The sequence below is a fragment of the Paenibacillus wulumuqiensis genome (assembly GCF_000971965.1).
Classification (GTDB): domain Bacteria; phylum Bacillota; class Bacilli; order Paenibacillales; family Paenibacillaceae; genus Saccharibacillus; species Saccharibacillus wulumuqiensis.
The window spans coordinates 288,357-346,027 of record NZ_LAQP01000004.1; the positions used below are offsets into that span (position 1 = coordinate 288,357).

General features: G+C 44.5%; 59 protein-coding genes and 3 pseudogenes (1 of these 62 only partly in view). 48 read left to right on the plus strand and 14 right to left on the minus strand.

Annotated features, from left to right (window positions below):
- The 8 genes from WH45_RS13285 to WH45_RS13320 all read left to right on the plus strand — a co-directional run.
- Nucleotides 1–864 carry the end of a DNA/RNA non-specific endonuclease gene (locus WH45_RS13285; protein ID WP_052723771.1) on the plus strand. The gene continues 2,172 nt to the left of window position 1, outside the view, so 864 of the gene's 3,036 nt are visible here — the last part of the coding sequence; the start codon falls outside the window, past its left edge; its stop codon occupies nucleotides 862–864.
- Between the two features lie 8 nt (nucleotides 865–872).
- Nucleotides 873–1,355, plus strand: a complete 483-nt coding sequence (locus tag WH45_RS13290; RefSeq protein WP_052723772.1) for an immunity protein YezG family protein — start codon at nucleotides 873–875, stop codon at nucleotides 1,353–1,355.
- A 29-nt stretch (nucleotides 1,356–1,384) separates the two neighbouring features.
- Entirely contained in the window at nucleotides 1,385–1,963 is a 579-nt protein-coding gene (locus WH45_RS22880) for a suppressor of fused domain protein (RefSeq protein ID WP_052723773.1), read from the plus strand.
- A gap of 232 nt (nucleotides 1,964–2,195) precedes the next feature.
- Complete coding sequence (locus tag WH45_RS13300; RefSeq protein WP_046214886.1) at nucleotides 2,196–2,540, plus strand: hypothetical protein; 345 nt, start codon at nucleotides 2,196–2,198, stop codon at nucleotides 2,538–2,540.
- The gene (locus tag WH45_RS13305) at nucleotides 2,531–3,004 is read left to right on the plus strand and encodes an HNH endonuclease (protein ID WP_235338369.1); all 474 of its coding nucleotides are present in this window, start codon (nucleotides 2,531–2,533) and stop codon (nucleotides 3,002–3,004) included. The genes WH45_RS13300 and WH45_RS13305 overlap by 10 nt, the downstream gene beginning before the upstream one ends.
- A 2-nt stretch (nucleotides 3,005–3,006) precedes the next feature.
- Nucleotides 3,007–3,435 carry an SMI1/KNR4 family protein gene (locus tag WH45_RS13310; RefSeq protein ID WP_046214887.1) on the plus strand — a complete coding sequence of 143 codons (429 nt, stop codon included), beginning with the start codon at nucleotides 3,007–3,009 and terminating at the stop codon, nucleotides 3,433–3,435.
- 304 nt (nucleotides 3,436–3,739) lie between these two features.
- On the plus strand, nucleotides 3,740–4,735 hold the full coding sequence (locus WH45_RS23925; protein WP_235338371.1) for an AHH domain-containing protein: 996 nt from the start codon (nucleotides 3,740–3,742) through the stop codon (nucleotides 4,733–4,735).
- 20 nt (nucleotides 4,736–4,755) lie between these two features.
- Nucleotides 4,756–5,265, plus strand: coding sequence for an ankyrin repeat domain-containing protein (locus WH45_RS13320; protein ID WP_046214888.1), 510 nt, complete (start codon nucleotides 4,756–4,758; stop codon nucleotides 5,263–5,265).
- A gap of 443 nt (nucleotides 5,266–5,708) precedes the next feature.
- On the opposite strand, the gene WH45_RS23605 is transcribed toward WH45_RS13320, so the two are convergent.
- Nucleotides 5,709–5,924: a hypothetical protein gene (locus WH45_RS23605; protein WP_156075160.1), complete on the minus strand. Its 216-nt coding sequence runs from the start codon at nucleotides 5,922–5,924 to the stop codon at nucleotides 5,709–5,711.
- Between the two features lie 378 nt (nucleotides 5,925–6,302).
- Here WH45_RS23605 and WH45_RS13330 point away from each other — a divergent pair, with 378 nt between their 5' ends.
- From WH45_RS13330 to WH45_RS13405, 15 genes and pseudogenes are all read left to right on the plus strand, one after another.
- On the plus strand, nucleotides 6,303–6,893 hold the full coding sequence (locus WH45_RS13330; protein WP_235338372.1) for a hypothetical protein: 591 nt from the start codon (nucleotides 6,303–6,305) through the stop codon (nucleotides 6,891–6,893).
- 5 nt (nucleotides 6,894–6,898) lie between these two features.
- A complete protein-coding gene (locus WH45_RS13335) occupies nucleotides 6,899–8,368 on the plus strand; it encodes a phage baseplate assembly protein V (RefSeq protein WP_152663555.1) in 1,470 nt (489 codons plus the stop codon).
- Nucleotides 8,365–9,030, plus strand: a complete 666-nt coding sequence (locus tag WH45_RS13340; protein WP_046214891.1) for a hypothetical protein — start codon at nucleotides 8,365–8,367, stop codon at nucleotides 9,028–9,030. The genes WH45_RS13335 and WH45_RS13340 overlap by 4 nt, the downstream gene beginning before the upstream one ends.
- On the plus strand, nucleotides 9,012–9,554 hold the full coding sequence (locus WH45_RS13345; RefSeq protein ID WP_046214892.1) for a hypothetical protein: 543 nt from the start codon (nucleotides 9,012–9,014) through the stop codon (nucleotides 9,552–9,554). Before WH45_RS13340 ends, WH45_RS13345 begins: the two co-directional genes overlap by 19 nt.
- Before the next feature lie 54 nt (nucleotides 9,555–9,608).
- Nucleotides 9,609–9,992, plus strand: coding sequence for a DUF4280 domain-containing protein (locus tag WH45_RS13350; RefSeq protein WP_082096776.1), 384 nt, complete (start codon nucleotides 9,609–9,611; stop codon nucleotides 9,990–9,992).
- A gap of 14 nt (nucleotides 9,993–10,006) precedes the next feature.
- Nucleotides 10,007–12,988: a hypothetical protein gene (locus tag WH45_RS13355; RefSeq protein ID WP_235338373.1), complete on the plus strand. Its 2,982-nt coding sequence runs from the start codon at nucleotides 10,007–10,009 to the stop codon at nucleotides 12,986–12,988.
- Nucleotides 12,989–13,004: 16 nt separating this feature from the next.
- Nucleotides 13,005–13,982 (plus strand): hypothetical protein, encoded by a 978-nt coding sequence (locus tag WH45_RS13360; protein ID WP_046214893.1) that lies wholly within the window; start codon nucleotides 13,005–13,007, stop codon nucleotides 13,980–13,982.
- Nucleotides 13,983–14,009: 27 nt separating this feature from the next.
- Entirely contained in the window at nucleotides 14,010–14,465 is a 456-nt protein-coding gene (locus tag WH45_RS13365) for a DUF6630 family protein (protein WP_046214894.1), read from the plus strand.
- Between the two features lie 202 nt (nucleotides 14,466–14,667).
- Entirely contained in the window at nucleotides 14,668–15,102 is a 435-nt protein-coding gene (locus tag WH45_RS13370) for a hypothetical protein (RefSeq protein ID WP_052723774.1), read from the plus strand.
- A 236-nt stretch (nucleotides 15,103–15,338) separates the two neighbouring features.
- Nucleotides 15,339–16,796, plus strand: a complete 1,458-nt coding sequence (locus WH45_RS23930) for an AHH domain-containing protein (RefSeq protein WP_235338374.1) — start codon at nucleotides 15,339–15,341, stop codon at nucleotides 16,794–16,796.
- Nucleotides 16,793–17,302 (plus strand): hypothetical protein, encoded by a 510-nt coding sequence (locus WH45_RS13385; RefSeq protein WP_046214895.1) that lies wholly within the window; start codon nucleotides 16,793–16,795, stop codon nucleotides 17,300–17,302. Before WH45_RS23930 ends, WH45_RS13385 begins: the two co-directional genes overlap by 4 nt.
- 51 nt (nucleotides 17,303–17,353) lie before the next feature.
- Nucleotides 17,354–18,010: pseudogene (locus WH45_RS13390) on the plus strand (hypothetical protein).
- A 472-nt stretch (nucleotides 18,011–18,482) separates the two neighbouring features.
- Entirely contained in the window at nucleotides 18,483–19,001 is a 519-nt protein-coding gene (locus tag WH45_RS13395) for a hypothetical protein (RefSeq protein WP_200897695.1), read from the plus strand.
- A 158-nt stretch (nucleotides 19,002–19,159) separates the two neighbouring features.
- A complete protein-coding gene (locus WH45_RS13400; protein ID WP_235338375.1) occupies nucleotides 19,160–19,969 on the plus strand; it encodes a hypothetical protein in 810 nt (269 codons plus the stop codon).
- Nucleotides 19,970–20,044: 75 nt separating this feature from the next.
- A complete protein-coding gene (locus tag WH45_RS13405) occupies nucleotides 20,045–20,449 on the plus strand; it encodes a pentapeptide repeat-containing protein (RefSeq protein WP_082096777.1) in 405 nt (134 codons plus the stop codon).
- Between the two features lie 468 nt (nucleotides 20,450–20,917).
- Here the strand turns inward: WH45_RS13405 and WH45_RS23935 are convergent.
- Together WH45_RS23935 and WH45_RS24235 are read right to left on the minus strand one after the other, a co-directional pair.
- Nucleotides 20,918–21,088, minus strand: a pseudogene (locus WH45_RS23935) (IS30 family transposase); the annotation flags it as partial.
- 57 nt (nucleotides 21,089–21,145) lie between these two features.
- Nucleotides 21,146–21,307, minus strand: a pseudogene (locus tag WH45_RS24235) (helix-turn-helix domain-containing protein); the annotation flags it as partial.
- Between the two features lie 175 nt (nucleotides 21,308–21,482).
- Between WH45_RS24235 and WH45_RS13420 the strand changes: the two are divergent.
- The 4 genes from WH45_RS13420 (at nucleotide 21,483) to WH45_RS13435 (ending at nucleotide 24,404) form a co-directional block, all read left to right on the plus strand.
- Complete coding sequence (locus WH45_RS13420; protein ID WP_046214900.1) at nucleotides 21,483–21,860, plus strand: SUKH-3 domain-containing protein; 378 nt, start codon at nucleotides 21,483–21,485, stop codon at nucleotides 21,858–21,860.
- Nucleotides 21,861–21,980: 120 nt separating this feature from the next.
- Nucleotides 21,981–22,787: an SMI1/KNR4 family protein gene (locus tag WH45_RS13425; protein WP_046214901.1), complete on the plus strand. Its 807-nt coding sequence runs from the start codon at nucleotides 21,981–21,983 to the stop codon at nucleotides 22,785–22,787.
- A 408-nt stretch (nucleotides 22,788–23,195) separates the two neighbouring features.
- On the plus strand, nucleotides 23,196–23,657 hold the full coding sequence (locus WH45_RS13430; RefSeq protein ID WP_046214902.1) for an Imm30 family immunity protein: 462 nt from the start codon (nucleotides 23,196–23,198) through the stop codon (nucleotides 23,655–23,657).
- A gap of 39 nt (nucleotides 23,658–23,696) precedes the next feature.
- Entirely contained in the window at nucleotides 23,697–24,404 is a 708-nt protein-coding gene (locus WH45_RS13435) for a DUF4261 domain-containing protein (protein WP_052723775.1), read from the plus strand.
- A 400-nt stretch (nucleotides 24,405–24,804) separates the two neighbouring features.
- On the opposite strand, the gene nfi is transcribed toward WH45_RS13435, so the two are convergent.
- Nucleotides 24,805–25,485: a deoxyribonuclease V gene (gene nfi / locus WH45_RS13440; protein WP_046214903.1), complete on the minus strand. Its 681-nt coding sequence runs from the start codon at nucleotides 25,483–25,485 to the stop codon at nucleotides 24,805–24,807.
- Nucleotides 25,486–25,726: 241 nt separating this feature from the next.
- Between nfi and WH45_RS13445 the strand changes: the two genes are divergently transcribed.
- The 5 genes from WH45_RS13445 (at nucleotide 25,727) to WH45_RS13460 (ending at nucleotide 29,924) form a co-directional block, all read left to right on the plus strand.
- Nucleotides 25,727–26,239 carry a hypothetical protein gene (locus tag WH45_RS13445; protein ID WP_052723776.1) on the plus strand — a complete coding sequence of 171 codons (513 nt, stop codon included), beginning with the start codon at nucleotides 25,727–25,729 and terminating at the stop codon, nucleotides 26,237–26,239.
- Nucleotides 26,240–26,295: 56 nt separating this feature from the next.
- Nucleotides 26,296–26,766, plus strand: coding sequence for an MFS transporter (locus tag WH45_RS24145; protein WP_324292935.1), 471 nt, complete (start codon nucleotides 26,296–26,298; stop codon nucleotides 26,764–26,766).
- Between the two features lie 3 nt (nucleotides 26,767–26,769).
- The gene (locus WH45_RS24150; protein ID WP_324292936.1) at nucleotides 26,770–27,636 is read left to right on the plus strand and encodes an MFS transporter; all 867 of its coding nucleotides are present in this window, start codon (nucleotides 26,770–26,772) and stop codon (nucleotides 27,634–27,636) included.
- Between the two features lie 303 nt (nucleotides 27,637–27,939).
- Entirely contained in the window at nucleotides 27,940–28,803 is an 864-nt protein-coding gene (locus WH45_RS13455; RefSeq protein WP_046214904.1) for a DUF6612 family protein, read from the plus strand.
- Nucleotides 28,804–29,249: 446 nt separating this feature from the next.
- Nucleotides 29,250–29,924, plus strand: a complete 675-nt coding sequence (locus WH45_RS13460; protein WP_046214905.1) for a YitT family protein — start codon at nucleotides 29,250–29,252, stop codon at nucleotides 29,922–29,924.
- Between the two features lie 114 nt (nucleotides 29,925–30,038).
- On the opposite strand, the gene WH45_RS13465 is transcribed toward WH45_RS13460, so the two are convergent.
- Nucleotides 30,039–31,259: an MFS transporter gene (locus WH45_RS13465; protein ID WP_046214906.1), complete on the minus strand. Its 1,221-nt coding sequence runs from the start codon at nucleotides 31,257–31,259 to the stop codon at nucleotides 30,039–30,041.
- A 102-nt stretch (nucleotides 31,260–31,361) separates the two neighbouring features.
- Here WH45_RS13465 and WH45_RS13470 point away from each other — a divergent pair, with 102 nt between their 5' ends.
- Nucleotides 31,362–31,916 carry an RNA 2'-phosphotransferase gene (locus WH45_RS13470; protein ID WP_046214907.1) on the plus strand — a complete coding sequence of 185 codons (555 nt, stop codon included), beginning with the start codon at nucleotides 31,362–31,364 and terminating at the stop codon, nucleotides 31,914–31,916.
- 171 nt (nucleotides 31,917–32,087) lie between these two features.
- Here WH45_RS13470 and WH45_RS13475 read toward each other — a convergent pair whose 3' ends face one another.
- Nucleotides 32,088–33,113 (minus strand): LLM class flavin-dependent oxidoreductase, encoded by a 1,026-nt coding sequence (locus tag WH45_RS13475; RefSeq protein WP_046214908.1) that lies wholly within the window; start codon nucleotides 33,111–33,113, stop codon nucleotides 32,088–32,090.
- A gap of 318 nt (nucleotides 33,114–33,431) precedes the next feature.
- The gene (locus WH45_RS13480) at nucleotides 33,432–34,313 is read right to left on the minus strand and encodes a LysR family transcriptional regulator (RefSeq protein WP_046214909.1); all 882 of its coding nucleotides are present in this window, start codon (nucleotides 34,311–34,313) and stop codon (nucleotides 33,432–33,434) included.
- Nucleotides 34,314–34,487: 174 nt separating this feature from the next.
- Between WH45_RS13480 and WH45_RS13485 the strand changes: the two genes are divergently transcribed.
- A complete protein-coding gene (locus WH45_RS13485; RefSeq protein WP_324292937.1) occupies nucleotides 34,488–35,717 on the plus strand; it encodes an MFS transporter in 1,230 nt (409 codons plus the stop codon).
- A 130-nt stretch (nucleotides 35,718–35,847) separates the two neighbouring features.
- On the opposite strand, the gene hxlB is transcribed toward WH45_RS13485, so the two are convergent.
- Nucleotides 35,848–36,420, minus strand: a complete 573-nt coding sequence (gene hxlB, locus WH45_RS13490) for a 6-phospho-3-hexuloisomerase (protein WP_046214910.1) — start codon at nucleotides 36,418–36,420, stop codon at nucleotides 35,848–35,850.
- 3 nt (nucleotides 36,421–36,423) lie between these two features.
- Nucleotides 36,424–37,056, minus strand: coding sequence for a 3-hexulose-6-phosphate synthase (gene hxlA, locus WH45_RS13495; protein ID WP_046214911.1), 633 nt, complete (start codon nucleotides 37,054–37,056; stop codon nucleotides 36,424–36,426).
- A gap of 271 nt (nucleotides 37,057–37,327) precedes the next feature.
- On the opposite strand from hxlA, the gene WH45_RS13500 reads away from it, so the two are divergent.
- Both WH45_RS13500 and WH45_RS13505 read left to right on the plus strand, forming a co-directional pair.
- A complete protein-coding gene (locus WH45_RS13500) occupies nucleotides 37,328–37,687 on the plus strand; it encodes a winged helix-turn-helix transcriptional regulator (RefSeq protein WP_046214912.1) in 360 nt (119 codons plus the stop codon).
- Nucleotides 37,688–37,781: 94 nt separating this feature from the next.
- The gene (locus WH45_RS13505; RefSeq protein WP_046214913.1) at nucleotides 37,782–38,435 is read left to right on the plus strand and encodes an SDR family oxidoreductase; all 654 of its coding nucleotides are present in this window, start codon (nucleotides 37,782–37,784) and stop codon (nucleotides 38,433–38,435) included.
- Between the two features lie 96 nt (nucleotides 38,436–38,531).
- On the opposite strand, the gene WH45_RS13510 is transcribed toward WH45_RS13505, so the two are convergent.
- Together WH45_RS13510 and msrA are read right to left on the minus strand one after the other, a co-directional pair.
- The gene (locus tag WH45_RS13510) at nucleotides 38,532–38,717 is read right to left on the minus strand and encodes a DUF2188 domain-containing protein (protein WP_046214914.1); all 186 of its coding nucleotides are present in this window, start codon (nucleotides 38,715–38,717) and stop codon (nucleotides 38,532–38,534) included.
- Between the two features lie 274 nt (nucleotides 38,718–38,991).
- Nucleotides 38,992–39,951, minus strand: coding sequence for a peptide-methionine (S)-S-oxide reductase MsrA (gene msrA, locus WH45_RS13515; RefSeq protein WP_046214915.1), 960 nt, complete (start codon nucleotides 39,949–39,951; stop codon nucleotides 38,992–38,994).
- A 493-nt stretch (nucleotides 39,952–40,444) separates the two neighbouring features.
- Between msrA and WH45_RS13520 the strand changes: the two genes are divergently transcribed.
- From WH45_RS13520 to WH45_RS13535, 3 genes are all read left to right on the plus strand, one after another.
- Nucleotides 40,445–41,137 (plus strand): TerC family protein, encoded by a 693-nt coding sequence (locus WH45_RS13520; protein WP_046214916.1) that lies wholly within the window; start codon nucleotides 40,445–40,447, stop codon nucleotides 41,135–41,137.
- A 373-nt stretch (nucleotides 41,138–41,510) separates the two neighbouring features.
- Nucleotides 41,511–42,464 (plus strand): Gfo/Idh/MocA family protein, encoded by a 954-nt coding sequence (locus tag WH45_RS13530; RefSeq protein ID WP_046214918.1) that lies wholly within the window; start codon nucleotides 41,511–41,513, stop codon nucleotides 42,462–42,464.
- 74 nt (nucleotides 42,465–42,538) lie between these two features.
- Nucleotides 42,539–42,892 (plus strand): hypothetical protein, encoded by a 354-nt coding sequence (locus WH45_RS13535; RefSeq protein ID WP_200897696.1) that lies wholly within the window; start codon nucleotides 42,539–42,541, stop codon nucleotides 42,890–42,892.
- Nucleotides 42,893–43,176: 284 nt separating this feature from the next.
- Here the strand turns inward: WH45_RS13535 and WH45_RS13540 are convergent, their stop codons facing one another.
- Nucleotides 43,177–45,009: a rhamnogalacturonan lyase gene (locus WH45_RS13540; protein ID WP_046215187.1), complete on the minus strand. Its 1,833-nt coding sequence runs from the start codon at nucleotides 45,007–45,009 to the stop codon at nucleotides 43,177–43,179.
- Nucleotides 45,010–45,535: 526 nt separating this feature from the next.
- On the opposite strand from WH45_RS13540, the gene WH45_RS13545 reads away from it, so the two are divergent.
- A complete protein-coding gene (locus WH45_RS13545; RefSeq protein ID WP_046214919.1) occupies nucleotides 45,536–45,802 on the plus strand; it encodes an AbrB/MazE/SpoVT family DNA-binding domain-containing protein in 267 nt (88 codons plus the stop codon).
- A gap of 136 nt (nucleotides 45,803–45,938) precedes the next feature.
- On the opposite strand, the gene WH45_RS13550 is transcribed toward WH45_RS13545, so the two are convergent.
- Nucleotides 45,939–46,763, minus strand: coding sequence for a helix-turn-helix transcriptional regulator (locus tag WH45_RS13550; protein WP_046214920.1), 825 nt, complete (start codon nucleotides 46,761–46,763; stop codon nucleotides 45,939–45,941).
- Nucleotides 46,764–46,972: 209 nt separating this feature from the next.
- On the opposite strand from WH45_RS13550, the gene WH45_RS13555 reads away from it, so the two are divergent.
- The 7 genes from WH45_RS13555 to WH45_RS13585 all read left to right on the plus strand — a co-directional run bounded on the left by WH45_RS13555 (nucleotide 46,973) and on the right by WH45_RS13585 (nucleotide 53,398).
- The gene (locus WH45_RS13555; protein ID WP_046214921.1) at nucleotides 46,973–48,049 is read left to right on the plus strand and encodes a Gfo/Idh/MocA family protein; all 1,077 of its coding nucleotides are present in this window, start codon (nucleotides 46,973–46,975) and stop codon (nucleotides 48,047–48,049) included.
- 152 nt (nucleotides 48,050–48,201) lie between these two features.
- A complete protein-coding gene (locus WH45_RS13560) occupies nucleotides 48,202–48,969 on the plus strand; it encodes a sugar phosphate isomerase/epimerase family protein (RefSeq protein ID WP_046214922.1) in 768 nt (255 codons plus the stop codon).
- The gene (locus tag WH45_RS13565) at nucleotides 48,962–50,050 is read left to right on the plus strand and encodes a Gfo/Idh/MocA family protein (RefSeq protein WP_046214923.1); all 1,089 of its coding nucleotides are present in this window, start codon (nucleotides 48,962–48,964) and stop codon (nucleotides 50,048–50,050) included. Before WH45_RS13560 ends, WH45_RS13565 begins: the two co-directional genes overlap by 8 nt.
- Nucleotides 50,051–50,230: 180 nt before the next feature.
- A complete protein-coding gene (locus WH45_RS13570) occupies nucleotides 50,231–51,199 on the plus strand; it encodes a sugar phosphate isomerase/epimerase family protein (RefSeq protein ID WP_046214924.1) in 969 nt (322 codons plus the stop codon).
- 21 nt (nucleotides 51,200–51,220) lie between these two features.
- Nucleotides 51,221–51,952 (plus strand): ThuA domain-containing protein, encoded by a 732-nt coding sequence (locus WH45_RS13575; protein ID WP_046214925.1) that lies wholly within the window; start codon nucleotides 51,221–51,223, stop codon nucleotides 51,950–51,952.
- A gap of 284 nt (nucleotides 51,953–52,236) precedes the next feature.
- A complete protein-coding gene (locus WH45_RS13580; protein ID WP_052723777.1) occupies nucleotides 52,237–52,944 on the plus strand; it encodes a uracil-DNA glycosylase in 708 nt (235 codons plus the stop codon).
- Between the two features lie 136 nt (nucleotides 52,945–53,080).
- Nucleotides 53,081–53,398: a winged helix-turn-helix transcriptional regulator gene (locus tag WH45_RS13585; RefSeq protein WP_046214926.1), complete on the plus strand. Its 318-nt coding sequence runs from the start codon at nucleotides 53,081–53,083 to the stop codon at nucleotides 53,396–53,398.
- Between the two features lie 146 nt (nucleotides 53,399–53,544).
- Here the strand turns inward: WH45_RS13585 and WH45_RS13590 are convergent, their stop codons facing one another.
- Nucleotides 53,545–54,273: a Crp/Fnr family transcriptional regulator gene (locus WH45_RS13590; protein WP_046214927.1), complete on the minus strand. Its 729-nt coding sequence runs from the start codon at nucleotides 54,271–54,273 to the stop codon at nucleotides 53,545–53,547.
- A gap of 331 nt (nucleotides 54,274–54,604) precedes the next feature.
- Between WH45_RS13590 and adhE the strand changes: the two genes are divergently transcribed.
- Nucleotides 54,605–57,217, plus strand: coding sequence for a bifunctional acetaldehyde-CoA/alcohol dehydrogenase (adhE, locus tag WH45_RS13595; RefSeq protein WP_046214928.1), 2,613 nt, complete (start codon nucleotides 54,605–54,607; stop codon nucleotides 57,215–57,217).
- Nucleotides 57,218–57,671 lie beyond the last annotated feature (454 nt).

The window sequence follows — 57,671 nt, forward strand, 5'->3', positions numbered from 1 at the left end:
AGACCGGGTCCAGCAGTTGGACAGGGAGGAGCGAAGCCAGGGGCGATGCCATTTATGGTTCCTATCGAGCGGCTTGGAGCGATGATGGAGAACCTCAGCGCCCGGATGAATCAGAACAGGCTGGCTACAGCAGGCGTTGGTGGACTGGATCATCATGGACCGATGCGGATGCATTCGCATATTCCGGAGGATACACCGGATCGGCTGCGACAGAAGCAGGATTTGAAGGATGGATTGTACTCAGGCAATGGACCTACTGTCATGCATCATAACAGCGGAGGAGCTATTAATTCTTCTCCGCTCACACAGGGCAATTCATCACCTCACACTCCAGGCACGTATACCTTGGTAGGCAGTGGTGAACAATTTATGCGTAATGCTAAGCGAAACAAGGTACTAAAACCGAATATTGAGTATAAACTGAAATCCAAAACTATACCGCCATCTGAATATACCTATCGTACAGATAACCAAGGACGTATTATTAGTTGTGAAGGAACGCTTAAATTAGGAAAGGGAAAGCGGAGTCTGAGTGCTCAGCGAAAAGCAGGTAATAACGGAATAAGACAAGATCGGTTACCTGGTGATCATGGTGGTCATATTATAGGAAGCCAGTTTGAAGGAGCTGGTGGCTTAGATAATATGGTTGCCATGGATGGACAAGTAAATGGTGCTGGTGGTAAATGGTATAAAATGGAGACCGAGTGGGCAGATGCACTTAAATCAGACCCCCCTAAAAAAGTAGAGGTTAAGATCAACATAAACTACTCTAGAAATTCCATAAGACCAGATTCATTTGAAGTGACGTATTGGATTGATGGGAAAAAGAAAGCTAGAACAATAAAAAATCAAGCTGGAGGTTAATTTATTTTATGATGAACGTAGAAAATATTTATCAAAAGTTAGCATCAGCTATAAATGATATCATTCCTACAGAGTGGGAAAAAGTCTATTTCTATGGTGAAGTCTTGGATGATTCGAGCGAAGTTTATTTTTATTTCAACACTTTGGAAGCTCCTCAAAATTATATATATGTGTATGAGATACCTAACCTATATCATGTAGAAGAAGAAGTAGTAGATAGGGAAGTTTTTGCATTACATGCTATCTGTGAAGAACTTCGAGAAGTTTTCCGAGAGAGTAACCAAGAATTATGGACGAATTTTACCATGATTATTGATCATACCGGGCACTTTAAAGTAGATTATGATTATACGGATCTGATAAATATAGAAATGACGGATTTTAAGCGCCAACTTATTTGGGAATACGATCATTTAGGCATGGTACCTACTCATCCTGGGGATCAGGCATTTTTAAAAGAGTATTTAGAAAAGAGAGAATCTCAAAACTAACTTATATTAACAGCTAAAGGAGAACATCAATGCAATGGAACCCTCAAGCTCAAGAAGTGGCTGACCTTCTAACTAGAATGAATAAGAAACCGCTTGAAATCGAAACCTACGAAGTAGCGAAAGTGAATATTGCGTTAGCTCTACTTCGAGAGCGGCCTGCCAATACCGAACTGACTTATGCTACGATTGGATTGAGCCTACTCCCTCTTCAAAATGATAAAGGAGAATCAGTAGGACCGTTTGAACTGATTGTACCTTCCTTTGCTGAAGATACAGCGTATCGAAAAGTGATCGACCAAGTAATCCAACAGATCCTAGAAACAAGAAGTGTTGGAAACACGATCTTTCTGAATGCGATGGAAGCGGGTTATCCTGATTTGAAAATGAAGCACATTTATCTAGTGAGCCCCTATTTTTGGGAACCGGTATGGGAGGATGGTGGGGAAATCATTCATGTGAATGGGAAACGTGTGCGCTGGCTGCAAGTAACGCCTATTTCCGAAGCCGAATACCGATTTGGTGAAGAACATGGCTACGCAGAACTGGAAAATCTGCTAGTGTCTCACGACGTAGATGCACCGGAGATTAATCGTGAATCTGTAATATAGATCGATTCAAATAACAGATGAGTAGTTAAGTTTTAAGACGATCCGGATAGTTGAGTTTACATCTGGAACAAAGAGATGGATCTTTACGATTACTTTGTCTATAGTATTATTGTAGGTCGGGACACGAGAATAATCTCGTGTTCCGACCTATTTGGGTTATACCAGCAGATTTGAAGCCATTAAAGTCTTGAAACTGGCAACCTAAGTCGGCAAGCCGAAGCAAACTAGAGCCATGTCTTTTACGGATTCTATCGAGCGGCTTGGTGTGATGATGGAGAACCTCAGCGCCCGGATGAATCAGAATAGGCTGGCTATAGCAGGCGTTGATGGACTGAATCATCATGGACCGGTACGGATGCATTCGCATATTTCGGAGGATACACCACAGCGGATGAGGCAGACGCAGGATTTGAAGGATGGCGCATATTCGGGTCGTAAGGCAAAAAGTGAGCCTGATCAGAAGCCTATACATCAAGAGTCGAAAGACCCTATAGCTGCATCGTCTAATAAGTTTGAAAACACCGAAGAGAAGATAGACTCTAAAGATAATATAAAAAAAATGATTCTTTGGAATTAAAAAAAGGTAAGCGTCTAGAGTTATCAGATTTCACTAAAGAAATAATGGAAACTAAGCCTATGAATTCACCTGTTTCTAAAAAATGGTACAATAAAGGTGGCCATATCTCAATTGATGAGAATGGAACCTGGACATACACTAACAAAGATGGAATATCAATTAGTTCTCCTGATGGGTATCCTGATTTCTCAGCATATTACCATCCTACTGTTAAGCCTGTAACGATAAAATTTACTATACCTAAGAATCCTCAAGAAGATTTCAAAAAAGCTAATTTAGAAGCAGAACTTAGTAGAGATTCTGATCCACCAGTGCCAGCAAATAATAAGCCCCCTGAAGGTTATACATGGCATCATCACCAAGATGGAGAAACGATGATTCTTGTTGATGAGGATATTCATAGAGAATTTAGGCATATTGGTGGTATGTCAACGATAAATGGAAAAAATAAAAAAGGAGATTAACTATGACAAATATGGATCGAGAAAATGAGAAGATAACTATAGATGATATTCATAAATTTGAAGCTGAGTATTTTCTTAAGCTTCCTGAACAATACGTTGACTTTTTACTTAAACATAATGGAGGATATCCAGAAAAATCAACATTTAAAATTTCTAATGAAGAAGGCGAGAGTGTAGTAAATAAATTTTATGGAATTGGCAATATGAAGGGTAATTTGGGCAAAGTATTTGAAGTTTTAGATGGAGAATTACCCAGAGGATTTATATCGATTGCTAATGATCCAGGAGGAAATGAGATTTGTATTGGAATTAGCGAGAGATATTTTGGAGAAGTTTATTTTTGGATACATAATATAGAATCAGAGGAAGAAATGGACAATATGTTTTTCTTGAAAAGTAGTTTCAATGATTTTTTTGATAACTTGTATTAAAAATCTATTCAATATAAATTATATCACTTATAGTCATAAAAAATTGATTATTTTTTTGTTCTTTTGTTGTTTAGAGCATATAATGCCAAATGAGTCGAATGGCTGAATTCGATTAGATATGACCTATATACTTCGTTTTAAAAATTTCTTTATTTTAGGTATACGTTTAGCAGGGGTTCCAGCTTTAGTATCTAAACATCATCGTTTTATCACCTTAAAAAGGTTAATCATGGAAATGAAAACTATGATCATCCTTTTTTTGTTATACTGACTGATCACCAAAGTCAGTAAGATTGGCAAAGGCATGGCCAAAGCCGGAGCAAAGGAAGCGGTGGAAGAAGGAGCAGAAGCCGCTGCCCGTGCTGCCGGAGGTGGCGAGCTGCCAAACTCCAGACCGGGTCCAGCAGTTGGACAGGGAGGAGCGAAGCCAGGAGCTATGCCATTTATGGTTCCTATCGAGCGGCTTGGTGCGATGATGGAGAACCTCAGCGCCCGGATGAATCAGAATAGGCTGGCTACAGCAGGCGTTGGTGGACTGGATCATCATGGCATGGTACGGATGCATTCGCATATCCCGGAGGATACACCGGATCGGCTGCGACAGAAGCAGGATTTGATAGATGGATTATATTCGGGTAATGGACCTGCTGTTATGCATCATGATAGCAAGGTAGTAGATAATCAAGAAAGTACTTCTAAGACACATGCGACTGAGAAATCTAAGCATCCAATAGAAGAAAAAAATAAAGATAAAGACAAAGAAACGATTGAGAAACAGAATGATATTGTAGATGATTACCTTAACAGTATAGTTGTAAATGGAATTGTTAATAATACTGAGATGAAAAAGTTGAAAAATGCTATTCAAAATCATGTTTTCAGTGTGGATGAATTGTCCAAGATTAGAAAGAAAATGTCTGATTTGGGTATTATTGAAGAATATAATAATGCATTAATTAAAATTGACTTTGGTAAGTATCTTAGAGGATTACTAGGGGCTCCCCCTACTGATATGAAAAATCCTCATGCTCACCATATTTTATTTAAAGTAGGTCTCGGTCAGAAACAAAAAGAATTAGTGCGAGAAGGCCAAGAGATACTTGGAAAATATGGAATTGATCCAATAATCGGACCGGAAAATCTTGTTTGGGCCCCAAATAGAATTGCTGGGCCACATAGTATTGAAGCTTTAGAAAATGTCATAAAGCAGTTGAAGGCAGTCGATGCGGCAGGAGCAGATGTAGAATATATTATTGAAATATTAGAAGATCTTGGAAAACAGGCTGCTTCTAGAAAATAGTGATTAAGGGAGTGTTTAGTATGGATAAGAATCAAGTTGCAAAAGATATTAGAAATTCCATAAAAAAGGGACAATTAGATACTTTTAAAAACTTAATCGAGAAAGATCCAGAAATGCTAAATTGGATGACACCTTTTGGCACTTGGTTACATGTGGCAGTAGCACACGGGCATTTAGATATAGTAGAATACCTTATTAAGCTAGGAATAGATATTAATGCACAAGGGGGAACTTTTTCTACAAATGCTCTTGAAAGAGCTGCTACAAAAGGACAATTAGATATTGCTAAATATCTAATTAGTAAGAATATAGAGATTGATATTAGCGAGCCAGATAGAAACCCTTTATTTGCAGCCGTATATGGTGGGAATTTAGATATTGTTAAATTATTGGTAGAAAATAATATAGATATATTTAAAAAGTATTCAGGAGAAATTATGAAAAATATGGACGCATATGCTTTTGCTATAGAAAGAGGGCAACTAGAAATTGCTGAATATTTAAAGCAGAAGATGAATAAAGAGAATTGATTTTTGTTAGAATAATGTGAGCAAGTTAAGTATAATGCAATCAAAAAATGATTAACTATCATAATGACTAAAACACTTAATTATTTGTCGAGGTGTGGTATTATCCCCTCAAGGTAGACAGTGAAAAAAGACCTCATGCTACAATGAGATCAACACTGGAGACCGGAGGGGATTTTTCATGGCCAAAAAGGACAGACATTTAACCGATACAGCGAAGAAACCAAGCGGAAAGCGGTTAGACTGGGAACGGAAGAAGGCTGGAGCTATTCCAAGATTATGGAGAAGCTAGGCATCTTAAACAAAACCCAGATTGGAAAGTGGATCGAAAAAGTAAGAACGAGGAAGGATTTACCGATGAACGCGGGCGATGGAACAAAACCAAATTTGAGAGCGTGGAAGAGGAAAATGTTTATCTTTCGTAGGTATTCTACGACCAACGACAATTAGAAAAGGCCTGCCGGCTGCATCAGCTGCCGACCGACTGGCTGCATCGGCATATCAGCATCAAGCACCAGCATGGGCGCATGATCGGCCGGAAAAAAGGTGTAGGCATGCAGCGTGCCCGGCAGATACTGAATCTGCCGCTCGTCGGAACGCCTCATCGGGCTATTGACGACGCCCGCAATATTGCTGGTATTTTTGCGCAAATTTTCGAACATATTCATATAGATGAATAAAAATATAGGACCGGGTGCGGACTGCGGTTTATCCTAATACATGGTAAAATAGAGATGAATTCCATGGTTAATTTGTATAGAATTACTGGAATCTAATCCGGATTGTGATAAACGGATAACATTTTTCATTTATCTGGGCATTGAAGCTTTTAGAATTAGGGGCTTTATCGCAGAGAGAGTACATAAATATCGCGAATATAAGGTATGACAGCAGCTATCACGGCTGTAGCGTTCCGTTAAGGTGTTTGCTGACTGTCACAGTAAAACGGAATACCAATTCTTGCATAAACGCGTAATATACTAGGCATTTCCGACTGGTTAATTAGACTTACCCGTCAGTCATTTAAATAAAGGGGGAACATGATGAAATACGATGATGAGAAGATTCTTGCTCTGCTCAATCAGGTGGAGCAGGCACAGCAAAATACCGATATTCTGGCAGGACCGGTCGAAGCGGAAGGTCAGGAATATACTTTTGAGCAGAGATCCTTTTTTGACGATCAGCTGTATCTGCATATCCCTTCCAGTTTTGTCCCCATGTCCAGGGAAATGCAGCGGGTCAAGTATCCGTATGAAGATCGTCCGGCTGTTATTTTGACCAATGCCAGAGGAGAAGTGGATATTACGCTCCAGCATGTAGATCAGCCGCTTCAGGATGACTGGGTACAGGAGCTGACCGCCGGCATGAAGCAAATGATTAAAAATATGCAGCCGACGAATGTATTTTATGAAGAGAAGACCGAGAGCATCAATGGCAAGACAATCGGCTATTTTGATTTTAAAAGTCCTGCACTCGACCAGCCTGCCTACCGGCTGCAATTTTTCCTGGAGCTGGGTGGAGAGACGGTTATCGGCGGATTCACCTGTTCGTATAAAAGCTACCAGGAGTGGCGCAGTCTTGTTATGCAGATGATTCATACTATTCATACCGATTCCCTGAAAGGAGAATAAGTCTGATGACCTTTGCATCCACCCATTCCCAATCCTTGCCTGATTTGTTGGGAGGCAGGCCATTACTGCCGACCATTTTCACCAAGGCTGATATCCGTATTGAGCCTTACCAGTTCGAACGGGTACTGGAGCTGCGCATCGTCAAGCAGCTGAATGAACATGTGACCTTCTCCCTGCGAGGCATCGTGCCAGAAGAACTGATGGACCAGTACGTTGAACGTGCCGACGAAGATGAACGGATTGATGTATTCATTAGCAATCTGTACGAGGAAGTCCGTTTGTTCCAGGGCGTCGTCACCGATATCTCGGTCAAGGCGATCAATGATGTGCGTGAGCTGCATATTGAAGCGCAGAGCATGACGTTCCTGATGGATATCAAGAAAAAGCAGCGTTCTTTCCAAAAAATTGAAGATACATATCGTGATTTGTTTAATCATCTGGGCAGCAGTTATGCCAAAGCGGAGATCCGGGATGAAGCTTCACATGGCCAATATCTGGAGGAGTTATTTGTACAGTATAACGAGACCGATTGGGTATTTGCTAAGCGGCTTGCTTCCAGGCTGAATGCGCCGCTTATTCCGATGTCTACACAGGCCGGACTGAAACTGATGGTCGGCGTACCGGAAGGGGATTCTCCGATTCTGCTGAACGAACATAACTATACAGTCAAAAAAGACCTGATGGAGCACAAGCTTAAGGCGAACAATGGGCTTCCCGATGACCGGGAAGAATCCAGTATCAGCTATGAGGTTAGCAGCTATGAGTTATTGGAACTGGGTAGTCCGGTCCGTTTCCAGGACAAGACATTGTATATCGCTTCCGCTGAAATCGCCACCGAAGGCGAACTGCTTATCGGACGCTATATTTTGCGCGATCGTCCAAGCTTCCGCCTGCGCACGATCTGGGCATTTGAACTGTCCGGGGCCTCCCTGTTTGGCAAAGTGACGGAGATTATGAAGGACCAGGTGAAGATCAAGCTGGATATCGACCAGGGATCCGACGAGAGCGGCGCCAAATGGTTCGCGTACTCCACTGTCTATTCCTCCCCGGATGGCAGCGGCTGGTATGCCATGCCGGAAGCGGGCGACCAGATTCGTCTTTATTTCCCGGATGAACGTGAGAAAAATGCCTTTGTCGCAAGCTCTGTCGATCTCAAATCATCGGACCCGGTGAAGCGCAGTGATCCGGCGATCAAAAGCATCAGCACCAAATACGGCAAGCAGGTCATATTCAAACCGGGAGCGGTAGAGATTATGGCGAGTGGACAGCTGCTGATCCGTCTGACCGATGAAGGCGGTATCGAGATTAACAGCAACAAAAAAATTATTATGACTGCGGACGAAGATATCGAGATTACCGGCAAAACCAAAATTACGATCGAAGGCCAGGAAGGCGTCGATTTCATCCAGGCTGGCGCGACCGTTAATATCAAGGATGATGTGAAGCTGAGTGGAGGCAAGGTGAATATCGAATGAAGATGCCGGACCGCGACAGTGCGCTGGATGAATTTTTGCAGCAGCATGTGCTGGAAGGCTGGCTGGGCGATCTGCCTTTGATTGAACAGCGCTTTGCAGAGCAGCAGGAGATCATTGAGCGCAGTCTGATAGACTCCCTTCGGGAAGCCTGCCGCATCGCCGCGAAGCTGCAGTCTGCCGGACAGAAAGGGCCGATCCGGTATATGTACATCTCTCTGCTGCGTACCGGCATTATGAACAACGAAGCGACCTACCGGATCGACTGTTATGACGAACGCTGGTTTCTCGATCCGGTCGATGCTGCAGTGCATTGGAATGCTGATTTTACATTCCAGCCGCTGTTTGACCGGATGCGTCAGCTGGATGAACTGCGCCGCCCATATGGCAGGCGGATTACGGTAATGGATATCGAGAAGATTCAGCAGATTGAAGCGATAAAGTATCATACGCTCACGGTTGAATTTATCAAGTCGATGATGCCTGTCTGGGTAGAGCATCCTGATTGGAATGAACTGAAAAAGGCTCCCGGCTGTGCCATCTATGCCGGTGAATTCCGCGATGAGAGCGAACTGCTCTGCCAGCTGGAAGACAATGTGAACGATGCGGTAAACGCTGGTGTACAGGGAGAGGAGCAGAATGAGCGATGGACTACTTTCTCCTGAAGCAGGATATGCGTTATACGGATATTCCGCGGCTTGAGCCGATTACCCAGCAGATTCCGGTATGGAAGCTGCCGCAGCTACAGCCGGATGATATTGCTCAGCCATTAGCGTTATATATTCGCTCCGAAGAGGAGAGCGAGTTTCTCGATTATATGGAGGAAGCGGTTCCACTGCTATCCGAGCGAATGATGAAGCTGTGGGCGATGTATGAGCCAGCGATGGTTTTTCGAATCGTCGTATTGATGGACAGAGAGCGACGGCTGCAGGTTCCATATTATATTCCTTTTCCGGTTACAGCAGATGTGCTGCATCCGGATAGTCAGTGGAATCAGGATCGTCGTCTGCTCAAGCATATTGTACTGGACGCCGCAAAACTCCAGCAGCGAAAAATCTTCCGGATTGCAGGCAGCACCCGCCCTGAAATTGTGGTCCGTCTTGATGCAGCTGAAAGTATGCTGCGCCGGGATATGACCGGGATTCGATTGGAGCGTCTTCCTGTTGGGATATCGACGATGACTAATTGATGAACATTGGGGTCTACATACTGAAAAAACGTTGCCATAAAGGAGGGAACTTACGTGGCAGATGAATACTACGTTGTACGCGGTGCTTCCATGCGCTGCAGCTGTGGATCACATCCTCGCAAAATCAACCTGCCGGTCAGTCACGGATCTTTTGTCAAAACCCAGCCGATGATGAATGAAGACGATTATAAGCCCGACAACGTACCGAGCTTTGGCGTATGCAGCAGCTCACTTAACCCAAGCTCGGAGACGGTGTATCTCGTTGTCGAGGGCGGTGGTCAGGTACAGGGCAAGCCATGCCTGCCGCAGCTGTGCCAGCCATGGATGATGACCAAGGAAAAGACACGGGTCGAAGGCAAGCCTGCACTGACCACATCGTCCTGCCATGTGTGTCTGTATAAGGGAAATATTACATTCGAAACGAGTGGACAGGAATGATGAGAGGGGCCGAAATGATAGAGACGATCATGGATGCACTTGGGCTGGGCAGTCCGGAGGTCATTGGCTATGACCAGCTCAAAGTAAAATGTCCGTACCCGCTTCAGCATATTCACGGGCTGGAGATTCAGTGGAAGCCGGGAGAGCATGCCAGGCTGCAGCTGACCGGCTGGATGGATGAAGATATTCAGATGCAAATGCCGCTCGCCGCTTCCGTACAGGATGAGATCGAGGTTACATATGGTTCATATGGGGCGGAGCAGCCGCTGTTCCGCGGTCTGGTTAACAAAGTCGAGGCGATTCGCCAGAATAACCGGCATGAGATTATTATTGAAGGTATTAGTGCTTCTTCCCTCTGGGATATTCAGAAGCGCAAGCGTACTTTCCCGGAGCAGACGCAGACGTATGAGGAATTAATCGGCAAGATCAACACCGATTATCCCGGCAGCTCCGTGGCTTTCCATACCGGAGGCGATCAGCAGGTCGGCGAAGCGATTCTGCAGTATGAAGAGACCGACTGGGCGCTAACCAAACGACTGGCGAGCCGGTTACAGACCGTCATCGTCTGTGATATGCTAAAATCCGTAAAGCCGAGACTGCATTTTGGACTGCCGGAAGGCAAGCAGGTGCATGTACCGGATAATGTTCCCTATACGGCACGTAAAGACCTCAAAGCCTATCAGCAGGCCGGAGGTTCAGCGGCCGGATTGCATGATACGGATTTCTTCCGCTATGAACTGCAGCATATCGAGCCGTTTGAGATCGGAGACCGGGTCACTTTCCGGGATAAAAAGTTAGTTGTACGCGAAGTACATGCCGTTATGGAAAAAGGACAGCTGCTGTTCAACTATGTACTGTCCCGTGAGCCCGGTGTCCGCAGCCTGCTCATCACCAATCCCAAAGCGATCGGTGTATCGCTGGAAGGAACCGTACTCGCGGTACGCGGCGAAGAAGTGAAGCTCAAGCTGGATGTCGATAAAGACGACGGCAAAGCCGATCCACACTGGTATCCATTTGCGCCGCCGACAGGCAGCCCGATGTACAGCATGCCGCAGGTCGGTACCAAAGCCACTCTGTATCACCCGGATGGTACGGGAACCCGCGCACAGATCATTGGCTCGGTACGTACCAATGGAGCGAGTGCGCCCAAGACGAGTGATCCGAATATCCGCTATTATGGCAGTGAGCACGGCAGTGAACTGAAAATGGCGCCGGATCATGTGCATATCCATGGCAATCCGGCAGGTACCATGGCGATCAGCCTGGAAGACGGCGTAGGCGTCACGATCCGCAGTCCCAAGAAATTGACGATTACCGGCAAAGAAGACATCGTTCTGTTCAGCAAAAAGAAAGTAATCATCCAGGCCGGCGAACAGATTATGGCCTACAAAACAGGCGGCACATCCGGCATCTCGGTAGAAGGCGAATACCATCTGCTCGGAGAAAACGTCTGGGCCGACGGAAGCGACCGGACAGCTTATGCCGCCTATCAGGATGAACCGCAAAAAGGAACACCACCACCGCCACCCGATCCACCAAAGCCGTTTGACTGGGGCAAGCTCGGTCGTAACGTGCTGGGTGGACTGGCGATTGTTGTGGGCGTGGCTGCGCTGGCCGCATTTACCGTAGCGACGCTGGGAGCAGGACCGGTAATTGTAGGAGCGGTTGCAGCAGGAGCAGCTATTGCCGGTACAGCAGCTGTTGGAGCGCAAGCCGTATCGGATATTGCCCGGGGGGAAGTGAGCGACTTCGGGGAGTATGCGACGACCGCCTTGCGGGAGTCGTTTATTGGAGCAGTATCGGGAGCAATCTTTGGGCCGCTGGCGCCGGCAGCTACGCTGCTTGGACGTATGGGAGCAGGAGGAGTCATTGCTTCAGCAGAGGATATCGCCAGTCAGCTGCTGCAAGGGAAAAAGATTGACTGGAATCAGGTGGCTCTGTCCGGACAGATTGGCTTCCTGACTGCCGGTTTGCTGGATGCTAAGGTATTGGGTGCTGTAAGTAAAGGACTCAAAAGCGGAGGAAGCAAGGTAGCGAACGGAGTCAAAGGAGCCGGAAGTAAAGTTGCCGATGGACTTGCAGGCACGAGCCAATGGATCAAAAATGGAGCAACCAAAGCAGGCGAAGCAGCTTCTCGTTCGATCAGTAAACTAAAATCTACCGGTAGTAAGCTGGGTACTAAAATCGAGAATCTTAGTACTTACGCGAATCGTAAGAATTACGAATTTGAAATTAAACGAGCTCCTCAATTGCAAATGGCTGGTGGACCGGACGTAGGATTCCCAAGTTATTCCATGTCGATTTCAAAAGAAGGAAATACTCCTTTATTTACTTTTAACTCCAAATCAGGAAAACTTGGTCCTGAAGCCAGTCAAGCAGAAATTAAAGCACGAATCGACGAACTCAGCGAACAAATGTCTAAACTGGATAAGAAAGCAAATGAAGAAGCTTATAAAAAATTAAATCGAGAAAAAAGTAAATTAACCAATCGATTGGATACTCCTGATGATATTAGTCAGCATTTTGATCTTACCGATGCCAAAGCATATGAGCGTAAAATTGATAATTCCAAGTATTATCATCATGATAAAGGTGACTTTGGCGAGGAAGTGGCTAAGATCATTGCTGAAAAGAATCAACTGGGAGATGATATATCCGATCTATTCCAGGTTGGAAGAAATGGTATTGATGGGACATTCTTGTCAAAAGGACCGCCTCCTAAGTTAACAATGATTGAGGCGAAAACATCCGAATATGCTAACTTTGGCTATTCTAGCCAACAGAAGCTAGGAGGGAAAAATTATTTTGAAGATATGCTTAAGAGCAAAGAAACAAGATACGCTGATTTTAAAGAAAAATATGATGATTTAAAAGATGATAATCCAGGATTGATATTTGATTATATAAGAGTGGAAGTAGATATTAGTAAAACTAAAGTTGGATTTGGTATAGACGAATTAAAAGTAAAAGATTGGAATAAAGGAATTGAAGAATAAAGTGAGGAGTATGCATATGATAAATGAAAAAAAGCTAAGTTTAGCATATAAAAAATATAAAAAAAACTTCAGTGAAGGAATTACACCGGAATATGAACAAAAAAGATATCTTCGAAGAGAAAATAAAATTAAAAATATTATTGAAACAAATGACACAGAAAAAGATCATATTTTGCTAAATAGCCTAGATAGCATTTTTGATTATAATATGTCTTTGTGGAAAGCTAATATTTTAATCCAAGAAGAATATAACACCAATTCTTTTAAAAATATGCAAATGACAATATTTTATGAATGTATAGCTCAAGAAATCTATGAAACTCGTTATCCTGATATGCATGTACAGTATAATTTTAAAGAAGTCATTACAGCATTAATCCATTTTGTGATGTTTGGTTGGGAAACAGAAGAAAAAATATTATTAACTTTTATCAAAAAAAACTTAGGTAAACATTTACTGGATGTTAATAGTCATTATAAGCATAGTTGGTATTTATTAAATTTATATCTACAATATCGAAATGAAAATATAATGGGATGCAATAAAGATATTCATCAAGTGATAAAAGAAAAGCTTTTAAAAGCAGGCCAAGAGGTAGAGTTTATTCCAATTGATCTTAATATTTATGATGAAATGCTTGCAAATTGGAATACAAATAGTGTTGAAGAAATTTCAGTTTTGATTTCGAAATTATCTGATTATCACATGGCATTGGCATCTGAATTAGGAAATTCTATCGAATTCGGCGATTATGTATATGCCTTTTACCCTTATGAAATTCTATTCTTGCTCCATGTCAGAAAAAAACTAAACCTGCCTGTTCCCAACTCTTTCGAAGATTTCCTGATGAATACGGCTGAAGCCAAAATGCAATTTGAAGATCCCGAGCCATATCCTGAGTGGGACCCTATGCTGCGCATGATTGATGATTTCTATCGAAAAAATTATTCGGAGTATATTCCTAATCAGCACGGTCCACTTTTTGAACAATAAAACCCGATACGAAAGGAAATAATCAGTATGTCGCTGGAAGCTATTTTACCTTTCATCTTTGATCACCCCGAAGATGTGAAAGCTATTCTCGAAGAAGATCCAAACGACCTGTATCAGTATATACTGGATTATGGATTCGCCACCAAAAAAATATTATATCTGGATTATCGTGGAGAAGAAGGCCGGGAAATCGTAAATTATATGCTGGACTACGAATTTGAACGAGGGATCGAGCTGGCTTCGGAAGATGTTATGGAAGAGCTGGACGAAATGATGGACTATGCGTTTGTTCAGGATAAAGTGAAAGTCGTTAACCAGAGAATTGCTCCTGCGGGTTATGGATTGTTTTTTTATCCAACAACTGGCGATTTCTATGCATTATTTCTTAGCAAACTGGAATACAAAGAACAACTGCTGCAAGTGGAAACACTGGATGATGAGAATATGCCTGAACAGGAACGTTATATCAAATATTATCTCTAATATACGTTTTAACTAGGAGTATATGAAATGCAGTGAGCAGGATTATGCACATAGGAAAGGAAAGCAGGCCAACTAAGTTTGATTATTCTTGGTCTGCTTCTTCTTGTCTGTGCTTCTGATTAGGCAAAGAGGTCTTTAAATGATATGGCACATGTTCTTCATTTAAGTTGCTGCTCTACTAGGTAAGAAAGGAGAGAATGTATTGAATGTCAGAGATTTTACTCAAGAGCAAGGAAGTTTTGGAGAAGAACTGATTGGCATTATTGCACAAAAGAATAATCTGGGCGAAGATGTCTCCCACCTGTTCCGAGCTGGAAGAGGTGGAATAGATGCTGCTTTCTTGGCCACCGATCCAGCTCCACGACTTACGATTGTTGAATCAAAGACTTCTTGCTGGGGAACATATCCGTATTCCCGTTTAAAAAAGCAAGGTGGAAGTATTTATTTCAAGCATCTGCTGAAAAGTTTGGATTATCGACATCGAGATATCCAGCTTCATTTCCAAAAGCTGATTTGTACGTATCCTGAACTTAACTTACATTTTATTCGAGTTGAGACACTGATTGAATTAACTGAAGATCGATTTGTAGTAGAAGATTTAAAGGTGAAAAGTTGGAAAGATTCAATAAATAAGTAATGGATAGTCTATTGTTGGCATAAAATGATACTGACATTAAGAAAGAGTAGAATCATATGAGCGAGAATCATGCTCATATACATAGCTAGCACGCTTTGGCCGTTTATTCTAACGATCACTCCGAAAGACAGCTCAGATGCCAAGATATGCCTTCCCCAAAGTAAACGATTACCGGCAAAGAAGATATCGTCCTATTTAGCAAAAAGAAAGTGATCATCCAGGCCGGCGAGCAGATCATGGCCTACAAAACAGGTGACACATCGGGGATCGCGGTAGAAGGCGAATATCATCTGCTCGGTGAAAAGGTATGGGCGGATGGTAGCGACCGGAGAGCCTATGCCGCTTATCAGGACGAACCGCAAAAAGGAACACCGCCACCTGATCCACCCAAGCCGTTTGATTGGGGCAAGCTCGGTCGCAACGTGCTGGGTGGACTGGCGATTGTGGTTGGTGTGGCTGCGCTGGCAGCATTTACCGTAGCGACGCTGGGAGCAGGACCTTTGATTGTAGGGGCTGTAGCGGTAGGAGCAGCAGCAGCTGGCGGTATTGCGGTAGGTGTACAGGCTGCATCGGATATTGCTCGGGGGGAAGTGAGCGACTTCGGGGAATATGCGACAACCGCACTGCGGGAGTCGCTGATTGGAGCCGTGACTGGAGCAGTATTTGGTCCATTGGGAGTTGGAGGATCGATCGCCGGTAAAATGGCACTGGGTGGTGCAGAAAATGCCATATCCGATATTGCCAGTCAGATGATGCAAGGGAAGAAATTCTCCGAAATTGACTGGAAGTCGGTTGGGATGAGCGCAGGACTCGGTGTGGCGACTGTGGGCGTTGTTAACTCCAAAGCAGACAAGGCGATAGGAAATGCCATAATTACTGGAGCTAAAAAGACTCCTGCTTTTATTAAAAATGGAGCCAAGGCTTCCGTTGAAGCTTTCCAAAGTTCATTGAATAAACTTAGTGAAACAGGGAGTAAGCTGGGTCAGAAGATAAAAAGCGGATTAGATAATATGATGAGTCCTCAGATGATGACTGCTGAGGGTGTACCTATAAGATTAAATGAATCTGCTAATATAAAAAATACAGAAATACCAAAAACAGAAGTACAAAAAAACTATCTTAAAGTTATGGAGCAAGGCCAAGGAACTAATCTTTCTGTAAGGGAAAAACAGAGACTAATTCCAGGTACTCCAGGTGAAATCGAAGTTAGTGATTCAACGAAATTAGGTAAAAACTTATTGGAAACTATGGGATTAAAGAGATCAGATAGTTGGATTGATTATCAAGCCCAGCATATTATCCCAGGTGAATTATACAACCATCCTATAATAGAGAAAATCGGAATGGAGATCAATCATGCTTCTAACGGCATATTTTTACCAATTCCTTCTTCGAAAATAAGTCCTATGAGTAGACACGCTGGATACCATAGTATCTACAATAGGGTAGTAAAAAAACAACTTGATAAAATGGATATTAATGCTAGTGTTGAAGTGCTTGAAAAGCAAGTTTATGAATTACAACAGAAATTGAAAAAAGCAGTTGAGCAAGGGCTTCCTTTGTACAAATCTAAGATTCCTAATCAAAGACAACTAAAACGTTTACTGAAGAAACCAATAGAAGATAGGATGGAAATATGGGATAGAGGCGGAGGAGCCACAGAAGAATTATGGGAAAGGTGGATAAATAAATGAAGTATGGAGAAAACACCATTTTAGTGCAAGAGGTTATTGATTTTATAAGTAATAATCTTTTATTTGGCAATGAGAAAAAAAGCAATTTAAGTAGTTTGATAATTAAGGACTTTGAAAAAGCGAAAGATCTGGCATGGTCTCAAAATTCAGAATCAGTAGACGTACTCTGGCAAGATATTAAATCAAATGAAAGTGCTAAAATATTAAATATCATATCTCGCAACGAAGATCTGAAGATGATGGAAGACGAATTATACGATATATTTTTGAGCGAAGAGAATTATAATGAAGAATTTTTTCCTATGGAATTCTGGGATATCAATGAAGAAGTGCAGTCAGATCTGTATAAATGTGCCTTGAATCGTTTAGTAAATGGACAGAAAGAAAGCTTTTATGAATATATCTTTGAAATTTATCAAGCAGGTGGATGGGCATGTGGTTGGGAAGGACAATATCCTGAAGGAAAACTTATAATTTTTATTCCTAATGAAGGATTTGAAAGATAATAGAATTTAGAATTCATGAATCTTAATAAAGCTTAGAATGAAGGTGGCAATATAAAAGCAAACGAAGTATTTAATAAGGTATGTAGCTTGATAGCAAGCAATTATTCAGAGCGCGTTTGGAAATACTCTAAATCAAGTCATTGGATGACTAAAAAAGATAAAAAGTATACCTATAAAGTGTTTTTTTATACTAGTTGGAATAATATATCGGATAAAAATGTAGCATTTTATAGCGAATTTGCGATCATCAATTCCAGTTCAAAAAGAAAAGTATTTCACCTTGATACTCGCCAGTGTAATATACCTAAAGGTCAATCGTATTAGAATATAGCTAACGAACAACAACAGAATTCGGCTCTTTATGAATGTAAGAAGTGGCTGGATGAGACTTGCATGCCGATTGCAGATGATTGTATTAATAACCTGGATGAATTTGTGAAAAAAGTTGTAACAGAGGGCTTTTATCCATTGTTGGGTTACATTGTTGATATTGATTTTGTCTTGAATGAAGGTTCGCGCGAATTAGCAGAAGAAGCAGCCAAAAGATATTATGATCATTTAAAAGCTCCCATACAAAAAGAGTTCAGAGATAATTATGCGAGTATGATGGCAGATGAAGATGCTGTAAGTGCATATGGGAATAATATGATGCGAAACCCATCTAATTTTAGAACAATCATAGAAAATAAAATTAATATTAATTTTTAACCTAGGAGGTGTCTAAAAACTCAATAATGAGTTTTAGACACCTTCTAAATATGTTACGATTTTTTAATCCTTGATATAAGTTTATTTTGTGAAAAATGTATTATAAATAGCCTTGAATAGCTCCAGTACTTAAAAAAATTAAAGCTTGATTTTAAAAGTTCTTACTTCAAAGCGATTTTAGTAACATAAAAGATTACACTAGGATAAGTGTGCAACTTTTGCAGAATTGTCTAACATGCTTAAGGAACTTTCAAAAAAATATATAACAGTAAACTAGAACTAGATAAATTAAACACTTAATAAATTTTGAAGTTCTTTTCGACTTAGTTTGAATGAGCTTTTTTATTTGAAAATTTAAAGTGAATAAGCATATTTGGAAGAATAATATAAAGCTTAAGTTGATAAAAACAAGAAGAATGTAGTAATTAACTGGAACTCATATTGATTGATAGAAAAGTGATTCTTCAGTATCTTGGTAGCCCTAGATTATGTGCATATCTATGGCAATCCGGCAGGTACCATGGCGATCAGCCTCGAAGATGGCGTAGGCGTCATGGTCCGTAGTTCCAAGAAATTGACGATGACCGGCAAAGAAGATATCGTCCTATTTAGCAAAAAGAAAGTGATCATCCAGGCCGGCGAGCAGATCATGGCCTACAAAACAGGCGGCACATCAGGCATCTCGGTAGAAGGCGAATACCATCTGCTCGGAGAAAACGTCTGGGCCGACGGAAGCGACCGGACAGCTTATGCTGCTTATCAGGATGAACCGCAAAAAGGAACGCCACCACCTCCGCCTGATCCGCCCAAGCCGTTTGATTGGGGCAAGCTCGGTCGCAACGTGCTGGGTGGACTGGCGATTGTTGTGGGCGTGGCTGCGCTGGCCGCATTTACCGTAGCGACGCTGGGAGCAGGACCGGTAATTGTAGGGGCTGCAGCTGCCGGTAGTATTGCGGTAGGTGTGCAGGCCGAAACCAAATTTATATGGTGATCCCCAAATCCAAGACCTAGTGGTCCTTTAGCATCGGATAGTGAGATTTATTATACTGAACCTGGTAGTGAGAAAATAAATCATAAATGAATTATTAATAAAGAAACAGGTAAAGGATATTGGGATGAGCTTGATTAGTTATTGAAGGAGGTTATGTTTTGAGTTTAGTACAGTCCCCTAATTTATTTACAATCGCAATGTTTCCTTCTGTAAAGTTGAGGGAAATTGATTTACTTAACAAGCTTTTAGATATATTTGAACAGGATGAAAAATTTATTCCAACACATTGGGGAAATAATGAGTTGGTGCGATTAGATTATAATCGCAATGATATTTTGAATATAATATCTGCAAAAGACATTGGAATTTCAGAATTATATTTATATCGTAATCAATCTCGTATAGAATACTCAGGACGTTTCAATCTGGATTTATCTTTCCGATCTTTCTTTGAATTTGATTTTAAAAAAATGGCTACTGAATACTGGCACTCTTTTTTTAAATTTTCTGATCAATGTGCCGAAATTCTCAAACCACGTTATGGTATAGCTCATATATTTTGGCCCTCTGTTATCCCTTGGGAGACAGAAACAGAGAAGTTGCAGCGATGGATGAATTTTTGTTCACAGCCAGCACCAGTAAATCTAGGAGTTAGTGGGCCACTTGGCTTGTCAACAAGAACCTATTTTGGATCTGATATTCTTACTCTTATTGATCAAGAAATTCTAAAGAATACGCCAGCAATAGTTACTAAATTAAAATGGGGTGGAATTTGTATTGATGTTGCAGAAAAATCCTGGGAAGTGAGTAAGGATGATTTACTTCAAAAATGGGAAAAAGCAATGAATTCTTTCGAAAAAAATGAATTATTTGCTGTACCTAAGTTTAATCAAAAAAATCGTAGAAGTATTTCTTTTCAAGCTAATAAAATTTGGGAGAATTATATAAAATCTAATTTAGAGGTATAGTGATGGAACCTTCTTACAGAAAAAATATTATCTTATATAAGCGAGTTTAAAATTGAAAACCAAGTTATTAAGAGGTTGAATTTAAATGAAGCCGATTTTTCTTATACCGGTTTTTCTGGAATAATGGCAGATGGAATGTCTGCTGTAATGTCTAATTTTGAAGCCTCGATTTTTGTGAATACTTCTTTTCTGGATTGCAATTTTGAAGGTGCAAATTTTAAAAATGGAGAATTAATAGGTACTTCTTTAAACTTTTCTTCATTACAAAATGCGAACTTGGCAAATATAAACGCAAAAAAAGCAAGCTTTTCATATGGTAATTTGACAAATACTATTATGAGAGATGGTAATTTTAAAGATGCTGATTTTACAAACGCAATTTTAGACAATGTGGATTGGCAGGGAGCAAATCTAGAAAATGCAAAGTTTGATTTAGGAATGTTTGAAAAAATCAGAAAAACGTTTGAAGTTATTTATTAAACCACACCAAATAATAACCGGGGAGCGACTCAAAGTTGTTGCTCGGTTATTTTTTTTGGTACCATTCGCTGCAAAAAGCAACTGAGCAAGGACTTCCTCTGTATAAATCTAAGACTCCTGCTCAAAGACAACTGAAACGATTGTTAAGGAGACCGATGGAAGATAGGATGGGAATCTGGGATAGAGGTGGAGGAGCAACAGAAGAATTAAGGGAAAGATGGATAAATGAAGTATGGAGAAAACACCATTTTAGTGTAAGAAGTGATTGATTTTATAAGTAACAGTCTTCTATTTAGTGATGAGAAAAAGAGTGATTTAAATATCTTAATAATTAAAGATTTTGAAAAGCAAAAGATCTGGCATGGTCTCAAAATTCAAAATCAGCAGATGTACTCTGGCAAGATATTAAATGACGAATTGTCAATCCAAATGCAACAGTTCGTTTTGAAGCGATGCGTGTGTCGACTTCTAGCCTAAACATTTGCGAGGCCGGTTGTTAATCAGGTGAAGCGCGTGCTGAAGCTCAGCGTCGGACACTTTGGCAAAATCATGGCCTTTGGGAAAAAACTCTCGAAGCCATCCGTTCGCATTCTCTTTGGAACCTCGCTGCCAGGAAGAATATGGATCGGCAAAGTAAACATAGGCCTGCTGAGCTTCTTGCGCGTCGTACCGCCCAGACGATCCATTACGTTTGAGTTCTCGGCTGACAGCACCCGTTGACCGACCCAGCACCCGGCCAATCGCTCGGATTTCGGCTCCCTGACTATGCAAGAGTTCTAGTTTGCTGCGTTCGATTATGCTAAAATGAGTGCAGCTCATGGCGGATTCTCCTTGTAGAAGGTGGTGTGGTAACTTCATTCTACACGAATCCGGCCATGAGCCTTTTTATATTTCATTCGACGTGGTGCACTTCATTTTACAATCCGTCAAGTATAAAATTATTTTTATTATTCTATCAATTGTTTAATATGGAGCTTAGAAAAGTTTAATGATTTTTGTGAATAAAACTTTTAAATAACTAAAGAGGATGCTTATGCAGAAATTGTCAAATGAAACAAGAGATATCCTTTTGCAAGCAGGATGGAATCCAAATAATAAAGTTGAATTAACCGAAATAGTAAATTTTTTAGAGGCGATGGGCTATCAAGTTTTCAATCCAGTGATTGATGCATTAAGTCAATATGGTGGAGTAGAATACAAATTCAAGCACCCGGATGGGAGTTTTGAAAATTTTTATTTTAACCCAGAAGAAGTTATTGGAGATTACTATGAAAAAGAAGATTTTGAAGAATTTGAAGCACGAGTAAAAGAGCCGCTTGTTATAATTGGAGAGGCATACCGAGGGAATTTGATAATGTTTATCTCAAAATCCTGGAAAAGTTTTCGGGAAAAATGGGTATTCGTTGTTTAAATTTGGAGATGATATTTACGAGGCATTAGATACTCTTTGTTTATTTAGAAAACCAGAAGAGATAGAATATGAAGCATTATAGTGATCGATCACCTCAAAGCACAAAGGAGCCTATGACCTATGCCGCTATCCATAAATAACAGTCATATCCCATCAATGGGCGATTATACAGATCTTTACGAACGTTTATCAAAATATATTTCAAAATTTGATAGGAATTGGATAAATGAAATAGAAGCAGCCAAAAAAGAGGATATAGTGATATTAAAACAATTAACTCAAATGAATAAGTACCATTATCAATATCCAGAAGAGTACGAAATTTATCTTAGTTATATGGGACAAGATGATAAAGGTCTGCTAAATACCCAAATTCCTGGTTATTCTTCAATATCTGAAATAATTGAATCGTATGAGGGAATACATGAGGAACAGCCCGAGACTTTAAGTGATAAGTATGTACATTTTTTTCAAAAGGAATTATTTGATGGTCAATTATCGTTCGACTTTAATCAAACAAATAATCCACAAATTGTTATGACTGATGAAGACAGCCAGTTTGTAAGTTATTTTGCAGATAACTTTGAAAAGTTATTATTTCAATGCGCTTTTAGTAAATATGAAAAGTTACACTATGATAAATGTGTAAAGTTTGCTGGATCTCACAACATGTTCAAAGAGGCACTGAAAAACAATAATGTATTAAATGCTTCTGAAATGATCAATAAAATTTCAGAAAAATATGGATTTCAAAAAGTATGGTTTAGCGACCTCAATCACCATGTAGGTTTTAGAGAAAGAATTAGCTTGTATATCGATAGTAGAAATGATTCTCTACGTGGATTTATAGTTGGTGATTTAGATAAAAAATTCGAAAATATTAGCAATTCTTTATTAAATGAATTATGTGTCAATCCTAAAAATTGAGTAATTATATATTTTGATTTATTTAATCCCTTGTATGAGCTAATTTCTTTTTCAAAAGATATATAATAAACAATAGTAGATAATTCAAATACTTAATAATTTTTTACAGCTCTTTTCGACTTATTTATAAGTGGAATGAGCTTTTTTATATGGTGATCAGTTCGTAAGATGATATAGCAGTCGTGATCTATAGCCCCAAAAAGCTGACAATAATGTAATGTTCAGCAAAAAGAAAGCCATCGTCCAGGCCGGCCAGCAGATCATGACCTACAAAACAGGCGACACAACTGGCATCGCTGTAAAAGGCAAATATCATTTGTTCGGTTAAAAGATAACTAGATGGACTGGCAATTGTTATAGGAGTAGCTGTTTTGATGGCATTTACCTAGTGTAGATAAGGGGATCTTAATGAATAATTATGTGAATACGTTATATCAGATAAGATTATTAGAAACTCAAGAGGAATGTGAGGAGTTTGATCAATTATTAGAAATATTAGATAATGAGCAAAATTTTGATCTGAAAGACTTATTTATGGTTTTTGATGAAAATACACTTGAAGAAGAAGTCATGTTTGGTTTAGTACATTATGTAGAATCTTTTGAAGCAGAAGATTATTTACGATCTTTACTGGACTCTTTAATTAATATACCTTCACACTCTATTTATTGGATAGAAATACTTTTGAAAAGAATTCTTAACAATGATGAATACAAAAAAACATTGATTAGTATATTGGGGAGTCAGGATGAGAGAATTGACTTTCAACTTAAGAGTATACTTCAGTCAGTACAAGAAGATAATCCTGCTCGTTTTAGCTCCCCAGTTGATGAAGTACTAACAAAATTAAATGGAAATCTGGAGAAATAAAATGGTAAATTCCTCAATTGTTATTTGTATTCCTGGTAAATGGATGAATTTGGAGGAAATAAAAATGGTTTTGCACATAATTTAGAATATGATTTGAGAGAAAACGTTATAGTCTCAAAAAATAACGATGAATTTTATAAAATCATTTTTGAAAATCGTGATGATGAAATGGCAGAAGCATTTCAGTTTGCAGGAACCAGTAAAATCTCTCAAGAAGATATTTCCGAAATCAACCAACATACTTCAGTTGTTTATTTAGTTGGCGAAGCAGGAAATTTGGAAAAAGTACATCAGATTATAAAGTTGACGAATACTGTTTTAATGCTTGGTGGATTGGGGGTTAAAATTGAAACTACAGGTAATGCAGTTGGCTGTACGTGGTGGAGACATTTGAACGATAAAATGGACCCTATGGAAATATGGAATACATTTGTAACTATAGTAGAAGAACAGGATTATTATTATACTTGCGGAATGCATAACTTTAGCTTGCCTGATATAATTACGTTTAAAAATCAGTTATCTTTGGAAGAGGCACAGTGGCTTATGCAGTATTTCTGCTTATACAACATACTGGAAAGACCAATATTAAATAATAATGATACTTTTAGTATAACTAAAGACACTCCTAATTTTTTACTTAAACATAGCGAGTGTAGGCATTTTGAGCAAAACGATTTATTTTATAATCCATATGGAATCTGGGCATTGGCTAGAAAGGGAATTGGGCCAAAGGAAAACGGATAGTACATAGGTCTGAAAATAATTCGAGAGATAAAGAAGCTTACTATAAAAATGGTAGATAGTTTTTGAGAGTATTTTTCTTTTATCGTATATAACAAAAGAAGCAGCAATGTCATGTTAGGATTACAAAAAAACAATAAATATAAAAGTCGATTAAACGACCTATTCACTATTCCCAGCTTTAAGAAAACTGCAAAAAAACCTCATTTCACGCTAGTCACCAACGGTACGGGCATTGAAAATAGGATTTATCCAAATAAGAGCAACCAGACAATATGGAACATAGTGTAATGGATAAGTACGATAGCAGGAGGGTATGCTGTCAGTTCATATGGTACAAATATAAGAGTAAATAATTTTCAGAAAAATTAATACCCACAAAAAACAATGACCGAACTGCAGCCTAAAGCTGCAGTTCGGTCATTGTTTTACGTACCAGCTGATCGGCCATTCGTGTCGTCTCTGGCAGTCGATAGCGGGGAGCCAGCTGCAGAATCCAGTCATTCGCTGTTTCCAGACTAATCCGGTGCCCCACAGACACGAACACAGGCTTCACATCAGTCTGTGTACGCAGTACACTGCCCACCTGTTCCTCTCCATCGATCAAAGGAGATGCAGATCCGCGAGTATGTCCAGGCTCCGTATATTCCCCAACCAGTCTCGTCTTCCCGCAGCCAATAGCCGGTACATCAAACAGAACACCCAGATGGCAGGCCAGTCCGAATCTTCTCGGATGAGCGAGTCCCTGACTATCGCATACAATCAGCTGCGGCTCATGTTCAATCTGCTGCAGTGCCTTGATGACCGGCGGCAGTTCCCGAAAGGAAAACAGTCCCGGCAGATAAGGGGACTGCACCGAGTCTTTGACCGTAATCGACTCGATCGTTTCCAGGGTAGCTGCATCCAGAATGACGACAGCTGCAATTAGCTGATCGGTATGTTCGCTGTAAGCTACATCGACCCCGGCAATATACTGTATATCCGGCAGCTGATCCTGCGTGACAACCTGCTTGGCCAGTTCCTTTTGGAGTGCTATTGCTTCCTCTTCATTTAAATCCCAGCGGTGCTGTACATTTACTTTCATAATCGCTTTCCACCTATCGGTATGTATTGGTAACCGGATGAACACCCAAATATCTGCAGATCATGAGGCAATAAGAGCTCCATGTAACGCATGAGAACTCGGATCACGACTTCATGCAGATCGGAATGATGGTTTTCATATTCCATATCATACATAGTATAATGGCAGAATGTAAACGAGTATCTTCTGGATTCGAGTGGATCGACTTCCATTTACAATCTATTCTGGCAGGTGAGCATATATGATGAACATACATATCGAGTATGGTGAGCATATTATCGTGGCAGTCCGGCTGGCAGGGCGCTGGAGCTGGTATGTCACGGAAAAGGAACACTGGTTTATGGATCTGCCGCGTTTCCATCAGGCTTTTATCGATAAAGGATATGATCTTTCTGCTCATACAGACTATGGGTACCGGTTTGATATTCCGATTTTGAATGAGCATACGGCATCTTCTTTTCTGGCTTGTATTAAAGATGAACAGGTAAGCGTAGAGGCGCTGAGAGCAGGGCTGATCATGCAGCTGAGCAAGTATGGCAGCGATCCGGAAGCGCTGGCCGGATGGGCGCCTGCGCTGCTGGTGGATTTTGATAACAAGCAGTTATCTTCCTATTTCCCGGAACCCGCTTCGTTTGAACAGTATGTTCCTGAAGGGTGGACCGGACATTACGAGAATTTTACCGGGCAGCTGCCTGATCCGCAAAAATACTGGGTAATCAATGAGCATGACTATTTTGCCAACAGCTGGCAGTGAAGGATAGTCCATGGAAGCACATTCCACTACATTAACCACAGGAGTGCATACATCCGATGAACAAGCAAGTACGACTGCATTCTTCCTTCTATTATCTGATTGGCACACAGACCCTTTCGAATGCCGCTGATATTATTTATATTATGGGCATTGTCTCGCTTGTGATGGCAGGTACGGATTCGATTCTGGCGGGTGTATTTGTGCCGTTTTTTCGGTCATCTTCCCAGCTGATCAGCGGTCTGATTGCCTCGCTCATGCTGGTAAGGTTCCGGCTGAACCGGCTGCTTCTTTTTTGTCAGCTGGGACAGTTTGTTATTTTCGCAGCTTTGGCACTGTATTTGTGGGTATACCGGGATAGTGCGTCGCTGACTGTGATATTCGCCCTGATCTTTGGCATGTCCTTTCTGGATGGGTGGACGACACCGGCGCGCAACAGTCTTGTGCCGCGCCTTGTTCACCGGGACGAGCTGCTGCGGGCGAATGGGATGATCTCGGTCAGCGACCAGATTATCCGCTGTGCAGGCTAGGCGATGGGAGGTATTCTGGTTGCCTGGATCGGAGCTTTGCCTACTCTGATGCTGGCTGGCATCTTTTATGCGGTTGCCATGGTCTTTACTGCCTTTATCCGTGAACCGCAAGGGCATGAACAGGAAAACATGCCGGATATGACGCGATCTCTAATTGCCCAGCGCGGAGAAGCTGCCTCTCCGGAAGAAGAAAAGACGGCACCGCTGCCTACAGGCAGTGAACGCGAATATATGAAGACGCTGACCGAGGGCTGGAAGCTGATCTGGCGTATCCGCAAAGTCCGCACGATGATCTTTATGGATATGGTGGATATGCTGGGCGGTTCGGTGTGGGTAGGGGCATTTATCCTTGCTTTTGTCGTACAGGTACTGCAGCAGAGCGAAGAGTGGTGGGGATTTATCAATACCGCTTATTTTGCAGGAGCGATTGGTGGCGGGCTGTTGGTCGTCGGAATGGTCCGCTGGCTGCAGGGGCGGGAGTTCCGCGCGATGCTGCTCGGTATTGCCATCTATGCGGCTTTGACGCTGGTCTTCGCCGTCATGACTAACCCGTATATCTCACTGCTGCTCGTGGTAGCGATGGGACCTGCGGCGGAGCTGGCAGCGGTTAACCGGCGTACACTGCTGCAGCTGAGCGTAACGAGGGAACAGCTGCCCAAGCTGCTGTCTGCCCAGGATGCCACATTGAATTTCACTTTTTGCATCTCTCTGCTCATTATGGGCTGGATCGCCGAGCAGTTCGGGATTGTCAATCTGTACCTGCTGGCAGGATTAATGTCCGTATGTGCACTGGTTGTCGGTATACTCAGCCGTTCTGCTTTTCAACAGGAGGCGACGATGAAACATTCGGAAAAATCATTGAATTCTTAAAATAACAGGGTGGTGAACAATCTCATCACCCCACTGTTCGTTGGACGTTCCTCGCATTATCCTTTACATAAAAACGAAGAAATGCATGCTGGGTGGATACCAGTATATATCTTCTCCGTCTTATTCAAAGTAACTTATAGTCATAAGAATAGTTATAACAGAGAGATAACGCTACTCTGATATATACAAATGGATATAAACCTAACACGAACTTTACTCCTATTTTTTTGAGTCTTATCACCCTGTTTTTCCCAATTCATATTACTGTATAATAAGGGGATTATATAATAGGGGGTTTTTGTTTTGAAAAAGTTTAGCGTTGTATTACTAGGAGCAGCAGTAGCTGTATCTCTGGCAGCCTGTGGTAATGATCAAGCAGCCAAAGCACCGGCAACCAATGCACCCGCAGCAGGAACAGAAGCAGCAACAACTGCTCCGGCAGCAGTACCTACAGCAGACGAGCTGCTGACCAAAGCCAGTGAAGCAGCTGCCAAAGTGAAAAGCTATGCGGCAGAAGCAGTCATCAAGCAGGATGTCAATGTAACAGTAGATGGCAAGGAACAAAAAATGCAAAATGAAAATTCTACAACTATGGAAGTTGTACAGGAGCCGATGTCTGCTCACATGAACATTTCCACCAAAGTGGTGCAAGGTGAACAAAACCAGGAGCAACAACAGGAACTGTACATAACCAATGATGCTGTGTATCTGAAAGCCAATGACACCTGGCAAAAAGCTCCTGAATCCGCAAAGCAGCAGTTTGTGGATCTGATCAAACAGCAGGGTACCCTGAAAGACACACTGGATCGCATGAAAACCATGGCGAGCGATACCGAAGTAACGGATGAAGGCGACCACTACAATCTGGTAGCTACCCTTACCGGTGACAAAGTCAAAGAACAGGCGCAAAAATTCCTGAGCGGCGATGCTGCCAATGCTCAAATGGCTGAAATGATGAAACAAATGAACATCCATGATATGGATGTGACTTACATGATCGACAAAGCAACCTCCAACCTGACCGGAGCTGCTGTCAAAATGACCATGGATATGGATCAGCAGGGTCAAAAGGTAAATCTCGTTATGGATATGGACAGCACCTACTCTAAATACAACGAGTTCGACAAGATCGAAGTACCGGCTGATGTGGTAAAAAGCGCGAAATAATTAATTTCAAGAAACACTGCATAAGCACAGAAAAGGCTGTAAATTCAATGATCCTATGGATTATAGTGAATTTACAGCCTTTTTCTGTAATTTACAGCGAATAACCATGATAAATCAGGGGCAAGCAAGCTGTTTAGCAGCGGTACCGACGTGGTATAATAGATGTAGCTACACATTCTATAATCAAGAAAGGATCAGGATACCATGTGTCCCCGAAGGATGATTTCCCAAAGGACGATTTGGAAACGTTATGATCTCTCCTATACTTAGCTTTTCCGTAGAGTAGTCATTCACTTGGACCTATTCTTACGGAAGAGGAGATAATTGTATGCGAAGGACAAAGTCCTCCAGGTGTACCTCCCGTAAGAAAAGGTCGTTTCAGACCACACTTACGAGAAAACGAGGGAGCCTGTATGAGGAGAAGAACAAATTGGAACACAAGTTGGATGGTGGCAGGGAAACAAATCTTGGCCATACTATTGGGTACGTTTATTCTGGCGTTTGCTTATTATCATATTAATTTTTACAACAATCTGTCGGAAGGCGGATTTGTCGGGTTGGCGCTGCTGGGCAAGTATTTGTTTGGTTGGTCACCCGCATGGAGCACGTTTGTACTGGATATTCCGGTTATTTTATTGGCCTGGTGGCTCAAAGGGCACCGTTTTATGGTCTATACACTGATCGGAGCCGCGTCATTTTCCATTTTCTATTCGGGATTCGAACAACTATCGCCGTTTGTCGTGGACTTACACGGGAATCTGCTGATTGCAGCAGCTCTATCCGGTTTGTTGACCGGTCTCGGAGCGGGTATTGTGCTTCGTTATGGAGGGGCCACTGGAGGCGACGATGTATTATCGAGACTGATCAGCGAATGGAAAGGCTGGAAGATCGGTAATGTTTTCTTTGTAGGCGATATTGTTGTACTGGGCTTGTGCCTGTTCTTTTTGCCTTTCAAAGAAACCATGTATACGATGCTGGCGGTCTGGCTGGCAGGTAAAGTCATTACCTGGACCGTAACCGTCAAGGTCGATATCAAATTGCCCCATATTGTGCGCTCTGTGAAACCAGCAACACCGGTGCAGTTACCGGTTCAGACTGGCCCCGCAGCGCGGCAGTCATGATGCAATTTGTGTCAGTCAATAAAAAGAGGCATATCAGCATAACCTATAGGTTAGCGCTGGTATGCCTCTTTTGCATGCAGCTATAAAGATAACAGGAAAGCCTGACGCCGAGTGTTAGATCGGATTATGCGAATTACGCATCTGTGTCTTTTTTTCTACCATATAATAGCTGAGTATGGCCCCAATCATGCCGATCGCAGCGATTAGACCGCCGGTCAGCGGTACATAGACCAGACCAGCATGTGTAATCACGACCCCACCGATAAAGGCACCGGCTGCATTACCCAGGTTGAGTGCAGAATGGCTCGATGTAGCAGCCAGGCGCGGCGCTTCGTGAGCGAGATTCATAATACGCAGCTGAATACCCGGCATAATACCAAAGGCTGCTGCACCCCACAGGAAGATAACGACCAGAGTCAGCCATGGAATATGCAGTACGGCAGACAGGCTCATTAGCATAACAGACAGGATAGCGAAGATCGTAATAATCGAAGGCATCAATTTCCAGTCAGCCAGCCTTCCGCCGACAATATTGCCCAGTGTAACGCCGATTCCATACATAACGAGAATCCAGGTGACATTGCTTTCCTGGAAACCGGTGACATCGGTCAGCATGGGAGTGATGTACGTAAATACGGTAAACATGCTGCAGCAGCCAAAAGCGCCGGTTAACAGTACAAGCAGCACCTGCGGCTGAAACAGACTACGTACTTCCTTCGCCAGACTCGGAGCAGCAGACTGCTCAATCCGCGGAATCAAAAAGATAATGCCGATCAGTGAAAGGACACCCATGATCGTAATCGCGCCAAAGGAAGCACGCCAGCCCATCTGCTGACCGATCAGAGTGCCAAAGGGAACGCCGATAATGTTAGCGATCGTCAATCCGGCGAGCACCATCGAGACTGCACCTGCACGTTTGTCCGGACGGACGAGCCGGGCAGCGATCAGTGAACCGGTACCGAGAAAGGTACCGTGAGCCAGTGCGGTGACGAGCCGTGAACCCATCAGCAGCCCATAGCTGGGAGCGAGTGCAGCGACCAGATTGCCAACGATAAAGATCACCATGAGCAGACAGAGCAGCTGTTTCTGAGCAATACGGTTGGTTGCAATCGTAAGAATAGGCGCACCTACAGCCACGCCAAGGGCATAGCCGGTAATCAGCTGGCCGGCCTGTGGAATACTCACATTCAGATCATTGGCGACATTGGGCAGCAGCCCCATAATAACGAACTCCGTCATCCCGATTGCAAATGCGCCTGCAGTCAGGCACAGCAGGGCAGCCGGGAAACGGTCATGTTGTGGAACCGAAGGTTCCGGTGAGACAGTCGGTTGCATCATTTCTCTCCTATTTCTGAAATTTCTCTATATTTCTGATATATTCATACTAACATTTCAAATTGTAAATGAACATCATTTTACCCGAGAGGAAGATACCTTATGCTGGACACCAGTCAGGAAAAACAATTAAGCAAATGGCTCAGCCGAATTCTGCGGCACTCTCCCGAACAGTATGGAATTGTACTCGATGCGGAAGATGGTTCCTGTCCAATCCGTGACCTGGTACAGGTGATTTCGCAGGATCACAAATGGAACTTTGTCACCGAAGAGCATATCCGCTACGTCGCAGCCCGTTCGGACAAACAGCGCTTCGAGATTGATCAGGACCGGATTCGGGCAAGATATGGACACAGCCACCCAGATGTACATTATGAGCCGGCAGTGCCGCCGCAAATACTGTATCATGGAACTTCCGAGCAGGCCTGGTCCACGATCCGTCAGGAAGGACTCAAGCCGATGGGCAGACGGTATGTACACCTGTCGGCAGCTACAGACTTTGCTGCTCTCGCAGGCCGCCGCAAAGGAAAATTGATCATGCTGGAAGTAGACACCACAGCTGCGGTGGCAGCAGGTGTATCCTTTTACGATGCCGGTCATGACGTATGGTTGTGTGATAGCATCCCGGCCAACTGTCTCAAGCCATCCGAGCACTAACCGATATATAACATCATTTTTGTTCAGGAGACGCATATAAAAAAGCAGCGCTGTAACAGCCGCTGCTTTTTTGTGTTTATCGTTATACTGCGGTTTGAACTTTCACAGTTAGCTTACTACAGAGAGAACAGAAGCTCCTATGAAATCAGACTGCCGGCCTGTAACACGCATTTACTGCTGATTCTGTCCCAGGTCAAATCCTTCTGCGAGCAGACGATAAGAGCGGATACGTGCTTCATTATCATGAATAGCCGACACGATCAGCAGCTCATCCGTTTGGTAATCCGCTGCAAACTGAAGCAGCTTCTCGCGCACCTGATCCGGTGTACCTACAACGCGAAAGCGGCGGGTATCCTCGATATGTTTTTTTTCGGCAGGAGTATACGGATACTCTGCTGCTGTCTTGGCAGAAGGCAGATACGGCATCGGACGATTCTCGCGCAGCATCAGGAAATAAAGATCGTTACTGCGCATATGGTACTCGGCTTCTTCCTCGGTCTCCGCGCATGACACGGTGATCGCCGCCAGCGACTTGGGCACAGATGCCATCACAGACGGCTGGAAATTTTCCTTGTAATGCGTAACAGCATCTTCACCGCCTGCAGTTCCGAAAAATTGGGCAAAGGCATACGATGCGCCTGTCATCGCCGCGAGTTCTGCCGTACCGCCGCTGGAGCCAAGCAGCCACAATTCCGGAATGGTAGAAATACTCGGTTCAGCGATAAGCCCGGCAAACCGGTGATCCGATGGCGTAGCATCATTCAGATAGCCGATCAGATCGACAATCTGCTGGGGATAACGGTCTGCGCTGTGCATGGAAGGGAATTTGCCTTCCTGCAGAGCACGTGTAGCGAGCGGCATACCGCCTGGTGCGCGTCCCACACCCAGATCAATCCGATTCGGATAGAGAGCTTCGAGCAGGCGGAAGTTTTCAGCGACTTTGTAGGCACTGTAATGAGGCAGCATAATGCCGCCGGAACCGACGCGAATACGCTTGGTCTGGGAAGCGACATGAGAGATCATAATCTCGGGACTCGAATGAGCGAGACTGGGAGAGGCATGATGCTCTGACATCCAGAACCGGGAATAACCCAGCTCATCTGCTGCCTGAGCAAGCTTCAGTGTATTTGCGAGCGCATTGGATGCGTCATATCCTTCATTAATATGAGACTGGTCAAGCACGCCTAATTTCAACATGAATGTTCACCTCGGGTTTGTATTTGGCCAAAATAGAATCGTTATCTGCTCTATCGAATATAGAAGGCAGGTGCCAAGCTGTTTCAATAATAAATATTTTGTAAAAGCGATAATCGATCTGCTGCTGTAACCAGCATACACAATTCGTAACTTTTTAATACTATGTTACTTTAATACCGTAACTAATAGTATAGTCCATTTTCGTAACAAATACAAAGAGTTCTCTATTATTAAGCTTCTATTCCTATCCCAAGGGTTGACTGAGACAACCGGTATGTACAGGTTGGCGATCATGATCGGTAAATAAAAGTGTTTGGTCTATGGGCTATTCGGGCAGTACATTTCCCGGATGAGTTCTGCAAACTGTCTGGCAGCCGGAGTCATATCATTCCAAGACAAAGCAGCTATCCCGATATCACGTACCACGGGCGGCTGAATCTCCTTGACAGTCAGTGAATGCCGGACAGAAGAGAGACTGAACCGGGAAACGATACCGATGCCCAGATATTGACCTGTCATATGCACCAGTGTCTCTACACTCTGCACAGTCAGACTTTCCCGCATGGTCATTTGGTTGTGCTGCAGTGCGCTGAGTAAAGCCGCTTCATGACCGCCTGTACAAAAAATAAGCTCCCCGTCATACTGCTCCAATGCGATGCTTTCCTGATGTATCAGCGGATGATCATCCGGAATAATGGCTACCATTCGATCATGAATTAGCACATGTGTGTCCAGATGATCAAAGGGGGAAGAGAGAATACCAATCTCCACTACACGCTGTTCCAGCCATTCCCGGATTTGCTGGGAAGTGCCTTCCTTGAGTTCAATCATAATTTGAGGATACCGGGAACGAAACAGACGAATAACCTCCGGCAGCAGATTGGTTGTTGCCGCAGGAAAGGAACCGATCCGAACTTTGCCGCGCAGCAGCTGATTTTCTTCACAGGCCAGCTGCTGCATTTGCTGCTCCAGCTTTTTCATTTGCCGTGCCAGCAGAAGCATCTCCTCTCCAGCAGCGGTAAGCAGCAGACCTTGATGTTTGTCCCGTATAAATAATTTAATTCCGAGCGATTCTTCCAGTTTACGGATACCTTTGCTGACAGCAGGCTGGGAAATAAACAATTGTCTCGCTGATTCCGTAATATTCATCGTTTCGGCGACATGGATAAAGATATCGAGTTGATTCAGATTTATAGTCATCGTTATATCATAACCTATTGGTTATGCCTTTCTATCCAAATTGATATTTTAGTTATCTATATGCTTTCTTTATACTAAAACAGATTCAACTGCAATAAAAGGCGGCGGGTGGAGAATGAATCTATAGCAGAGTAGAAACAGACAATATCAGGCGGACAGAAGGGAGCGAGCATATTGAATTCACAAATTAGTATATGCGAATATACGACGGAATCAAATGCACAAACAGATCGACCCATTTCATTTCCATGGTCTGGACTGCTAGCGCTGGCTATGACCGGATTTATCTGTATTCTTACAGAAACACTGCCAGCGGGATTACTAAGGCAAATAGGTGAAGGGCTTCATATATCCGAAGCACTGGCAGGTCAGCTGGTTACTTTATACGCGCTTGGTTCACTGGCTGCTGCGATACCGCTGACGACACTCACACGCAGCTGGCGAAAAAAGCCGCTGCTGCTGGCCTGTATCGTCGGATTTTTGATTTTCAATTCCATTACGGCGCTTTCAGTTCATTACATATTTATTCTGGCTGCCCGCTTTTTTGCCGGTATGGCTGCTGGTGTCGTATGGGGAATGACTGCCGGGTATGCAAGACGAATGGTGCCCGAATCCATGCGTGGTCGGGCGATGGCAGTAGCGATGTGCGGCACACCGCTGGCTCTGGCGCTTGGTGTACCGGCAGGGACTTTGCTCGGTCATCTGATAGGGTGGAGGCTGGTGTTTGGGGTGATGTCGCTGCTTACGGTAGGACTGATTGTATGGGTAGGATATAAGCTGCCGGACTTGTCCGGTCAACAGGACAGTCAGCCGCTGAAGCTTCGCAGCGTACTTACCCTTGCCGGAGTAGGTCCGGTGCTGATCGTAGTTCTGGTCTGGGTACTGGCACATAATATGCTGTATACCTATATTGCTCCCTATCTGCAAGCATCTGGCTGGGGAGAACGTACAGGTCTGGTGCTGCTATTGTTCGGCCTCGCCTCGGTGGCTGGGATTGGATTGACCGGTGCATGGATCGACCGCTGGCTGCGTCAGCTGGTACTGCTCAGTACAGCAGGCTTTGCTGCAGCTGCATGTGTGCTTGGTCTGGCCAGCCACCTGCCGTTATTGCTGTATACAGGAATCGTACTCTGGGGACTTACGTTTGGAGGAGCGGCTACACTATTGCAGACAGCTCTTGCCGATTCGGCCGGTGAGCATGGCGATGTTGCCCAATCCATGCTGGTTACGATGTGGAATCTGGCAATCAGCGGCGGCGGGCTGGTTGGCGGTATTGTGCTTGAGACACTTGGAGTTTCTTTTATACCCTGGTTGGTGTCCCTATTGATGCTAATCGCATGGGGCATTACAGGGCTGTCGCGTCGACATGGATTTACATCGGCAAGGAATAAGAATACTGCTTGATCAAAAAGGATAATATACGTGAACAGAAAAAATCCGCCTTCCCCGTAGGGAGGCGGATTTCGCTTATAATAACCTGCAAATATAACCATCTGCAAAAGCTCATCATACTCGTTTGTCACATCAAACCATTCTATTCGAGATTCGCATGGTTGGTGAACATGGCCGCAGAATCGCCGCCGCGCTTGTCCATCAGACTCAGCATAATGGCATCGAACAGCAGCAGGATTGTCTGTTCAAACAGTGATCCCATCGGCTGAACGGTCTCGTAGCTGCCCTGATCCGCCGGATCTTTGGGAGAGCCGGGTACCTGGACAACCAGATCGGCGAGCTGACCGATAGAAGATTCAGGGAAAATGGTGACAGCTGCCAGCGTTACATCCGCTTTGACTGCTTTTTGCGCCATAATATGAAGCCCCTGTGTTTCCCCGGAGCCGGAAGCAATGATCAATAGATCTCCTTTACCGGCTCTTGGCGTTACCGTCTCACCGACTACATACGCATCCAGTCCAAGCTGCATCAGACGCATAGCCAGCGCTTTGGCCATGAGACCGGAACGACCTGCACCCGCGGTGAAGATTTTACGGGCACTGAGAATCTGTTCGGTCAGCTGTTCTACCTGTGCAGCGGGAATCGCGGCCAGGGTACCCTGCAGTTCCTGCAGAATCCGATCGAAATGTCCGGAAATGCCGGTTACTGTGTTCATGGATTACGCCTGTGCGATCAGATCGCGAATCTGGGAAGCAGCAGCTGCTTTATCGTCCTGGCTGGTGATTCCGCCGCCCACGATAACCAGATCCGGGTTGGCTTTGATTACTTCCGGCATTGTTGCCAGTTTGATACCGCCAGCTACAGCTGTTTTCGCGTTTTTAACGACACCTTTGATGGTTGCCAGATCTTCGAAAGGATTCTGTCCGGCAGCCTGGCCGTCATAGCCAGTGTGTACGCAGATGTAGTCAACGCCCAGATCATCCAGTTCTTTGGCACGAGTCGCAATATCCTTAACGTTGATCATGTCAACGAGTACTTTGCGTCCCTGTTTTTTGGCTTCGTCTACACAGCCTTTGATCGTCAGATCGTTACTTGCACCGAGAACAGTGATGATGTCAGCACCAGCTTCGGAAGCTTTCATGATTTCATAACCACCAGCGTCCATAATTTTCAGGTCAGCCAGTACTTTTAGATTAGGGAAAGCTTCTTTCATGGCTTTGACTGCATGCAACCCTTCATTGATGACGATTGGTGTACCAATTTCCACGATATCGATAAAAGGTTCCACTTCTTTAACAAGTGCGATACCTTCCGGGATGTTTACAAGATCCAGAGCGAGTTGAAGTTCCATAAGATTAATTTCCTCCTGTAAGATACCGTTTTGCACGGCATAAATTAGTGTAGTAATACGATGCGAACAATAGGAATTAGTAGTGGAACAGGCAGTTAATTGTAATCATTTTCTGTCTGTACCCGTTGCGTTCGCTGTAATGCTAGTATAAAGTAAAATACGTGCCTTTTGTAAGTACGCACTTTTTCTTTACATAGTGTCTAAAAGTATACTATGGGAAATAATGCGGGTTAACACCTTTATATTTGATAATTCTTGGAGGAATGAATAGATGCGTGAACGTATATTTAACTGTGAAAAGGAACTAACCCTGTCCGTGATCGGGGGCAAATGGAAAATGCTGATTCTGTGGCATCTCGGCAAAACAGGAACCAAGCGTTTTGGCGAACTTAAGTCGCTGATTCCCGGCATCACTCAGCGGATGCTGGTCAGTCAGCTGCGTGAGCTGGAGGAAGACCTGATCATTCACCGCGAAGTGTATGCAGTTGTCCCGCCCAAAGTGGAATACTCGCTAACCGAGATCGGAGAGAGCCTGATGCCGATTCTGGATGCGATGTATAACTGGGGCAAGAACTATATGGAAGTGGCCGAAATTGAGCCGGTCGAGATCAAGCCTGCACTGTGGAAATAAATGGTAAAAGAGAAGTTTTGCAAATAAAAGTGTAACAGCCCCTTGTTTACGGTTATAGATACAGAGAGCCAGAAGACCAAGGAGGAATTACACAATGAACATTACAATCATCGGAGCCAATGGACAGATCGGCAAAATACTCGCACAAAAATTAACCGGTACCGGAGAGCATCAGGTGACAGCTGTTATTCGCAAGCCCGAACAGGCAGATGCCTTTGAGCAAATGGGCGCCAAAACCGCCATTGCGAACCTGGAAGGTACTGTGGATGAACTGGCACAGGCTATCCAGGGGGCAGATGCTGTAGTATTTGCAGCAGGTTCAGGCGGCAGCACAGGTGATGACAAGACACTGCTCATTGATTTGGATGGAGCTGTCAAAAGTATGGAAGCTGCCGAGCAATCCGGCATCAAGCGCTTTGTACTGATCAGCGCCATGTTCGCCTATGATCGCAGCAAATGGTCAGAATCAATCAAGCCTTATTATGTCGCCAAACATTATGCCGACCGGATGCTGGAAGCCAGTTCACTGGACTATACGATTATCCGTCCAGGCGGCCTGCTGAACGATGCAGGTACAGGACAGATCCAGATTGGTGAACAGCTCAGTGAAGGCGGCAGCATCCCGCGCGAAGATGTCGCTGAAGTGATCGCTCATGTGCTGGATCAGAAGCATACGTACCGCAAAGGGTATGATGTCATCTCCGGCGATCAATCGATTGCGGAAGCTGTGCAGTCGCTCGCCAAGTAATTCCTTTACATGGAGTAGTATCATTCATCCATCTATACCTGAAATATAATCAAAACCCGGCTGCCATGAGGCGTGCCGGGTTTTTGGGATAGCCTTTTACTTCTTTTTGCCTTCCGGATGATTCTCATCCCATTCTTCCGCTTTGGAAGTGCCGATCGCAATCGCGCGTCCTTCATCGTAGCCTTCATCCAGCAGGGCATTGGCAATCTCAACCGCTTTCTCGCGTACACGCTCATCCAGATTTTTCATGGATGGGGGATAGTCATTTTTGGTCCATGGCATAAGTATCGCTCCTCTATACATAGTATGTTCGGAATACCAGCTTAAGATGACAGCTGGTATTCTGCTTTTCCCAGGCTGTGCCTCTTTATACCATGTACCCGTACCAACCAAGCATCGAAACGCAGCAAGGATACCATGCTGCATCTACTATAGCGACAAGTGAACTGCACTGCTGAACCCGCCAGCGAAAAAGATGAACAATACAAAGCCCAACAAAAAAGCCCCTCGATCCTGTACAACGGAATGAGGGGCTTGCTTTGTATTTAAAAGATAATTACTGGAACAGTACGTTATACTCGCCGTATCCTTCTTCTTCCAGCTTTTCTCTAGGTACAAAGCGCAGAGCCGCAGAGTTGATGCAGTAGCGCAGTCCATTAGGACCCGGACCATCGTCGAATACATGGCCGAGATGGGAATCCGCTTCACGGCTGCGTACTTCGGTACGAACCATAAAGTGGGTGAGGTCCATGTTTTCTTTGACATGGTAGTCACGGATCGGACGGGTGAAGCTTGGCCAGCCGCAGCCGGAGTCGTATTTGTCGGTAGAGCTGAACAGCGGCTCGCCGGATACGATATCGACATAGATGCCATCACCGTGATGATCCCAGAATTCATTGTGGAAAGCAGGCTCGGTACCGTTTTGCTGGGTAACCTTGTACTGCATCTCGCTCAGACGATTTTTTAGATCGGACTTGTCGATCCGATTGGACCAGTGCTGCTCGATGAATGCGTCACGACCGGAGCCTTTGCGATAGCGTTTGTAATGACCCGGATTTTTTTTGTGATAATCCTGATGATAGGTCTCTGCTTCGTAAAAGGTCTGAGCTGGCGTAATCTCGGTTACGATCGGCTTGTCAAAACGGCCGCTAGCCTGCAGCTCCTGCTTGGACGCTTCCGCCAGTTCGCGTTGACGCTCGTTATGATAGAAAATACCGGTGCGATACGAAGATCCACGGTCATAGAATTGTCCGCCCGCATCGGTAGGGTCCACCTGCTGCCAGAACAGTTCCAGCAGTTTCTCATACGGGAAAATGGTTGGATCAAATTCGATCTGTACTGCTTCCGCATGACCGGTCGTTTCCTTGCATACTTCCTCGTAGGTCGGATTCTCGGTATGCCCGCCTGTATAACCGGAACGAATACTGATAATGCCCGGCAGTTCCTCAAAAGGGGTTACCATACACCAGAAACATCCACCGGCAAAGGTTGCTTTTTCGTAATGGGATTCGCTCATTATATGATTCACTCCATTCTTGAGAGATAGGTAAAAGATAATGGTTTACCGTACAAAATCCATTTGTGAATTGTTCAATAAGATTTTATACAATTATAATTATAAACCATTTACTATAATAAAACCAAAGATGCCCTGATTTAAATCAATAATATCAAATTTTATGGATATGACGGAAAAGATATAGACAATATAGTTATAGCTAATATGATTCCATTGTTGTATAATCATGTTATTGTTCTGAGATAGTTTCCAAAGGGGAGTAGCTTCCTACGATAAAGTCGTCATTACGGGATTAAGTCCCCGGCTTTATTGGCAGTATATAAATATTATACTGTTAGCGAGACCTTTGCCTGATTACGTAATTGGGTGAGGTCTTTTTTGATGCCTGCATCGCCATCACCCAATTACGGTGGTGGCGTTTTTTGATGTCTGGAGGCTGCTTTGTGACTTTCATTCCGGCGGTTGCCGAAAACAAAAGGGGATTGGACGTATGGAGTTGTTTACCGTGGAATTCTGGATAGCCCTCGCATCGATCATTTTGATCGATCTTGTACTGGCTGGTGACAATGCAATTGTTATCGGTATGGCTGCCCGCAATATTCCCAAAGAAAACCAGAAAAAAGTAATTATCTGGGGGACAGTCGGAGCATTTGTGATCCGGGCGATTGCTACACTGCTGGTCGTTTATTTGCTGAATATAACCGGTCTGCGTCTGGTCGGAGGACTGGCACTGGTGTATATCGCCTACAAGCTGCTGGTCGAAGAGAAAGAAGACGACAATATCTCGGCCAGCAGTCAAATGTGGGCAGCGATTCGTACCATTATTATCGCGGATGCGATGATGGGATTGGATAATGTACTGGCGGTTGCCGGTGCGGCACATGGAGACTTCCCGCTGGTAGTTGTAGGGCTGGCCATTTCCATTCCGATTATGGTCTGGTGCAGTACATTGATTCTCAAGCTGATTGAACGTTTTCCATGGATCATTGCACTCGGGTCCGCTATTCTGGCCTGGACGGCTGCGAAGATGATTATCGAAGAGCCGCTGATCAAAATGTATTTTGAAAACGGCTTTATTAAATACGGCTTTGAGCTGGTTGTGATTGTACTGGTGGTCCTGATCGGACTGCGGGTCAAGAAGAAGAATGCCGAAGCCAAAGCAGCCGAAGAAGTCGCTCTGTAAGAGGACGGCGGACAGTCTGTAGTGAAATACGAAAAGTTAAAAAGCAGACGATAAAAGAGAAAATGCTGCTCGAAAATGAAAAAGCCGCTGATCAAGCACTATTATTTCTTTCTGACAGACTGTGGAGGCATCGAATCAAATGCATGTCAGCCTGGAATGCACAAGAAAAGGTGTTATGGATCAAGCGGCTTTTTGCATGCATTCATATGCATGGATGGACGGGATGGCTGTATAGTATGCGCAGCAATCCGATTGTCTTTCTGCCATCAGAGGCTGGTACTGCTTTCGCATATGGTTATAATAAGAGAGTGGATTTGGCAGCGTGTTCTTGAATAGTTGCATTTTATTTCAGGCTGAAGGAGAATTCATCATCATGGAAAATGGAAGCAAAGCAGGACAGCGTCAACGGGTAGGTCTGGTCGGCATTGGCGGGATTGCACAAAAGGTCTATCTGCCGCTGTTGTCGGCACATCCGGGAGTGGAACTTGTCGGTGTCGTCAGCCGCTCGGAAGCTACCGTATATCAGATGATAGAGACATACCGGTTGGCCCAGGGAAGCACACAGCTGGATGATATCGCAGGCTGGGATGTGGATGCCGTATTCGTACATAGCCCAACCCCAACCCACTATGATATCGTGACACGGTGTCTGCAGTTGGGATTGCCAGTCTATGTGGATAAGCCTTTGTCCTATCATATGGAAGAATCCCGCCGGATGGCTGCCATGGCCGAAGAACGCGGGCTTCTGCTGGCAGTTGGCTTCAACCGCAGATTCGCTCCTTTTTATCAAAAAGCAAAAACATGGCTTGCTGAAGCCGGAGGATTTGACTGGTGTGAAGCAGCCAAGCATCGGACAGGTATGCAGCGTTCCTCTGCCAGGGAGACGGTCTATGATGATCTGATTCATATGCTGGATCTGCTGCTGTGGCTCGGTGGTAATGATTATGAGCTGCTGTCCAGGCAGCTGCGTCAGCACGGAAATGGAGCTATGCTGCATGCATCCGGTATGCTGTCGCTTGGCAGGGAGCGCTATGCCAGCTACAGCATGGCACGCAGTGCCGGAACGGATCTGGAGAAACTGTCTCTTCATGGAAGCGGCCGGTCGGCAGAGGTGGTTAATATGGAGAGTCTCTGTTTATATGAGAAAGACCAACTGCCGCAATATGAGAGCTTTGGCAGCTGGGATACGATTTTGCAGCGCCGCGGTTTTGCGGGAGTGGTCGACCACTTCCTCAATCATCTGCAGACGCCGGAGGAGTGCAGCATCCGTGCTGATCGGGTGCTGAGTACGCATCTCCTGGCAGAACAGCTAACAGCCGAATTATAAAAATGGCATAATAAGATATACTGAACTATTGAATATAGGCCACAGGCAGACCATACGAAAGAGAGGGTACCGTAATGGATGATTATGAATTTATGACACGGGAAGAGCAGATGAAGCAGCGTGAGGAGCAGGTGCTGGAGAGCTACAGGCAGGATGAGGATATGATGATTCTCGTATTTACCCAGTGGTGTGTCAATCGGGGATTCGACGCCAAGGAACTCTACCAGCGTGCGTATCCGGATCAGGTCGATAATCCGCGTCTGGAGCAGGGCATACGGCTGACCGTACCAAAGGAAGAAGCGGGTGATATTCCGGATGATACACTGCTCGGTGTATTGTCCGTATACGGCAACGATGATCTTGCATTTGTCGTCAGCGAAGAGATTGAAGCGCAGGAAGCTGCTCGCAGAAGACAGAGCGGGGAGTAAGCATTTGTATTTTTCGACATTGTAAAGAATAGGTTGTAGAAGGATGGGCGATTGTTCTGCAAGAAGAGAGTTGTGCATCTTTTGCATAAGTATTGCGGAACATCGGTCTCTAGTATGCAATCCGGAAATGAATTTCAAAATGAGAAAAGTCCCGGTGTATAACCGGGACTTTTTTTATACTGTTGATATGCTGTTGATTTATACTGTTCATCTACGCTGTTATGAAATCAATCTTTATCAAATGGACAGTTAATGAAATGAATAGTATGGGAGAGACAGACTGATCAGCGTACCAGCGTAATATTGGGAGCAGGCGGTGGGCTCATGCCATCTCCGATAAAGAAGCCCGTATGCGGCGGCTGATTATACCCTGCATTCTGCCAGGCTACACCAAGGCGGTAGACCGGATCATGCATTAGTGTATAGATTTTGCTATCCGTTACTGCGGTAGTCGTATAGATACGCAGGGCCGAACTGTCGGAAGTGCGCCATACTACCTCTTCCCGCCAATCGCCGAGCAGATCGGCCTGCAGTGCGGGAGTGGATTTGGTACCGTTATTGGAGGCAGTTCCACCGGCGGTAAGCAGATTTTTGGTTGTGCTGCCGGTATAGTCCCATTTATCAATCCGATTGGCATCCAGCAGTTCTCGCAGCGGGTCGCCGTCCCACCAGATCGCAAAGTTGGTTGAAGAAGGCAGCTTGGTGCCGAGCTGTTGTCCGGTAATCGAATACAGTCCGCCATTGGCCCACACTTCAGCCCCGGCGGTACGTGGATCAATATCGGCTGCAAGTCCGCGGCCTACATCGGTACCTGTTTTGATTCCCCATAGTACAGACCCGGTTCTGGCGTCATGAACTTCCAGACCATAGGCGGAACCTTTGTCTTCATGCACCTGAAATACTTCCAGCCCGGAGCGTTTCGGATTTAGGTCCCCAGCATGCATCGCATCGCCATGTCCGAGACCGGTTGTGTACAGACCTTTACCGTTGTCATCGACTGCCATGGAACCGTATAAAATCTCGTCCCGGCCGTCATTGTCCACATCGGCAATACTGAGGTTATGATTGCCCTGTCCCGCATAGCCGGCATTGCCGGAAGCGGTAGAGTCAAAGGTCCAGCGCTTGGACAGCTGCGTTCCGTTCAGATCATAAGCGACCAGCATCGTTTTGGCATAGTAGCCGCGTGTCATGATCAGACTTGGGGTCGTACCGTCCAGATAAGCGACAGCAGCCAGAAAGCGATCCACCCGGTTACCATAATCGTCACCCCAGTCGGCGACTTTACCACGTGCCGGTTCAAAATCGATCGTATCCATTTCCCGTCCGCTGGAGCCTTCAAAGATAGTAAGGTACTCCGGACCCGACAGTACATAACCATTGCCGGTACGGTAATCCTTGCTGTCATCTCCGATGACTTGACCTGCTCCATCGACTGTACCATCGGCTGTCCGGACAGCCAGCTCGGATACGCCATCCCCATTCAGATCATAGACGATAAATGGAGAATAGTGAGCGCCGGCGCGTATATTGGGTCCCAGGTTGATTCGCCACAGGCGGGTCCCATTTAACTTGTACGCGTCCAGATAAGTCTCGCCTGTGTAACCAGCCTGGGAGTTGTCCTTGGAGTTGGAAGGGTCCCATTTGACGATCAGTTCGTATTGTCCATCACCGTCAAGGTCTCCGGTACTCGCATCATTGGCCGTATAAGTATATGCCGTACCGTCAGGAGAAGTACCTCCTGCAGGCTTGGATAGAGGTACATTAAGATAAGCATCAGCCCATACCCGCGCTGCAGCCGAAGAGGGTTGTTCCTTGCCATCTATAACAGCCCTTACGGTATAGGTCGAAGAAGAGGTGCCGGCAGTGTCCTGATAGTTGGTGCTGTCAGTCAGGGGAACACTGTTAACAAGGGTATCTCCGTGATAAAGGTTAAAGGCAGTACGGGATGCTTCGGTGCCAAGCAGCCGCCAGCTGACAAATACCCCTGTTCCGCTTTTTACAGCGACCAGTCCACGATCTAGGGCTTCCATTTGTCTTGGTGAAGCGGCATCCGCTGGTACAGCAGGCAGCATGGACAGACCCAGTGTACTGCATGTTAATGCTGTACTCAGCAGCATCGCAGTTGATTTGTGTCCAAGCTTGCTTTTTGACAGTCGGGATTTTACTTTTTGAATAGCATTCATATATGAGTACCTCCTAATGTTAGCGTTTACATTTGTCGATAGACAGAAGGTTTACTTTACAAAGATAGATAGCAGGCCTGCTATTACGTTTCATCATACCGAACAGCCTATCCCCATTTATATAGTTATAAATTACTAAATTAAAACATATATTTAATTATATGGAAGTTAATAATATAAAATTTGAGAAGTTCGCCTGAATAAGAAGAAATTAATGCACACGCGAACAAAGCGACAGCAGAAGGTTTTATTTCATTGGTTCAGTTTATTTCAAAAGAAACGATCAGTAGTATAATGGTGTTTATTATGTAGTGATTTATTTAAAAATTCATTATTAAAAAAAATATATATTGTTGCGAATAACAACTTGGCAACCGATTACGAATATGTTTTAATGATAAATATTACGAATAAAAAAATTGTAGATAAATGTAGAAAATTGATATTGGAGGATAACGGAATGATGAAAGCTACCGGTATTGTAAGAAAAGTGGATGAATTGGGAAGAGTCGTTATTCCGATAGAGCTTCGTCGCATCATGAATATCGATGTCAAAGATGGACTGGAAATTTTCGTGGACAGCGATCGCATTATTCTGAGAAAGTATGAGCCATCCTGCATTTTCACAGGAGAGACAGAAGATCTGGTATATTTCAAGGGAAAGCTGATCAGTCGCAGCGTTATTAGTGAACTGACCGAGATGCATGCTGCAACCAAAAAGAACTGACAGATACACGATATGCATATATCGAATAGCATAGATCATAGACATGAATGAAGGGCTGCGGAATGCAGCCCTTTTTTGCAGCGCGTACCTATGCACTTACATTATGCATTACATATAATAAAGCTTGGTCTTGAAGTCAGGTAATATGCTCACGCTTGGATATCCGGAATTCTTTGGGGGACATGCCAAATTTCGAGCGGAATACCCGGTGGAAATACGTATAGTTGGCGAATCCTGACGATTCTGCTACTTCTTCGAGTGGCATCGGGCTAAACATGATACGCTCCTGAGCCATATTGAGCCGTACTTCCAGCGCGTACTGCATGATAGTCGTATCAAAAGCCTCTTTGAACAGGTGCACTGCTCTTGATACACTGATGCCAATATGCAGCGCAATATCCTCTAATTTAAAGGTGGAAGAGGCGTTTTCCTCGATGTAATTTTTGATCTGGTATGCCAGATAAGTTTTGGGTCCCCCGGTAGGCTGCTCGGCCAAATAACGGTCCACCGACAGGCAAAGAATTTTCATATAATGGGAAAGGATTTCGGGATACGGATTATCCATCCGCCGCTTTTCCATCGAAATCTGACGCATCAGATCCATAATATTATCGGTCAGCGGAATCTTGAGCCGGGCGGGACGCTTGCGTTGATGCCACCACTCATCCGCCCACTTGCCTCCAAAAAAGATATGATAATCCCCGCTTTCCACTGCAGATTTTCCGGTTGAACCCGGCGTATAATCGATTCTTAGCTCATAAGGCTGATCAGGGGCATAGATATGAAAATCACCCACTTCCACATTTACCAGTTGACCATTCTGCCGAAGCTGACAGCAGCCCTCGGTCTGGAAGCGAAAGAGATAGTTCTGTATTCCCTGAGGCTCATGCATATGAAAAGGTTTACGGTGAAAGGAATATCCTGCTGTATATACTTTACATTCTTTTCCATGTCCGTCCATTAAAAGATCCTCATTTCAGCAACAAATTTAAATTTTGACCAAATAGTTCATGTTTTAATCATATTATTCATTTTAATTGATGCGGTTAAGTAATACTATGGTTACGAGCTTAAAAACACCATAATTAACAAACGGACAATCGTATGCATAAGTCCAGAGCATACATAAGGGGTTATCATACATTGGCGAAGACCAGAGGAGGATTACCTGTGCAGCGAATGAAAGCCGGATTAGTCGGATGCGGTAACATCAGTGCCATTTATCTCAAAAATCTTAAATCCAGTCCGGTTGTCGAAATTGTGGCATGTGCTGATATGGTGATTGAAAAGGCAAAAGAACGGGCTGAAGAATTTGGTGTTGTAAACGTCTTCACTCCAGATGAAATCATGCAGCAGGACGATATTGAGCTGATTATTAACCTCACCATTCCTGCCGCACATGCGAGTGTCAATCAGGCAGCCCTGTCTGCAGGCAAGCATGTATATGCCGAAAAGCCATTCGCCGTATCACTGGATGATGGACGACGGACCCTGGAAAAAGCCAAAGAAGCAGGCAAAAGGGTCGGCAGTGCACCGGATACGTTTCTTGGAGCCGGTATTGAGACTGCGCGTCACGCTATTGAGAGCGGTTTGATCGGAAGACCGATTGCAGCTTCCGCTTTTATGATGGGAGCAGGACCGGAATCATGGCACCCGGATCCGGAATTCTTTTACGCCCCTGGAGGCGGACCGATGTTCGACATGGGACCTTATTATTTGACAGCGCTCGCAAGCCTGCTTGGTTCCATGACAAGAGTCAGCTCTTCAGCCGGTATTCTGATGCCGGATCGTATCATCCACAGCGGTGCCAAGGCAGGTACGCCAATCCGTGTACAGACGCCTACGCATCTGGCTGGAACCGTTGATTTTGAGAATGGTGCAATTGCCACGATGGTGACGAGCTTTGATATTCCTGGAGGATCGCAGCTGCCGCGTATGGAAATTTACGGTACTGCAGGCACCCTGGATATCCCTGATCCCAACTTCTTTGACGGAGATGTACGCCTGAGACGTGCGGGTTCTGATGAATTTGAAGTTCTGCCGCCGGTATTCGAGCCGATCAACAATGATCGCGGCAAAGGAGTCAACGAGATGGTACAGGCGATTCGGGAGAATCGTCCGCATCGTGCAAGCGGTGAGCTGGCCTATCATGTTCTCGAAGTAATGCATGCCTTCCAGCGCTCTTCTCTTGAGGGCAAGCATGTCATTATTGAGAGTCGTGCAGGTTATCGGCAGAGCAATAGTTGACCGCAGACCTGATCCGAACGGCATCCTGCCCGCTGATATGTATTGTTGACGGCAAGCTCGAGTCATATGAATACGATTTATAACGACAACCAGATATCACATCAATAGCTGTAATTAATTACTATAACTATGATACAGGAGTGATTGAAGCTATGTTAAAAGTCGGATTGCAATTATACACAGTACGTGAGGATCTGGAACGCGATTTTGAAGGGACGATTGAAAAGGTAGCTGCGCTTGGGTACCAGGGCGTTGAGTTTGCCGGGTATTATGGCAGAACGGCAGAACAGGTCAAAGCGGTGCTCGACAAGCATAACCTGGAAGTAGTTGGTGCCCATACGCCATATGCAGATCTGCTGGAAGACGCACAATCCCTGATTGATTTTAACAAAGCTATTGGTAACCGTTACATTATCGTTCCTTATCTGACTGAAGAGCAGCGTGGCAATTGGCCGGAAATTTTCGAAAATCTGCGTAAACTTGGTGAAACTTGCAATCAGAATGATGTGGTATTACTGTATCACAATCATGATTTTGAACTTACAGAAAAAATCGGCGAGCGTACTGTACTGGATGCCCTGTATGAAGAGATTCCTGCCGATCTGATCCAGGTGGAGCTGGACAGCGCATGGGTGGAGTACAGCGGTTATAGTGCGGTTGAATATATTGATAAATATGCTGGCAGACTGCCAATCGTACACTGGAAAGATTTCAAACGTACCAGTGATGGTATCCAGATGATGGAGCTGGGCGAAGGCGAAGCACCGGTAGCGCGCATCGGTGATGCGGCAGACAAAGCCGGAGCGGAATGGATCGTGGTCGAACAGGATAACAGTCTGCAGGCTCCAATGCAAAGTATTGAACAAAGCATAAACTGGGTGAAAAGCTATGGCGCCAAAGGAGGCGTCGTAAATGTCTGATCAAGTACTCCGTATCGGTATTGTCGGCTGCGGCGGCATTGCCCAGAACAAGCATTTGCCAAGTCTGTCCAAGCAGCCGCTCGCCAGTCTGGTAGCCTTCTGCGATATTGTGGAAGAACGTGCTTCCGAAGCGGCCGAGCAGTATGGTACCGAAGATGCCAAAGTATACACCGATTACAAACAACTTCTTGAAGATAAGACGATTGATGTGATTCACGTGTGTACACCGAATGATTCGCACGCTGTAATTACAGTGGATGCACTGGAATCGGGCAAACATGTCATGTGTGAGAAGCCAATGGCCAAGTCGACTGCCGAAGCACGCACGATGGTGGAGGCAGCCAATCGTACCGGCAAAAAGCTGTCTATCGCCTACCAGAACCGCTTCCGTTATGACAGTCTGTATCTGAAGCAAATGGTCGAAGAAGGCGACCTGGGCGATGTGTACTTTGGCAAAGCGCTCGCGCTGCGCCGCCGTGCAGTTCCGACATGGGGAGTCTTCCTTGATGAAGAAAAGCAGGGCGGCGGGCCGCTGATCGATATCGGTACCCATGCATTGGATCTGACACTCTGGCTGATGGATAACTACAAGCCAAAAAGCGTTATGGGAACGACATTCCACAAATTGGGCTCCCGCAAGAATGCAGCCAATGCTTTTGGACCGTGGGACCCCGAGAAGTTCAAAGTGGAAGATTCGGCATTCGGCTTCATTACAATGGAAAATGGTGCTGTCATTTCACTGGAATCCAGCTGGGCGATTAACCTGCGCAACTTTGCTGAAGCACAGAGCATACTGTGCGGTACCGAAGGCGGGGCCGACATGACTGATGGACTGCATATCAACGGCGAGAAAAACAGCCGACTGTATGAAAGCAAGATTGATATGGGCTCCGGAGGTGTAGCTTTCTATACGGGCGGTTCCGAGCATGAAGCCGACCGTGAAGCGAGAATGTGGCTGGAGGCGATCGTAGAAGACAAGGAACCGCTGGTCAAACCCGAACAGGCATTGATTGTGACACAGATTCTGGAAGCGATCTACGAATCGGCACGTACCGGCCAAGCGGTTTACCTGGAATCCTAAGCTGGAGAGACAGCATGGACAAAATAGTCATTTAAGGTAAATTTTATTTAAAAATTTCGTTAAAAAGCAAACTTTTAAACTCCAGTTTACGTATTAATAAATATAGAATCATTCGCGGCAGCATATGATGCATTGTATTCACCTTACCAACAAAAACAGTTGAACCAGGAGGACGAACGAATGAAATTGGGCGTATTTATGGTATTGCTTAACAATATGAGCTTTGAGGAGGCACTGGACTATGTAGTTGAAAAAGGTGTCAAGGCGGTAGAGATTGGCACCGGCGGTAATCCGGGTAACGTTCACTGCAACACCGATGAGCTGCTCGCCGATAACGGCAAGCTGAAAGCATTCAAACAGGCCATTGATTCACGCGGCCTGATCATCAGCGCACTGAGCTGTCACGACAATCCATTGCATCCGCAAAAAGCGATTGCCAAAGAAGCGCACGACTCTTTTATCAAGTCCGTGCAGCTGGCTGAGAAGCTGGAAGTACCTGTCGTCAATACGTTCTCCGGCTGTCCGGGTGAGAGTGACGATTCCAAATATCCAAACTGGCCGGTAGCACCATGGCCCAACGATTTCCGCGACCTGCTGGACTGGCAGTGGAATGAGAAAATTATTCCTTACTGGAAAGAAGCAGGCAAATTCGCTTCAGACCACAATGTAAAAGTCGGTCTGGAACTGCATGGTGGCTTCTCCGTTCATACACCGGGCACACTGCTGCGACTGCGTGAAGCAGCTGGTGAAGTCATCGGAGCGAACCTAGATCCAAGCCATATGTGGTGGCAGGGAATCGATCCGATCGGCGCGATAAAAATTTTGGGGAAAAATGGCGCAATTCATCACTTTCATGCTAAAGATACGGCTACAGATACCGATAATATGAATATGAACGGTGTAACGGACATGCACTCCTACGCTGATATCAAAGAACGTGCATGGCAGTTCCGTACCGTAGGTTATGGTCACGATGTAAAAACCTGGGCTGACATCGTCAGCGCACTAAGATTAGTTGGATATGACTATGTCGTTAGTATAGAGCATGAAGACGGACTGATGTCCGTAAATGAGGGTTTCACTAAAGCCGTCCACAATTTGCAGCAGGTCATGATCGAAGAAGAACTTGGCGAGATGTGGTGGGTCTAACAACAGGGAGGCAATAATAGTATGATTAACGTAACAGTCTGGAATGAGTTTGTACATGAGCAAATCCGCGACGACGTCAAAGCTGTATACCCGGATGGAATTCACAAAGTACTTGCAGACGGATTGACCAAAGAAGGGTTCGCCTGCCGCACAGCAACACTGGATCAGGATGAGCATGGTCTGACAGAATCCGTTCTGAACTCTACCGATGTTATGCTGTGGTGGGGACATACTGCACACGACCTGGTGGATGATGAGATTGCAGAAGCGGTAGTAAGACGTGTTCAGGAAGGCATGGGATTGATCGTGCTGCACTCCGGACACTTTTCCAAACCGTTCAAGCAATTGATGGGCACAAGCTGCGATCTGAAATGGCGTGTCGCAGACGAACAGGAAATCCTGTGGTGCGTGAACCCGAATCATCCGATCTCACAGGGTGTTAATCCATCCATCACACTGGATAAAGAGGAAATGTATGGCGAGTTCTTCGATGTTCCGGCTCCGGACGAGCTGGTATATCTGAGCAACTTTGAAGGTGGCGAAGTATTCCGCAGCGGCTGCACCTACCGTCGCGGTCATGGTAAAATCTTCTACTTCCGCCCGGGCCATGAGACATATCCTACGTATTACAACCAGGATATTATGCATATCATCTCCAATGCGGTACGCTGGGCACAACCAGCAGAAAATGCCCGTCCTGAATTTGGACGGACTGAGCCAAAACGAGCAATCGGCAGCAAAGTACTGGCATAATTTTTATAAACAAACAGCCAGTGCATTTTCAGCATAAGAGACAGGCTGCATACGTTCTTCGGTCAAACGAAGATTACTTGATCATACTCCAGCAACCTTGTTGATTGAACCCTATATTATACACGATTGCCGGTAAGCCTTGCTTTTATGATGGAAACGAAAATAGAGCCATAAACAGAGTACGTCTGTGGGAATATCCACAGACGTACTTTTACATAGGTAGCTTGTAGAAATTTGGGTAAATAAAATATGTATACAAATTATTGGGTAAATGGGGTATAGATATGTCAAACCAAAATCAGACATCTTCGCATATCGGACCTGTACCGCTGCCGCCCGAACTGGTACATGCCTGTCTGGAACGAGTGAAGGACCTGCGACTTGAAGGGTTTTTGACCGGATTTGGCAGATGGCCCGGTAAGCTAATGATGGTAGGGGAGGCGCCAGGAGCAACAGAAATACAGAATGGTCGTCCATTTTCGGGTCAGGCCGGTAAGGTACTTGATGGTTATCTGGAAGCGCTGGAGATTACAAGAGACGATTTGTATATTACCAGTGCCGTCCGCAGCCGCCCGTACAAGGATAAGCCGGTTAAAGGCAGTCCGGATCGTCTCAGTCGATCCAATCGTACACCTACCCGGGCCGAAGTGCTGGCATTTGCCCCTATTCTCGACCGGGAAATTGCTGTAGTACAGCCACAGATCCTGATTACACTGGGAAATATTGGTCTACAGCGGCTGCTTGGCGAAGAATATACCATTACCGCATGGCATGGACAGCTGATTCGCAGACGGATTCAGCAGGTGCACAGTGAACATCCGGAGCAAGGATATCATCTGTCCGATCAAGAATATTGTATTTTCCCTATGTATCATCCTGCAGCCGTGCTGTATAATAGATCATTGACTGATATTATTGCTGATGATCTCAGACAGCTGCGTGAACAAATCAATGAGAACCTGCAGATGCGTGGAAACCAACAAGGACCGTAATGTTTTCGTTTTCTTATTAGGTAAAATGTGTTAAAATATATATGCTAACTAATTGTAAGCTTACATGGAATTTTTATATATAAAAGCTTACGATAACCCACTATTGTGCTATGGACGGATGAAGAGGTGAAAAGACATGGAACAGCATCAGTTGGGATTATGCCCTCGTTTTGAGACCGCGTTTTCTTTTTTGGGAAAAAGATGGAATGGTCTGATTATTCAGTCACTTATGAGCGGACCAAAACGTTTTAAAGATATCTCCAACCTCATTCCGATGATGAGCGACAAAATGCTCTCGGAGCGGATGAAGGATCTGGAAGGAAGCGGAATCCTGACTCGTCAGGTATATCCGGAGACTCCGGTACGAATCGAGTATGAACTGACCGACAAAGGCCGGGCACTGCAGCCAGTAATGGAACAAATCCAGAACTGGGCAGAGCATTGGGTCGATTAATGCCTTATGGGCGACTCGGTACCCACAGATACGTTCGTAATTAAAAAGCTTTCCGCCTGGTATTTATCAGCGGAAAGCTTTTTGCATATGCGGTGGGTTGTATCGTTCGCGTAATCCGGAGAGGCCGGGGAGAGAGGTCGGCGCAATCAGATTCTGCAGATTTCTCTCGGGCAGAGCTCGCAGTGACATACTTCCTGCAGAGCTTCCAGATCATGAATAATGATCATGCCATGCTCGTATTCGATGACTTCTTTTTTGCGCAGATCGCTGAGCATCCGGTTTACACTTTCTCGTGTAGCGCCAATCATATTGGATAGATCGGTATGAGTGATTTTCTTGTTGATCAGTATCGATCCATCTTCATTATAGTCCTCACCGTACGTATTGCTGAGACGGATCAGGGTTGAGCAGAGTGCACCTGGCTTACCGTACAGCATCAGGTCGCGCACTTTGGTCTGGGTCAGCCGGTGATGCGTACCCATCCATTTCATAAAGTCGATAGCAAAGTCGCAGTGCTGACAGATGATCAGTTCCAGATCCTTATGCTCAATTACAGCGACTTCGGTATCTTCCAGAGTCTCTGCTGTAAATCCGAGTCGTGTGCCGGAGAACGGATCAGCCTGTCCGATCATATCACCAGACTGATACATATATAGGATAAGTTCTTTACCTTCGTCAGTGGATTTGGTCAGTTTGACACGTCCGCTTTTGATAAAGTAAAGCTTGTCGGACAGATCTCCTTCCCAAAACAGGTGCGAGCCGGAAGGAATGCTGCGCTCCGTTGCATAGGCCAGCATCCGCTCCATATTGATTTCCGAAAAGCTCGAGGTATTGCCTGCGACGTTAGTGTTCATTATTTCTGCAGATTTATTCATGTTCGTCCTCCCCTTCATCTCCCAATTATACGCGAAAATAATCGGATTGCATCATGTTTTAAGGAAAAATTTACTAAATTTAAATTCGATCTATGTTCCTTCAAATTAATGCTTTTAATAGTATAGTGATTATTTTAAAAATTAAACTTTGTGATTATTTTCACTTTTATTATAGCTCCAGTTAGTTCAAAATGCAAAAAGAAAAAAGCCAATCATTAATATTTTAAAAATAAAAATTGATTGTGAAAAAAATCACATTATGATTTATATCTCTATGTTATGATCAGTGCGTAGACAGAAAGCACCACACATTCTGAGGAGGATGAGAGAAATGGCTGTTAAAAATGATGCCACTCGCACCGTAGAAGTTACTGCACAGGAAGAAATTCAAAGAATGATTGATAAAGCCAACAGAGCACAATCCGCATTTATGAAAATGAATCAGGAACAAATCGATGAAGTTGTACAGGCGATGGCACTTGCCGGACTGGACAAACATATGTATCTTGCCAAGCTGGCTGTTGAAGAAACAGGCAGAGGGGTATACGAAGATAAGATTACCAAAAACATCTTTGCTACTGAATATATATACCACAGCATCAAAAACGAAAAAACAGTCGGTGTGATTGAAGACAATGCATACGACAACTTCCAGAAAATCGCTGAACCGGTCGGTACGATCATGGGGATCACACCGGTAACCAACCCGACATCCACCACAATGTTCAAAGCACTGATCGCGATCAAGACACGTAACCCGATCATCTTCGGTTTCCATCCATCTGCACAACAGTGCAGTAAGGAAGCTGCAAGAATCCTGCTCGAAGCTGCAGTCAAACATGGCGCACCGGCAGATTGTATCCAGTGGATCGACAATCCTTCCATGGACAAAACAAATGCATTGATGAATCACCCTGACGTAGCACTGATCCTGGCTACCGGCGGCGGCGCAATGGTCAAAGCAGCATACAGCTGTGGTAAACCGGCACTGGGCGTAGGTCCTGGTAATGTACCTGCCTTTATTGAGAAAAGTGCAGATCTGAAACAGGCGGTAACCGACCTGATCCTGTCCAAATCGTTTGATAACGGCATGATCTGTGCATCCGAGCAGGCGGTTATTATTGAAGAACCTGTATTCGAGCAAGTGAAAAAGCTGATGATCGATAACGGCTGCTACTTCCTGAGCAAAGAAGAAGTGGGCAAACTGACTGCAGGAGCCATGAACGTAGAGAAATGCGCAGTCAACCCGGCGATCGTTGGTCAACCAGCAACCAAAATCGCTGAAATGAGCGGCATTACTGTTCCGGCAGGTACCAAAATTCTGGTTGCCGAGCTGGAAGGTGTAGGTACCAAATATCCATTGTCCGCTGAAAAACTGAGTCCTGTACTGGCTTGTTACAAAGTAAAAACAGCAGAACAGGGTATCGAACGTGCTGCACAGGTTGTAGAATTCGGTGGTATGGGTCACTCTTCGGCTATCCATTCCAACAATGATGAAGTGATCCAGAAGTTCGCAGATCGTCTGCAAACCGGACGTATCATCGTGAATTCGCCTTCGACACACGGCGCGATCGGTGACATTTACAATACGAACCTGCCTTCCCTGACACTGGGCTGCGGATCGTATGGCCGTAACTCGACTTCTTCCAATGTAACAGCAGTCAATCTGATTAACGTGAAAAGGGTGGCGCGTCGTACCGTGAATATGCAATGGTTCAAGATTCCTTCCAAAGTATACTTTGAAAAAGGTTCGACTCAATACCTTGCCAAAATGCCGAACATCAGCCGTGTTATTATCGTAACCGACCCAATGATGGTGCAGCTGGGCTATGTGGAAAAAGTAGAACATTATCTGCGTCAACGTCAGACTCCGGTAGCGATCGAAGTATTCTCCGATGTAGAACCGGACCCATCGACAACCACTGTAGAACGCGGTCGTCAAATGATGGAACGCTTCCAGCCGGACTGCATTATCGCACTGGGCGGCGGATCGCCAATGGATGCTGCCAAAGGCATGTGGCTGTTCTACGAATACCCTGATGTGGAATTCGATAACCTGAAACAAAAATTCATGGATATCCGCAAACGGATTTACAAATACCCTCATCTGGGACAAAAAGCACAGTTCGTCGCTATCCCAACCACTTCGGGTACAGGTTCGGAAGTAACATCGTTTGCGGTTATTACGGATAAAGAAAAAGGTAACACCAAATACCCTCTGGCCGACTACGAGCTGACTCCGGACGTAGCGATCATAGACCCTGAGTTTGTCTACTCCCTGCCGCGTGTAGCTGTAGCCGATACCGGTATGGACGTACTGACTCATGCAATTGAAGCCTATGTATCGAATATGGCGAATGACTACACTGATGGTCTGGCAATCAAAGCGATCCAACTGGTGTTCCAATACCTGGAGCAATCGGCACTGCAAGGTGACAAACTGGCACGTGAGAAAATGCATAATGCTTCGACAATAGCCGGTATGGCCTTTGCTAATGCTTTCTTGGGCATCAACCACAGCTTGGCTCATAAATGGGGCGGTCAATACCATACAGCACATGGACGTACCAATGCGATCCTGATGCCGCATGTTATCCGCTACAATGCGAAAAAACCAACCAAATTCGCATCGTTCCCTAAATACTCGCACTTCATCGCTGACGAACGTTACGCTGAAATCGCTCGTATCCTGGGGCTGCCAGCGCGTACTACCGAAGAAGGTGTAACCAGCCTGATCAACGCAATTCGCGATCTGAACCGCAAACTGGGTATCCCTGAATCGTTCGAAGCACTGGGCTTTGATGCGAAAGACTTTGAAGCACATGTTGATTACCTGGCTGACCGTGCATTTGAAGACCAATGTACAACTGCCAACCCTAAAATGCCGCTGGTCACCGAGCTGGCAGATGTATACCGTAACGCTTTCTACGGTAAATTCGAGTAAGACTACAGAATACAGATATGTAGCAAGCAAGTTACAGTAGCAAGTAGTTTTACCAAAGCAGCATACAACCATATAATGTAGTTTTATGATCATCGGAATTGCTTTCATCGGCTGCTGTATGCAGAAGGTGGGAGCAATTCTTTTATATTCGACGTAATTGCATACCATTTGCTGTAACTGTAACTGTAACTGTAACTGTAACTGTAGATGCGCTTGTGCTTATGTGTTCATTTTAATGGGAAGGATGTTGGGACTTGGCTGGGAGGGGAGGCAGCAGGCGCTCCGGTAAGGGATTCTCCTTCCGGCCTCCGGTTAAGAACGGATATGTCTGAATCACCGCTTGCAGCGGTACATATCCGTTCTTAAATGTCGGCTTGAAGGAGAATTCCCTTACCTCCGCTGCGTGCGGCTTGCTTCATTTTCAGTTCGGCTGCGTATGACATTCCTTGGCAGT

Coding starts and splice junctions, on each gene's coding strand:
- WH45_RS13290 (WP_052723772.1), top strand. CDS start 873: ATGATGAACGTAGAAAATATTTATCAAAAGTTAGCATCAGCTATAAAT.
- WH45_RS22880 (WP_052723773.1), top strand. CDS start 1,385: ATGCAATGGAACCCTCAAGCTCAAGAAGTGGCTGACCTTCTAACTAGA.
- WH45_RS13300 (WP_046214886.1), top strand. CDS start 2,196: ATGTCTTTTACGGATTCTATCGAGCGGCTTGGTGTGATGATGGAGAAC.
- WH45_RS13310 (WP_046214887.1), top strand. CDS start 3,007: ATGACAAATATGGATCGAGAAAATGAGAAGATAACTATAGATGATATT.
- WH45_RS23925 (WP_235338371.1), top strand. CDS start 3,740: ATGGCCAAAGCCGGAGCAAAGGAAGCGGTGGAAGAAGGAGCAGAAGCC.
- WH45_RS13320 (WP_046214888.1), top strand. CDS start 4,756: ATGGATAAGAATCAAGTTGCAAAAGATATTAGAAATTCCATAAAAAAG.
- WH45_RS23605 (WP_156075160.1), bottom strand. CDS start 5,924: ATGTTCGAAAATTTGCGCAAAAATACCAGCAATATTGCGGGCGTCGTC.
- WH45_RS13330 (WP_235338372.1), top strand. CDS start 6,303: ATGATGAAATACGATGATGAGAAGATTCTTGCTCTGCTCAATCAGGTG.
- WH45_RS13335 (WP_152663555.1), top strand. CDS start 6,899: ATGACCTTTGCATCCACCCATTCCCAATCCTTGCCTGATTTGTTGGGA.
- WH45_RS13340 (WP_046214891.1), top strand. CDS start 8,365: ATGAAGATGCCGGACCGCGACAGTGCGCTGGATGAATTTTTGCAGCAG.
- WH45_RS13345 (WP_046214892.1), top strand. CDS start 9,012: ATGGACTACTTTCTCCTGAAGCAGGATATGCGTTATACGGATATTCCG.
- WH45_RS13355 (WP_235338373.1), top strand. CDS start 10,007: ATGATAGAGACGATCATGGATGCACTTGGGCTGGGCAGTCCGGAGGTC.
- WH45_RS13360 (WP_046214893.1), top strand. CDS start 13,005: ATGATAAATGAAAAAAAGCTAAGTTTAGCATATAAAAAATATAAAAAA.
- WH45_RS13365 (WP_046214894.1), top strand. CDS start 14,010: ATGTCGCTGGAAGCTATTTTACCTTTCATCTTTGATCACCCCGAAGAT.
- WH45_RS23930 (WP_235338374.1), top strand. CDS start 15,339: ATGGCCTACAAAACAGGTGACACATCGGGGATCGCGGTAGAAGGCGAA.
- WH45_RS13385 (WP_046214895.1), top strand. CDS start 16,793: ATGAAGTATGGAGAAAACACCATTTTAGTGCAAGAGGTTATTGATTTT.
- WH45_RS13420 (WP_046214900.1), top strand. CDS start 21,483: ATGCAGAAATTGTCAAATGAAACAAGAGATATCCTTTTGCAAGCAGGA.
- WH45_RS13425 (WP_046214901.1), top strand. CDS start 21,981: ATGCCGCTATCCATAAATAACAGTCATATCCCATCAATGGGCGATTAT.
- WH45_RS13430 (WP_046214902.1), top strand. CDS start 23,196: ATGAATAATTATGTGAATACGTTATATCAGATAAGATTATTAGAAACT.
- WH45_RS13435 (WP_052723775.1), top strand. CDS start 23,697: ATGGATGAATTTGGAGGAAATAAAAATGGTTTTGCACATAATTTAGAA.
- nfi (WP_046214903.1), bottom strand. CDS start 25,485: ATGAAAGTAAATGTACAGCACCGCTGGGATTTAAATGAAGAGGAAGCA.
- WH45_RS13445 (WP_052723776.1), top strand. CDS start 25,727: ATGATGAACATACATATCGAGTATGGTGAGCATATTATCGTGGCAGTC.
- WH45_RS24145 (WP_324292935.1), top strand. CDS start 26,296: ATGAACAAGCAAGTACGACTGCATTCTTCCTTCTATTATCTGATTGGC.
- WH45_RS24150 (WP_324292936.1), top strand. CDS start 26,770: ATGGGAGGTATTCTGGTTGCCTGGATCGGAGCTTTGCCTACTCTGATG.
- WH45_RS13460 (WP_046214905.1), top strand. CDS start 29,250: ATGGTGGCAGGGAAACAAATCTTGGCCATACTATTGGGTACGTTTATT.
- WH45_RS13465 (WP_046214906.1), bottom strand. CDS start 31,259: ATGCAACCGACTGTCTCACCGGAACCTTCGGTTCCACAACATGACCGT.
- WH45_RS13470 (WP_046214907.1), top strand. CDS start 31,362: ATGCTGGACACCAGTCAGGAAAAACAATTAAGCAAATGGCTCAGCCGA.
- WH45_RS13475 (WP_046214908.1), bottom strand. CDS start 33,113: ATGTTGAAATTAGGCGTGCTTGACCAGTCTCATATTAATGAAGGATAT.
- WH45_RS13480 (WP_046214909.1), bottom strand. CDS start 34,313: ATGACTATAAATCTGAATCAACTCGATATCTTTATCCATGTCGCCGAA.
- hxlB (WP_046214910.1), bottom strand. CDS start 36,420: ATGAACACAGTAACCGGCATTTCCGGACATTTCGATCGGATTCTGCAG.
- hxlA (WP_046214911.1), bottom strand. CDS start 37,056: ATGGAACTTCAACTCGCTCTGGATCTTGTAAACATCCCGGAAGGTATC.
- WH45_RS13500 (WP_046214912.1), top strand. CDS start 37,328: ATGCGTGAACGTATATTTAACTGTGAAAAGGAACTAACCCTGTCCGTG.
- WH45_RS13505 (WP_046214913.1), top strand. CDS start 37,782: ATGAACATTACAATCATCGGAGCCAATGGACAGATCGGCAAAATACTC.
- WH45_RS13510 (WP_046214914.1), bottom strand. CDS start 38,717: ATGCCATGGACCAAAAATGACTATCCCCCATCCATGAAAAATCTGGAT.
- msrA (WP_046214915.1), bottom strand. CDS start 39,951: ATGAGCGAATCCCATTACGAAAAAGCAACCTTTGCCGGTGGATGTTTC.
- WH45_RS13520 (WP_046214916.1), top strand. CDS start 40,445: ATGGAGTTGTTTACCGTGGAATTCTGGATAGCCCTCGCATCGATCATT.
- WH45_RS13530 (WP_046214918.1), top strand. CDS start 41,511: ATGGAAAATGGAAGCAAAGCAGGACAGCGTCAACGGGTAGGTCTGGTC.
- WH45_RS13535 (WP_200897696.1), top strand. CDS start 42,539: ATGGATGATTATGAATTTATGACACGGGAAGAGCAGATGAAGCAGCGT.
- WH45_RS13540 (WP_046215187.1), bottom strand. CDS start 45,009: ATGCTGCTGAGTACAGCATTAACATGCAGTACACTGGGTCTGTCCATG.
- WH45_RS13545 (WP_046214919.1), top strand. CDS start 45,536: ATGATGAAAGCTACCGGTATTGTAAGAAAAGTGGATGAATTGGGAAGA.
- WH45_RS13550 (WP_046214920.1), bottom strand. CDS start 46,763: ATGGACGGACATGGAAAAGAATGTAAAGTATATACAGCAGGATATTCC.
- WH45_RS13560 (WP_046214922.1), top strand. CDS start 48,202: ATGTTAAAAGTCGGATTGCAATTATACACAGTACGTGAGGATCTGGAA.
- WH45_RS13565 (WP_046214923.1), top strand. CDS start 48,962: ATGTCTGATCAAGTACTCCGTATCGGTATTGTCGGCTGCGGCGGCATT.
- WH45_RS13570 (WP_046214924.1), top strand. CDS start 50,231: ATGAAATTGGGCGTATTTATGGTATTGCTTAACAATATGAGCTTTGAG.
- WH45_RS13575 (WP_046214925.1), top strand. CDS start 51,221: ATGATTAACGTAACAGTCTGGAATGAGTTTGTACATGAGCAAATCCGC.
- WH45_RS13580 (WP_052723777.1), top strand. CDS start 52,237: ATGTCAAACCAAAATCAGACATCTTCGCATATCGGACCTGTACCGCTG.
- WH45_RS13585 (WP_046214926.1), top strand. CDS start 53,081: ATGGAACAGCATCAGTTGGGATTATGCCCTCGTTTTGAGACCGCGTTT.
- WH45_RS13590 (WP_046214927.1), bottom strand. CDS start 54,273: ATGAATAAATCTGCAGAAATAATGAACACTAACGTCGCAGGCAATACC.
- adhE (WP_046214928.1), top strand. CDS start 54,605: ATGGCTGTTAAAAATGATGCCACTCGCACCGTAGAAGTTACTGCACAG.